The sequence below is a fragment of the Novosphingobium sp. PhB55 genome, assembly GCF_004368805.1.
Classification (GTDB): Bacteria; Pseudomonadota; Alphaproteobacteria; order Sphingomonadales; family Sphingomonadaceae; genus Novosphingobium.
In genome coordinates, this window is record NZ_SODQ01000002.1 from 57672 (window position 1) to 114447 (window position 56776).

Below are 56776 nucleotides of genomic sequence, written 5' to 3' on the forward strand. Positions count from 1 at the left end.
ACCGACGGCAAGCTCGATTTCTCCAATTTCCTGGCAAAGGGCGGGTTCTTCCCCATGCCGGTCATCATCACCGAGCCGGCGGTGGACGGCGGCTTCGGCGTGGTCGCGCAGTTCATCACCGTGAACAAGGACGATCCCAAGCGCACCACGCGCCGGATGCTGGGGGCGGTGAAGACCGGCAACGGCTCCTATGGCTACGGCTATTTCCAGTCCGGGTCGGCTTTCGATGACAGGGTCAGCTACAAGTTCGGCGTGGGGCGCGGCAAAGTGACGCTGAAGGCCTATCCGGACATCCTGCCGTCCGGCCTCGAATATACCAACAAGTACGATTACGGCGCGCTCGCCTCGGTGCGGCTGCACCTTGCGGATTCGCGCTTCTCGCTCGGCCCGCTGTTCGATTTCCGCAAGCTGCACTCGCGCATAGACCTCGACATCGAGGATCTGCCCGAGCGCTTCTCCGACTTCGAGCGCAAGCTCAAGACCGGCGCGCTCGGGTTTGGGGTCCATTTCGACAGCCGCGACAATGCCATGACCCCCACCGAGGGCTTGAACATCTACGCCGAAGGCAAGTTCAACGACGGCGCCTTCGGCAGCGACCGGGACTTCCAGATCTACGACGTGCACGGCTATGGCTTCCACAAGCTCTCGCCCGAATGGCGGTTGGGGGCGAAAGTGGAAGTCGATGCGATCCGGGGGCACTATCCGGTCTACTTCGCGTCCTCGATCAACTTGCGGGGCATCGAGGCGCGGCGCTACCAGGGCGAGACGGCCGTGAGCACGGAGCTGGAAATAACCCGCCAGATCAGCCCCCGCTGGGCGCTGCTGGGCTTTGCGGGGCTGGGCTTCACCGATGCGGGCGGGGCGCGGATCTTCGACGATTCCGGTGCGAAGATCGCCGGCGGGGGCGGCTTCCGCTATCGGATCGCCCGAAAGCTGGGTCTCGATGCCGGTATCGACGTGGCCTATGGTCCCTCGGGCGCGGTGTTCTACCTCCAGTTCGGCCATGCCTGGGCATTCAACCTGGATTGATCGTGGCCGGCTCGGCTTCCTGTTCGGGTAGCGATTCGCGCTGAATGCGGCCGCGCGCCCTTCGGACAGACTCGCTGCAGTCGCAGCACGCCGGATGGCGGGTACAAAAAAAATGGATGGGAGCGCAAGGCTCCCATCCATCCTTTGGTCCGATCGGTCGCGAAGGGTCAGTCGACCGCCATCGCTGCCGCGGCGAGCTTTTCCAGATCGATGTATTGTTCCTTTTCAACGGATACACCGACGCCGTAGATCCTGCCGTTCTTGAACTCGCCCGGCGAGCTGTATTCCTCGCTGACCGCGTCGCCGCTGTCGCGTCCGACGCAGAGACCGTCGCCGGACAGCGTGAACTTGCCGAGCTGGGTCTTCATGTCGCCCGAGTCCACGGCCTGCTCGTTGACGTAGAGCGTGGTCTTGCCCAGCGACTCTCCGTTCTCGCCTGCCTTCTCGCGGATGAACTCCATGCCCAGCGAATACTTGCCGGGGGTGAGCTTGTCCGAGATGAACTTCTGTTCGGGCTTGATGCCCAGGAAGTTGTAGACGTAGTGCAGCTTGCCGTCCTTGATGAACAGCGAGTGCCCGCCAAAGCGTGAGCCATGGGCGAAGATCACGCCTTCGGTGCTGTCGGTCACTTCGACATCGGCGATGATCTTGTAGTTGCGCCCACGCACGTTCACGGCAACGCCTTCCGGTACGGGCGCGGTGCCCGGATAGTAGACGTAGCGTTCACGCGGCGCTTCGGTGGTTGGGCGTTCCATCCCGAGCAGTTCGGCCGCGCTGCGGTCGTCGAGCGGGAGGACGTTGTTGGCCTCTGCTTCCTCGAACCAGGCCTTGATCAGCGCGTCCAGCTTTTCGGGATGCTCCTTGGCGAGGTTGATCGATTCCGAGCGGTCCTTCTCGACATGGTAGAGTTCCCACTCGTCCTTGTCGAAATTGCCCTTGCCGGTCAGCGGCGCATGGATGGCGGCGGCCTTCCAGCCGTCTTCCCACATGCCACGGGTGCCGAGCATGGCGTAGTACTGGCGCTTCTTGCGGGTCGGTCCGTCCGCCTCGAAGCTGTACTTCATCGACACGCCGGAAATCGGGTGCTGCTTCACACCGCGGAAAGTCTCGGGCATCTCGATGCCGATGCAGTCCAGGATGGTCGGCACCAGGTCCACCGCGTGGTGGTACTGGTTGCGCACTTCGCCCTTGGCCTTGATGCCCTTCGGCCAGGAGATGATCATCGGGCAGGCGGTGCCGCCGGCATATTCCGAATAGCGCTTGAACATCTTGTACGGCGCCGAGAAGGCCGCTGCCCAGCCGGTGGGATAGTGATTGTAGGTTTCCGGCCCGCCCAGCACGTCCAGGTACTTGAGGTTCTCTTCGAGCGAGTCGGGATAGTTGTTGAAGAACTTGTTCTCGTTGACCGAACCGTTCGGACCGCCTTCGCCCGATGCGCCGTTGTCTGCGCAGTAGAGGACGATGGTGTTTTCAAGCTGGCCGCTCTGTTCGAGGTAGTCGATCAGCCTGCCGATCTGAGCATCGGTATATTCCGACATGCCGGCGTAGACTTCGGCCATGCGCGAGAAGAGGCGCTTTTCCTTGTCGTTGAGTTCGTCCCACGGGCGGACGTAGTCGGCCGGATTGGCCTGGTCCTTGGGGATCGGATTGAAGTCTTCCAGCTTGGTGTCGGCGGGCAGCAGGCCCTTCTCGATCATCCGGGGGACAACCCACTTGCGATAGGCGTCGTAGCCGTCGTCGAACTTACCCTTGTACTTGTCGGCATATTCCTTGGGGGAATGGTGCGGGGCGTGATTGGCGCCGGGGCAGAGCCACATGAACCAGGGCTTGGAGGGGTTGCTGGCCTTCTGGTCGCGGATCATCTGCATGGCCTGGTCGGCCAGATCCTTGGACAGGTGATAGCCGTCCTCGGGCAGATAGGGCTGGTCGATGAAATGGTTGTCCTCGGTCAGGTCGGGATACCAGTTGTTGGTCTCGCCGCCGAGGAAGCCGTAGAAGCGGTCGAAGCCCTGCTGGAGCGGCCATTCCGAGCGTGGCCCGCCCGAGCAGATGTCCTGCTCAGGGATGTTGTGCTCCTTGCCCAGCCAGAAGGTGCTGTAGCCGTTTTCCTGGAGCATGTAGCCGACCGACATGCAGTCATGCGGCAGGCGGCCGCTCCAGCCGGGGAAGCCGTTGGCGCCCTCGGTAATACAGGACATGGCGTTCAGGTGATGGTTGCGCCCCGTCAGGAAGCAGGAGCGGGTGGGCGAGCACAGCGCGGTGGTGTGCCACTGCGTGTAGGTCAGCCCGTTGTCGGCCAGCTTCTGCAGCGTGGGCATGTTGATGGCGCCACCATAAGGCTGCCACGCGGCCTGGCCGGTATCGTCGTAGAGCACGATCAGAACGTTCGGTGCCCCTTCCGGCGCCTTGGGCGGCAGGAATGGCTCCCAGTCCGCCTTCGAATCCCTGATATCGAGCTTGATGACGCCTTTGAATTCCTTCTGGGCCACAGCCAGTCTCCTTCACGTGGGGTCGCTAATCATGCCGCGCTGCCGCGCTTTGCCGGGCGGGCGCGAAACGCGCCCCGACAGGAACATGTGACGCGCCGGATCGGCAGTTCGGCGGCTCCATCGGCGCGTCACCCTTTAACGGGTACCTGATCCCCATTCCTGCGCCATCGGGACTCTCCCGAGGGAACCCCCGGCGAATCCCTGACATGGTGCGCAACCTGCTTGCAGCCTCATCACTGCCTGCGGCCTCGCGCCGCATCCCGCCTGCGGCCTCGGGAAAGTCCCCGGGCAAAGACAAGGGAATCGCCGATAGCCTGCGCCGCTTCGGTGGCGGAGCCTTCGCCGGCAGGGCCGTTGGGCCCGTCGCATGGAGAATCGCGCGATGAGAATCCCGTTATGTCTGGCCGGCGTGCTGCTGGCGGCATCGGCCTCCGGTGCCGCGCAGGCGCAGGAGCAAGACGCGGCCTCCGAAGGCCAGGCGCTGGCGGACCAGTTGGCAAACCCTGTTTCCAGCCTGATCTCGGTGCCGTTCCAGTCCAACTACGACTGCTGCTACGGTCCTAACGACGCGGATCGCTATACCCTGAACATCCAGCCGGTGATTCCGCTGGGCATCTCGCAGGACTGGAACCTGATCACCCGCACGATCGTGCCGATCATCAGCCAGGAGAGCACCGTGCGCGGCGGCAAGGGCGACAGCGGCCTGGGCGATACGGTGCAGAGCTTCTTCCTTTCGCCCAAGGTGGCGAAAAACGGCGTGGTCTGGGGCGTCGGCCCGGCCATTCTCTGGCCCACCGGCAATTCCACCTTCGGTTCGGACAAGTTCGGAGCCGGGCCCACTGCGGTGCTTCTCAAGCAGGGTGGGGGGATGACTTACGGGTTTCTCGCCAATCACATCTGGTCTTTCGCGGGCAAGTCTTCCGCGCCGGGGATCAGCCAGACCTTCCTTCAGCCTTTCATCACTAAGACCCTGCCCGATTCGACCAGCTTCGGCCTCAACACCGAGACAAGCTACGACTGGAAGTCGAAGGACTGGGTCGTGCCGATAAACCTTTCGGTCAGCCATGTCGTGAAGTTCGGCAAGCAGCCGGTCAGCCTGGGCGTGGGCGCGCGTTACTATGCGGAGCGGCCGCGGTTCGGCCCGGAATGGGGCGCGCGTTTCGTCATGACCCTGCTGTTCCCCGAATAGGCGGATCAATCCCGCGCGAACTCGGCATTAACCCGGATGGGGCGGCTGGCGGCGCGGGCAGATAGTCATAGCCGCCCGTCGGGCGACCTTAGAGGAGAGACTATATGGCACGTTCCGGCTCAATCGGCCCGACACGGAAGGCGGCGCTCATGGCGACCGCGATGGCATTGGCGGGGATAGGGGCGCTATGCGGGCCGGCGGCGCCTTCCGCCCGGGCGCAGGCCGCTTCCGCGGATGCCGCCTCCAGCCCCATCGACCCCGCCGCCATGCAGGCCATGGACCGCATGAGCGCCTTCCTGCTGACTCTCGGCAGCTTCCGCGTCACGGCGGACGCCACCACCGAGCAGGTTCTGGTCACCGGCCAGAAGATCCAGTTCGGCGGCAAGGTGAACATCCTGGCGAAGCGGCCCAATGCCTTCAAGATCGTCACGGATTCCGACACCCAGCTTCGCGAGATGTACTACGACGGCAAGACCTTCACGATCTTCGCCCCGCGCGTGGGCTTCTACGCGGACTTCCCGGCGGCCTCCTCGATCGGCCTGACCATCGACAAGGCCAAGCGCGACTACGGCATCGAGCTGCCCCTGGCCGACTTCTTCACCTGGGGCACCGACCAGACCCTGCGTTCGCGCGTGAAGGAGGCCATGGTCGTGCGGCCGGAGACGATCGATGACCGCAAGTGCATGCACTATGCCTTCCGCCAGGAGAAAGTGGACTGGCAGATCTGGATCGAGGACGGCGCCCGGCCGCTGCCCTGCAAGCTGGTCATCACCAACAAGGACGATCCCGCCATGCCCCAATATGTCGCCGTATTGCATTGGGACACGCAAGTGACGCCGGGCACGGCCGACCTGGCCTTCACCCCGCCGGCGAACGCACATCGTATCACCATGGCGGACGTCAATGCCGCCGCAACCAAGGGAGAAGGGCAGTGAGCCTGATCGTCTCCGCGCCTCTGGCGCTCGTGGCCGGACTCGCATTGGGGCTGGACGGGGTCTCGGCCGCGTCGCTGGCAGGACCGGACATGCTGCCGGCATCGGTCGTGTCGGGAAGCGAGGCGCAGCTTGCGCCGGGTGGCGGCCAGCGCCGTCCCGCAGGCGGCGGTGCCCACGCGCGGCCTGCCGGTGGCGGCGGCGGAGCGCGTGCCGCCGCGCCCCGCTCCGGCGGCCGTCCGCCCGTGCGCGGCGGGGCCTCCACCAACATCAACCACAGCGCCGATCGCAACGTGAACCGGAACGTCAATCGCAACGTGAACCGCAATGTCGACGTCAACGTCCATGGCGACTATCACGGCGGTTATCACGACGACTGGGACGATTGGGACGATCACTGGCACCCGGTGGCGACGATGGCGGTTGCCGCCACGACCGCGGCGGTGGTCGGCTCCATCGTCCGCAGCGTGCCGCCCAGCTGCACCACGACGATCGTCAACGGCGTCAGCTACTCCCAATGCGGCAGCACCTGGTATCAGCCGCAGTATTCGGGATCGTCCGTCCAGTACGTCGTGGTCAATCCTCCGCGCTGAGGGGACCGGCGCGCCGGCGTTCGTCGGCGCGCAGACGCTGGACGCAAGGGAAAGGCGGCGGACCGATCCGGTCCGCCGCCTTTCTCGTTGCCGGCAATGCGATCAGAACGAGGCCTGGAGCAGCACCGCCGGGCCATAGAGCTTGTAGCGCACGCGGCCGTCCCAGCGCTCCTTGTCGATCCCCAGGCGGTAGTCGACATAGCGATAGGCCACGCCCAGCTGGAGGTTCTTCGCCACCGCGTAGTTGGCGCCGACCTGGGCGTTGAGCAGGCGGCCGTCGTAATCGTCGATCTTGAGCGAAAGCCAGTCGAACCGGCCGTTCAGCTCCACCCGCGGGGCGACCTTGTACGTCACGAAGGCGCCGATCGTGGGGAGCGGTGCCAGCACGTTGCGGCGGCGGACTTCGCTCTGGCCGGTCACACCGCCCACGGTGCCCACGCCGCTGAGCGACATCTCGAACCGGGTGACGTGCGCGCCGATCGCGGCGCCCAGTTCCACCGTGGAGTTCTGCACGAAGGCATAGCCCACGGTGAGGCGGTAGATCTCGCTGTCGAAACCGCTGCGCACCTGGGCGGTGGCGGGATAGACGACGCCGTCGAACGAGATGTCGCGCGCCAGGCCGATCTGGCCATTGCGGTTGAGCTTGTAGAAGTCTGCGCCCACGATCACCCGGCCGAAGCGTGCGCCGGCCGTGAAGGAGGGCAGGATCTCGTCCTTGTCGAGCGCCAGGTCCTTTTCGAAATCGATGTCCGTGCCGATGTCCGCCTGGGTCTTGGTGGCCACGCGCACGTCGGTATCGACTTTGGGGAAGAACGCCATGGCGCTGACCCAGTACTTGTTGTCCAGCGTCTGGGCCGAGGCGGGGGCGTGGAGCCCCAGGGCGGCGCAGGCCGACACCAGCAGGGCGATCCGCCGTCTGTTGCGGGCGGTCCGCATCCGCTCAGGCGCGCTTTGTCCGGAACCTCGGCGGAGTGTCGGAACCACGTCGGAAATCTGGGCTTCCATGGTCTGCTCCTGTCAGAGGCGGCCTGGTATCGATGGCAGGCGGCCCAAGGTGAATGAGGTCTTCGAAAAGGCGGGGAGAACCCGCGTGACGGGCTCTCAATTCGTGGTTTTCCCGAAGGATATGCCTGCAAGGATATGGGCGCCGCCGAGTCCCGCGTATCCGGGCCAATCCCGAGGCAGGCATCAGGGAAACCCCTACTCCTGCACCCAAGGAGACGCGGTTCCGGCCGGGGCTGGGGCTGGCGCACGGGTCGGGGAAGTCGAGAGCGCCCGGCACGGCATCTACTGCGGCGCAGGCTGCGTGGCCGGCAGCACCCCCGGCACGGTCCGCCAGCGGTCGAAATCGGCGCGGGATTCGCCGCGCATGGACTGGCTGAGCAGCAGCATGGGGAACTGCGATTCCCGGATGCCGCCCGATGCCGGCCGGTCGATGTCCATGATCAGCATGAGCGACATGACCACCAGCAGGTTCATCACGCAGGACAAGTAGAAGCTGGCGCGGGTGCGGATGATGTAGCCGATTATGAAGGCGGCGATCAGCACGTAGACGATCAGCACCCAGAACACTTCCTCGGGCACATGAGCCATGCGACCGGTCTTGCGCGAGGTATCGAGGTCTATCACCGCGTTGATCGAGGACACGAAGGTGCTGGACATGTCGTACTGGCGGATGCTGTCGAACCCGGCCAGGGTGGCGGACCAGATGTCGTTGACGATGCGGTTGTTCTCCGCCAGCTCGTTGCGCAGCTGCTCCGGCGTCGGGTCTCCGGCCAGGGCTATGCGGTTATCGGTGTAGCGGGTCAGCAGCGCGCTCAGGCGGGCACGGTGCGGGTCGGGCAGGATCTGCGTCTGGAGATAGGCCGTGCCGATGGCGTTGGCTTCTTCCAGCACCAGGCCCCTGCGCGTTTCGAAACGGTCCACCGCCAGCGCGAAGGTGAAGCCCAGCAGCAGGGCCAGCAGGCCCAGCACCGCCGGTACGATCGCGCTGTTCACATCGTCGCCCGGATCGTCGGCCCCGCCTTTCGCGGAGGTGGTGGCCGCACCCGGCATGCGGGGATCGGCACTGACCGTGGCAGAGCGGCGCGCCCCTTCGATCCGGGTTCCCAGCCTCATGCCCAGCCATGTCAGGCCGACCACCACGGCAAGGAGCACGAGCCCCAGGATGACGATGGGAACCGAGGCAAGCGGACTGGTTATGGGCATCATGACAGGCTCCGTTGGGCGAGAGATGGGGCGGCGATAGATGGGGCGGCGGGGCGGGAAATCGGGCCGGTGCTCACACCAGTCGCGTGGCGATGGCGGTGAAAAGGAACAGGCCTGCCACGGACATCACGAAAGCCACCAGCAGCACGGAGCGGCCGAGCTTGAAAGGCTCGACGCGGGCGACGTCGCGCAGGGTGATCCAGTAGCTGGCCGTGCCCAGCAGCATGGCGCCGGTACCCGCCGCCGCCAGGAACATCCCGACATGCTGCGGGCTGTCGGTACGGGTGATCTGGGCGTTGTCCGCCAGACTCTGGAGAAATTTGTAGATCGTGAAGCCGAAGCTGAGCATCGACAGCGAAGTGCGGATCCACGCCATCAGCGTGCGGTCTGCCGCCAGGATCGTGCGGATTGCGCCCAGGTCGCCCGGTAGTTCGGGCGTTTCTCCCTGGGCAGGTTGCGTCGTGGCCATCAAAGCATCTCCCGTGCAGGACCCGATCAGGGGGCGGCGGTTCCCATTGTCGCGGCACGCGCCTCGGCAGCGTCCCGCATCGCCTCGGCCCGGCGCTCGGCCCGTTCGCGGAGCGCATCCATGTCGCGGTCCAGGAAATAGTTCAGCAGCGTCCTGAGGACGGCGATGGCGGCCAGCTTGCCGATGGCGTCCCAGTTGGGCGCGATCGTGGTTTCCACGATGTCTGCGGCAAGCTGGAACGTCAGCCCGGCCACCAGCCAGCGCCCGAGCGAAAGCCAGACCGGGCGCAGTTCCTCTTCCGAGCCGTTGAACAGCAGCAGGCGCGACAGGCCGATGGCGCCCTGGATCGAACCGAAGGCGATGGCCAGCATCGCCAGCAGGTTGACCGCCAACGCCAGATACTCGGCAATAGTATGCAGAACCTCTTCCATCGACAGGCCCTTTCCGTTCGAACCTCCGGAGGATGTTCCGTTCGGGCGCCCTTTGCCCATCGGGAAAATCCCCGGCAAAAGCGGCGGCGGCTCCCCGAGAACCCACGCCGTGAGCACTTGCGAACAGGGATACCAGTGAGTATCTGAAAGGTGGGAAGGGAGCGCGCCCATTCGCGCTAACCGCTCGCAGGAGAGCCCATGAAGCACCAGATTAACCGCGTCCGCCACGAACTGCACCGCCGCACGCTCGTGGTCAGCCGGGTCGAGAACGTCACGCCGAACATGTTGCGGCTTACCCTGAGCGGGGACGAGCTGGCCGGTTTCACCAGCCTCGCGCCTGACGATCATATCAAGGTCTTCGTGCCGGAAGGAGAAAACGGCGAAACCGCCATGCGCGACTACACGCCGCGCCGCTACGACGCGGATAACAATGCGTTGATCGTGGACTTCGCGATTCACGAGGCAGGGCCGGTCACCGCCTGGGCTTCGGGCGCGAAAGTGGGCGACGAGGCGCGCATCGGCGGTCCGCGCGGTTCGCTGGTGGTGCCGCAGGACTTCGACTGGTGGCTGCTGGTGGGAGACGAGACCGCACTGCCCGCCATCGGCCGCCGGATCGAGGAACTCGCGCCCGGAACCCCCGTCACCAGCCTGGTCGCCGTGACAGGCGCGGAAGAGGAGCAGGTATTCGCCACCGCCGCGCAGCACGAGGCGATCTGGGTGCACCGCCCGGCCGCGCAGGCCATCGATGCCGAACCGCTGCTGGAAGCCCTGCGCCGGTTCGTGCCGCCCGCGGGCGACGGTTTCATCTGGATCGCCGCGGAAGGCGCCGTGACGCGGGCGCTGCGCACTTATGTGCTGGAGGAACTGGGCCATGTGCCGCAGTGGCTCAAGGCCAGCGGTTACTGGGTGAAGGGTGCGGCGGACACGACGGAGAAGTTCGAAAGTTGATCCCCGGGGCGCCGCTGCGGGCAAGGCGCGGCGCTCTTTTGAATACCGATTAGTATCCCGAAGCGGGCCGCGCAGACGGCCCGCTTCGGCAAGAAACGCCAGGCCGTTCGAACGAGGCGGACCGACAGGAGAAGTGGGCATATGACGCGGCTGACGCGGAGTGAAAGCCAGGCGCTCACGCGCCTGCGGCTGCTGAAATCGGCGCGCGAGCTGTTCCGGCGCGACGGCTATGCCGTGACCTCGGTAGACCGCATCGCCGAAGCGGCAGGCTACAGCAAGGGCGCGGTCTATTCCAATTTCGAGGGCAAGGAGGCGATCTTCCTGGCCGTGCTGGAATCGGAAAGCGAGGAGAACCTCCGGGAATTGCTGGCACGGCTGGAAAAGGCCGAGGAAACGGCGGAAATCGTGACCGTTCTGGCAGATTGGGCCGATGAGCGCTCGCGGTTCGGGGGATGGTCGCTGACCATTCTGGAACATGCCCGCGTGGCCCAGGGCAAGGACTCGCTGCGCCGGCAGGAAGAGATCGTGCGCGGGCAGTGGCGCAAGCTCGGCAGCTATCTGCTCGGCCGCTTCCCGGCGTGCCGGGCCGCGCCCGAGCAGCTTGGCGCGCTGCTGTTCGAGATCGCCTTCGCCCCGGCCCTGACCTTCGTGTCCGCACCCCGCGCCGGAGACCTCGTGCGGCTGGCGCTGCCGCCCTTGCTTCCCGGCTAAGGCCCCTGCTCCACCACGAAAGTTTCCCGCAAGGGTTGTAATCGGGAAACCGCCCGGTATCCTGAATCCCGTCGCGTCCGGATGGCCGGGTGCGGCGGAGATTGCCGCCATGATCGCTGCCCAGGCGCCGCTTTGCGCCCCGATGAGACGCGTCCCCAAGGCGCGAACATCGCCCAGGTCTCCGCAGACCTGCGAGCGCGCTCCGCCCGGCGCCTGACGCGCAAGCTCTCGATACCGACAACCAAAACCGCTCCGCGGCCGTTACCCTGATGACGGCCGAGGCTTCGGCGCGCCTGCAGGCGTGCCCGCCGCCCATCCAACCGATCTGGCCGACTAATCTCTGGCCGACAGATCACGACAAGGAACCGCCATGCCCGCCCCGACCTCGTCCGCTCCCAGTGCTTCAGGCCTGACTTCCTCCGGCCCCCTCGACCAGCCCGTCACCCTGCACGTCTGGAAGGAGAAGTACCGGCACGCCGATGAGCAGAGCCCGTCCGACACCTTCCGGCGCGTGGTGGCGGGCGTCTATGCCCGGGACGATGCCGCCCATGCGGCCGAGGCGCTGGCGGCGCTGGAGGCGCGCGACTGGGTGCCCGGCGGCCGCATCTTCGCGGGCGCGGGCACCGGCAAGCGGGTCACCTGGATCAACTGCTTCGTCAGTCCGATCATCCAGGATTCGATGGATACCGAGCCGGACCTGCCGGGCGTGGGCATCATGGACGCCTTGAAAGTGGCCGCCTTCACCCAGCAGCAGGGCGGCGGCATCGGCATGGACTTCGGCACGATCCGCCCCGACGGCGCGGTGGTGGGCCGCACGGCCTCGGTCTCCTCGGGCGTGATCCCGTTCATGGTCATGTGGGACGGCATGTGCGTGACGATCCGCAGCAGCGGATCGCGGCGCGGCGCGATGATGGCCATGCTGCCGGTCTGGCACCCGGACGTGATCGCCTTCGTGGAAGCCAAGACGCGCAAGGACGTGCTGAAGAACTTCAACGTCTCGGTGGCGATCACTGACGATTTCATGGCCGCGCTGGAGGCCGATGCGGACTGGGACCTGGGCTTCTCGGTGCCCCGCGCGGACGGCAGCCATGTCGCCGTCACCGAGCGCGACGGCAAGCCGTGGTACGTCTATCGCCGCATGCGCGCGGCGGAGCTGTTCGACCTCATCACCCGCACGACTTACGAATATGCCGAGCCGGGCGTCGTCTTCGTGGACCGGGTGAACCGGCTCAACAACCTTTCCTACTGCGAGACGATCTCGGCCACCAACCCTTGCGGCGAGCAGCCCCTGCCGCCCAACGGCGATTGCGATCTGGGCCACGTCAACCTGGCCAACATGGTGCTCGATCCCTTCACTGCCGCTGCGCGGGTGGACTGGGAGCGGCTGGCCGCCACCGTGCGGATCGGCGTGCGCTTCCTCGACAACGTGCTGGAAACCTCGCCCTTCCCCACCGAGGACCAGCGGCTGGAGGCGCAGGCCAAGCGCCGCATCGGGCTGGGCTTCACCGGCCTGGGCAATCTGCTCCAGCAGCTGGGCCTGCGCTATGGCGAGGCTGCCGTGCCGATGGTGGAGGAAGTCTGCGCGGCGATGGCGGCAGAAGCCTATCGCGCCTCGATCGCGCTGGCGAAGGAGCGCGGGCCGTTCCCCGCCTATGACCGGGACCAGTTCGCCCGTGCGCCGATGCTGGACAAGCTCCCCGCGGACATCCGCGCCGACGTGGCCAGCCACGGGATCCGCAACGGCGTGCTGCTCACCATCGCGCCCACCGGCACCACCAGCATCTTCTACGGCAATGTCAGCTCCGGCATCGAGCCGAGCTTCTCCTGGCGCTACAACCGCGCCGTCGTGGTGGAGCAGACCGCCACCGAGCAGCGCACGGAAAGCTTCACCGTCGAGGACTACGGCTGGTACCTCTACAGCCGCCTGCCGGGCTTCGATCCGGCCGCGCCGCTGCCGCCCTACATGGTGACCGCGCTGGAACTCTCGGTGGAGGATCATATCGCTGTGGCCGCCGCCGCGCAGAAATGGGTGGACGCGGCGATCTCCAAGACGATCAACTGCCCGGCGGACATGCCCTACGCGGCGTTCCGCGCGGTCTACCTGAAGGCCTGGGAGACCGGCATGAAGGGCTGCACCACGTACCGGCCCAGCGGCGTGCGCGGTTCCGTGCTGTCAGAGCCGGTGGCGGAACAGGTGAAGGACACGGCCGTGGAAACGGCCAGGCCTGCAGCGCCGGCGCCGACTTTCCCCAGCGAGGCGCCCGTGCCCAGGCGCCCGGAAATGCTTCAGGGCCGCACGATCAAGATCAAGTGGCCGGTCGATGGTGAGAACTACTACCTCACCATCAACGATTACCTCGCGCCGGACGGCCGCCGCATTCCCTTCGAAATCTTCATCAACACCAGTTCGGCCGAGAATTTCGAGACGATGGCGGCGCTCACCCGCACCCTCTCGGCGGTCTGCCGCCGGGGCGACGCGGTGTTCATCTTCGAGGAACTGGAGCGCGTCCATTCGGCCAAGGGCGGGGCTTTCGTGGCTCTGGAGCATGATACCAAGGGTCGCTACGCCCCCAGCCTGATCGCGCTGATCGGCCGCATCCTGCGCGAACATGCGGAAGGCCCGGTCGGGGCGCCTGCGGCCGCGAACGACACGGGGGTTGCCGGAGAGACCTGCCCGAACTGCGGCGAGCACTCCGCGATCATGATGGAGGGCTGCCTCACCTGCCCGCAATGCGGCTTCAGCAAATGCGGGTGAGGCCCTAGGTCTCGTCCGTATCGATGGCGCGGCTGAGCCGGCGCCGGAACAGCAGGGTCAGCGCGGTAGCGACGGCCACGAGCGCGAAGATAGCGAGCGCGACGTGGCCGAAGCGCCGGAGGTGGCCGAAAGCCAACTCCACGACCTGCCCGAAGCTGTAGCCGATCCCGGCGATCACCACGCCCCATACCGCCGCCGCCAGCGCGTTGAGCGCCACGAAGCGGCGGGCGGGGATGTTCGAGGTGCCGATGGCGATGGGGCTGATCGTGCGCAAGCCGTAGAGGAAGCGGAAGGCCAGGATGAAGCCGGTGGGATAGCGCTCCAGCAGCTGGAGCACGCGGGCGAATGCCTTCCGTTCGGTGACTTTGCGCACCAGCCTGTGCATGCGGAAGCGGCGCCCGAGCAGGAAGAAGAACTGGTCCGCCACGAAAGAGCCGATGGCGGCGGCGGCCATGACACCCGAAAGCGGCATCAGGCCCTGGTGCGCGATGAGACCGCCGGACATGACCACCGTTTCGCCCTCCACCGCCGCGCCCAGCGCCACGGCGGGAAGGCCGAACCGGGCGATCAGCGCCGCTATGGACATTGCGGGTATGTGCCCTACCGGACGCGCGCCGGGGCGGCGTCCATCGGGGGCGTGCCGGTCAGAGCTTGTCTTCCACCACCCGCAGGCGTGCACCCGCGCCGACGGCGATGGAGGCGCCGTCGGGATATTCGACCACGCCGTCCGGACGAAGCATGGCGAATTCCACCGTATCCATGCTGCCGTTGATGGTGATCGGCGTGATCGTGGACATCGGCACCGTATCGCCCTTCACCTTGAAGGTGTCGATCCGCCAGGCCAGGACCTGGTCCATCTCGGCCGAATCCGTGCGCTCACGGCCCTTGCGGGTCTCGGTGGAGAGGTAATAGCCTTCGGTTGCCGGCACGCATGCCGTTGAAATAAGCTCGTGATCTACCACGCCGTTTCGTCCTAGTGTGCCCCCGGGGGCGTTCCCGGCGCTTTGCACGGGATCGACCACGCAGGCCTATCCTAGCCGCGCTTACGGCATCCTTACAGGGTGTTTTTCACAGGTATTTTCATTAGGGCAACACTTGCCGGGCCAGGCCTGTCTGCGGATTCCGTTGCCGCCTGGGTACCGTCGGCGCTCTCGATGCCTTCGGCGCGGGCGGCGCCATATTGCGCTTCCCAGGCGGCCAGATCGCTGCGGTACTGCTCATAGCTGTCGAAGAAGGCGCGGAACGGGGCCTCGGCACTGGCCAGGGCCGAGGGCGCGAAGCCTTCGAGCTGGGCGGGGGTCACGGCTTGAAGCGAGCCCGTCAGCTCCAGCGCGGCGCGGCAAAGCGAGGGCACTACCGGTGGCAGCGCGAAGAAGTTGTAGACCTGCGTCTGGTAGGCCTCGCGTTCGCGAATGGCCTTGGCGCCGAAGCGGGCGCGAAATTCCTTGTCGAGCGTCTTGTTGGTGGCCGCCAGGGACTTGGCGTACTTCTTCTGGAACTCGGTATAGCCGGCCAGGATCGGCGCACCATCGGCCCCGGTGCAGTTGAGCGCCGCCACGTTGTAGGCGGAGCGCAAGTTCCAGATCGCCTGCGCGGGAGAGAGCGCGCTGTTGACGGTATGGCGCGCGCCGTCGGCGGCGCGGGCGGGAATGGCCATGCTGGGAGAGGCGCCCATCGGCGGCATCGGGCGCGGCGGCACCACCACCACGGGCGGCGGCGGGGGCGGCGGCACTTCGGCCACTTTCGGCGCACTGCAGCCCGCCAGCAGCGCGGCCAGCGCCGTGCCGGCCGCGGCGCCGAGAATTGCAGTCTTGCGGGAAACCGCTGCGGTCATCGTCCTGTCCATTCCATCACCCCGTCCATTGGTCTCATGCCGAATTGTCACGCCTTGCGCCGCCGCCGCCGTCCCAGCAGCCGCGATCCGAGCAAGGTCAGCCCCATTGCCGTGGCCGCCAGGGCCAGTCCGCCCAGCAGCAGCTTGCCCTCGTCGATCGCCAGCGCCGCGCCCAGCGGTCCGGCGGCGAGGTAGCCGGGGGCGAACATCAGCGGCACCCAGAGGCAGGCCGAAGCGACGTTGGCGATCTGGAAAGGCCGCCGGGGCATGGCCAGAACGCCGGCCACCAGCGGCACCGTCGCGCGGATCGGGCCGAGGAAGCGGCCCATGAAGATCGCCGCGAAGCCGTATTTGCGGAAGAACAGCCGGGTGCGCGCCACGGCCGGACGGTGGCGGTTCAGCGGCCAGCGGCGATAGACGCGCGGGCCGATGCGGTTGCCGAAGGCGTAGGAGACCCAGTCCCCCAGGATCGATCCCGCGACGGCCCAGAGGAAGATCGGCCAGGCTTCCAGCGCATCGGCGCCGATGAGGCCGCCGATCGCCAGCATGACGGCGGTGGCCGGCACGAACAGGCCGACGATGGCCAGCGACTCCCCGAAGCAGAGCACACCCACCACCGGCCCGGCCCAGATGCCGTGGGTCGATACGAAGGCGCTGGCCTGGGCGATCATGCCTTCCATGGCAGGGTCAGGCCCCGCCCGGATCAGGGCGCGTGCCGAAACCGCGGGGAGAACGTCCACTGGACACAAGTTTCGGCGCTACGCTCACGCGGCGCGGCTCAGGGCTTCGGCGGGGCATGGTTCGGCAGAGCGGGGGTCGGCGGGGCAAGTGTCGGCCGGGGAGAGGCTGCGCCCGAGCACGTCCATGTAGCAGGCCAGCACCTGGTGCGAGGCGGCGTCCCAGTCGTAGGCCTTGCTCGCCTCGCGCGCGAAAGCGCCCATCCGGGCACGGCGGCGGCTGTCGCTCACCAGCAGGCGCAGGGCATCCAGAGCGCCCTCCTCGTCGCCGGGGGCGTAGAGCAGGCCGGAGCCGCCCTCCAGCAGGTTGCGCCCGCTCGGCATGTCGACGCAGACGGTGGGCAGGCCCGAGGCCATGGCCTCCAGCGTGACGTTGCCGAAAGCCTCGGTCGTGCTGGGATTGAGGAACAAGTCGGCGCTGGCCACGGCGCGGCCTAGCTCTGCGCCCATGAGGTGGCCGGCGAAACGGGCCTGGGGCAGCTTCTGCTCAAGCCATGCGCGCTCGGGGCCGTCTCCCACGATCAGCGGGCGGACCGGCAGGCCCTCCGCGATCAGGCGGCGGCAGAGCGCGACGAAGGCGGCCAGGCCCTTTTCGCGCACCAGGCGGCCGAAATGGAGCACGGCCACTTCACCTTCGGCCACCCCCATCGCGCGGCGCCAGGCCAGGTCGCGCGCATGCGGCGTGAATTGCGTGCGGTCCACCCCGCGCCCCCAGAGCCGCGTGCGACCGGCCAGCCCGGCCTCGGCAAATTCCGCGGCGATGGCGGGGGTGGGCACCAGGATACGATCCGAATTGCGGTAGAAGCGCGCGAGGTGCCGCTCCATCGCCGGGCGCACGAGGCCCGCGCCGTAGAAGGCGGCATAAGTCTCGAAGCGGGTGTGCAGGCTGGAGACGACCGGGATGCCGGCCTGCCGCGCCAGGCGCTGGGCGGCGGTGCCGGTCCAGTCGGGCGCGGAGACATGGACGATCTCCGGCGCGAACTCGGCCAGATTGGCGCGGATGCGGCGCGGCAGGCCCAGCCCCAGCCGATAGTCGCCGCGCCCCGGGATTCTCACCGAAGAAACCGATATCAGCGTTCCTTCCGGCGCGAAGGCGGGGGCAGGCGCCGTCGGCGAATAGACGCGCACGGTGCAGCCGCGCCGCTCCAGATAGCCGACCAGCCGGTTGAGCGCCTGGTTCGCGCCGTCGCGGACGTAGTTGTAGTTTCCCGAAAAGAGCGCGACGCGCGGGCGCCGGCTGGAAGCGGGCGCGCGGGGGGGAAGGGGGCGTGGCAGGGACGGGCGTTCTTCGGGCGCGATTTCGACTTGCGGCTTCATGTCCTGGTTTCGATTTGCGGCGCGGTCCGTTCCGCCCGCCGCTCGGCGCCGCGCTATTCCGCCTTGGCTTACCGCAACCTTACAGCCTGCCGGTGCGTGGGAGGATGTGCGCAGGGGCGCATGTCTGTTGCGCGCCGGTTCCATTCCCGCGATAGATGGGGGGATGACTGGCACTCCGATCACTCCCGCCCCGCGGCTCCCCGAAGGCGCGCCATGCGGCTGCTGATCGTCGAGGACAATGCCGAGCTGGCCGAACTGATCGGCATGCACCTTCGCGACGGGGGCTTCGGCAACGATATCGTCGCCACCGCGGAAGAGGCGCGCATCCTGGTGGAGGCGGGCAACCACGCCGCGCTGCTTCTCGACCTTGGTCTGCCCGACCAGGACGGCATCGCCCTGCTCCGCTCGCTGCGGGCTGCCGGCCATTACCTGCCGGTGCTGGTGCTGACCGCGCGTTCGGCCATTGCCGACCGGGTGGCCGGGCTCAATGCCGGGGCCGACGATTACCTGCCCAAGCCCTTTGCCGCGGAGGAACTGATCGCCCGCGTGGCCGCGCTGCTGCGCCGCTCCATGGGCGAGAACGGCAGCGAGATCGCCTGCGGCCGCTTGCGCTACGACGTGGCCTCGCAGACGGTGCGGGTGGGGCGGAACGGAGAGGTTTCCAGCATCGTCCTGGCCCCGCGCGAGGTCCAGTTGCTCGACCTGCTGATGCGCCAGCGAGACAAAGTGGTGCGCAAGACCCAGATCGAATCCGTGTTCTTCGGCCTTGGCGAGGAATTCTCCTCCAATGCCGCCGAAGTCAGCGTGCACCGGCTGCGCAAGCGGCTGACGGCGCTGGAGGCGGGGGTGGAGATCGTGACGGTGCGCGGCCTGGGCTACCTGCTGCGCGCCTCGCCGGAAGCGTTGCCTGTGGGGCTGCCGGAAGCGGCACCTGAAGTCTCGTCCCCCAATTCGTCCCCCGATCCGGCGCCCTGATGCCCACCCATTCGATCCTGCGCCGCATCCTGTTGCTCCATGCGGCGGCCACGCTGGTCACGGCGGTCCTGGCGGCCTGGGGCGCGATGCTGCTGATCGACAGTACGGGGGACCGGCTGCAACGCCAGATCCTGGACGAATATGCCCAGAAGATGCAGCACGGGCTCCACCGGCAGGGGGGCGGCTGGACGATCTCGGAGGAAACCGCCTCGGCCCTGCGCGGCGGCGGCTCCAGCTTCAGTTTCTGGATCGAGGACGAGGGGCGGCCCGTCGCCATCGAGAACTTGCGCTCGGACCCTTCGCTGTCAGTGCCGATGCGGGCGGGCGCGGCCTATTTCAAGCGGGTGCGCGGGCCGCGGATCTATTCCGGCGTCTCCATGCCGCTGATGGGCGAGCGCGGCAGCTGGCTGGTGATCGTGCAGAACCTCGACCATCCGGACGTGATCTTCGACGACCTGCGCGCCGATATCGCGGTGGTGGGCGGGGTGCTGCTGGCGGTGTTCCTGGTGGGGCTGCTGGCGGTGGACGCCTATATCGTGCGCCAGTCGCTGGCGCCGCTCAAGCGGGCCTCGCGGCAAGTAGGGCAAGTCTCGCCCTATCAGCTCCAGCAGCGGGTGGACACGGCGGGCATGCCCGAGGAAGTCGTGCCGCTGCTCCAGGCGATCAATGCCGCGCTCGACAGGGTCGAGGAAGCCTACCGCATCGAACGCGATTTCGCGGCGGATGCGGCCCACGAACTGCGCACCCCGCTGGCGATCCTGCGCTTGTTGGTGGAGCAGGACGGTGCGCCCGAGGCGGTGCCCCGGCTGCAACGGCAGATCGACGCGCTGGAGGCCATGGTGGAGCGGCTGCTGCTGCTGGCGGAAGTGGACGCCATGGCCTGCGACCCCGGCGAAGTGACGGATCTGCGCGTCCTGGCGGAAGAACGCGTGGCGGGAATTGCGCCGCTGTTCATCGCCCGCGGGCAGGAGATCGAGATCGTCGGCGCTGAAAGCGTGCCCGTCTTCGCCGCGCACCACCTGGCCGCGCGTGCGCTCGATTCCCTGCTGGAAAACGCCATGAAGCACACGCCCGCCGGAACGCATGTGGTGGTGACCGTGGACCCCGCCGCCGAAATCCGCGTGGCCGATGACGGACCGGGCCTGCCGCCCGTCGCCGCCGGTGACGAACTCTTCGCGCGTTTCTCCTCGGCGCGGCGCGACTTCAAGAGCGGGTCGGGGCTGGGGCTGGCCATCGCCAGCGAACTCATGGCGCGGACCGGCGGCAATCTGGAGGCCGCCGAAAACCGCCCGCGCGGCACTGTGTTCCGCATGCGCTTCCACCCGGTGCCGACGGCGGCGCGCGGCGCGCGGCGGGGCTGAGAGGGATCAGGACTGCGCAAGGGGTCGCAGGAGCGACGGACGTGCGCGGAACCACCGCGCACGCCGTCCTGCATGATGGCCGTCAGGGTTCCTGACGGGCTCCGTCGGCCTTGGCCAGGATCAGCGAGAAATCGCCTTGCGGGTCGGTCCAGTGCTCCAGTTCGCGCCAACCGCTGGCGGCCAGCAGCACGCGCATTTCCCCGGGGCGGTACTTGTGGCAATTCTCGGTGTGAATGGTTTCGCCGCCTTCCATGCGGAAGGGCTGGCCGTCCACCTCGAAGCGGATCGCGCGGCGGGCTTCCAGATGCATCTCGACACGGCTGGCCAGCGGATTCCAGCGCGATACATGGCGGAATTCCCCGACCGGGATCGAGCCGCCCAGCTCGCGGTTGATGCGCTGGAGCAAGTTGAGGTTGAACAGGGCCGTCACCCCCTGCGCATCGTCATAGGCGGCGGTGAGCCGCTGCGGGTCCTTCACCCGGTCGATGCCGATCAGCAGGTGGGCATTCGTGCCCAGCGTCTCGCGCATGGAGCGCAGCAGGTCCACGGCGGCTTCCGGGGTGAGATTGCCGATGGTCGATCCGGGGAAGAAGCCCAGCATGCTGCGCGCCTCGCCATCCTGCCGCAGCGGCAGGTGAACGGGGTTCATGAAGTTCGCTTCCACCGGCACGATGCGCAGCGCGGGGAACAGGCCTTGGAGCGCGGCGCAGGCCTCGTCCAGGAATTCGCCGCAGATGTCGATCGGCACATATGTCGCACGCGGCATGGATTTCAGCAGGATGCGCGTCTTGATCGAGCTGCCCGATCCGAATTCCACCACCCTGGCATCGCTGCCGATGCGCTCCGCTACGGCGGGGCAATGGGCCTGGAGCAGCGCGGTCTCGGTACGGGTGGGGTAGTATTCGGGGACCTGTGTGATCGCTTCGAACAGTTGCGATCCGCGCATGTCGTAGAACCAGCGCGCGGGCACCGCTTTTTGCGTTTGCGCAAGACCGCGCAGCACGTCGGCGCGGAAGGCGGGGTCTGCCTCGGGCGCTCTGGCAAGGGGACCGACAGTCGGATTCTCGTCGTTCCTGGGGGCCGTGAAATACATGTCAGAGGCTCCTTGCGAGGCGAAGTCCGGTGAACTGCCAGCGCTGGTGGGGGTGGAAGAAGTTGCGGTAGGAAGGGCGGACATGGCCGCGCGGGGTGGCGCAGCTGCCGCCGCGCAGCACGAACTGGCTGGACATGAACTTCCCGTTGTATTCGCCCACGGCGCCCGCCGCCGGGCGATAGCCGGGCCAGGGGCGATAGGCCGATCCGGTCCACTCCCAGACATTGCCGTAGAGCGAGGCGAAGCCGTCCACTTCCTCTTCCGCACGGGGCGCTGCGGGGCCGGCCCGGTCCAGTTGCAGGCCGCCAAAAGGATCGCGCCCACGCGCAGCGGCTTCCCATTCGTGCTCGGTGGGAAGGCGGGCGCCGGCCCATGTCGCGAAAGCATCGGCTTCGTAGAAGGAGATATGCGTCACCGGGGCTTCGGGATCGACGTCCTGCCAGCCCGCCAGCGTGAACTGTTCCCACTGCCGTCCGCCGCCGCGCCAGTAGAGCGGCGCTGAGACGGTTTCGAGGCCCCCTGCCGCGCCGCGCACCCAGTCCCAGCCATCCGACAGCCAGAGCGCGGCCGTGCCGTAGCCCTGGTCGGCGATGAACTCGATCCACTCGCCATTGGTCACCGGGCGGTTGGCCAGGGCATGGGGGGCGAGCCAGGCGGGGTGGCGGGGCAGTTCGTTGTCGAACGCGAAGCGCTCGTCCGGGCCGGCCCCGATCTCCGCCAGCCCCTCCGGCCCTTCGATCCAGCGCAGTGGGGCGCTGCGGGCCGGCGTGGCGGGCGGCGTGGAGGCCGGCGTGGAGGGAGCCGCATAAGCGGGGCCGAGCGGATTGCGCGAAAACAGGTGCTTGATGTCGGTCAGCAGCAGTTCTTGGTGTTGCTGCTCGTGCTGGATGCCCAGTTCCACCAACTCGCCGTGGCGCTCCAGCAGGAGGGGCATGGCCTCCAGCATGGCGGCTTCCACATGGGCGCGATAGTCCAGCACGTCTGCCAGCGTGGGCCGCGTCAGCAGGCCGCGCTCGGGCCGGGCAAGGCGGGCGCCTTCGGCCTCGTAGTAGCTGTTGAACAGGAAGGGCCAGCGCGGGTCGTGAAGGCGATAGCCGGGCACATGGTCGCGCAGGAGGAAAGTCTCGAAGAACCAGGTCGTATGCGCGAGATGCCACTTGGCGGGCGAGGCGTCGGGCATGGACTGGACGGCGGCGTCAGCCTCGTTCAGCCCCTGCACCAGATCGCGGCTGAGATGGCGGGTTCGCTGGAATCTGTCGGCCATATCCCCGGGAGAGAGGGCGGGGCGCACGTCCGCACGGCTCGACTGTTCCTTCATCGTCTCTCCTTCCGCTACCCGCGTGGGCACGCCTCATGTTCGCCAGCGCCGGAAAAGAAGTCCAGCGCTCACGAAACGAAGGTATGTCGTAGGTAGTGCTCGGGAGGCCGCGAGGTTCCGGGCACCGGAAAAATCCCCATGCGATGCTACCGGCGGTGCCCGGTTACGGCCGGTGCGGTTGGGCGGAGCCGGGGTCGCGGGCGAAAAGCAGGGTGGCGCCCAGCACCACCGCTCCGGCGAGTGCCAGCGGCACGGCCAGGCCGACGCGGAGCAGCAGGGCCGCACCCAGGGCCGCGCCGAGGAAGATCGAGAGCACGGCGGCTAGGCGGCGCGCGAAGTTGGGGGAGACGCGCCCTGCCATGTCGGCGGCGATGCCGGTGATCGTCAGGGTGAGCACGGTGGTCGTCAGGTCCGGCACTTTCAGTGCGCGCACCGTGGCGTTGCGAAGGCCCATCGCGAAACCGGTGAGGGCGATGACCGAAAGCACGGCGATCTCCGGTGCCTGTGCGGCAACGTCGATCCGGGTGGAAATCGCCGCGGCGACCCACAGCAAGCCGGCTTCCACCACGGCCGCGCGGATCAGCCAGCGGCGCAGCGGCAGGTCGGTATGGGCCCGCGCCAGGCGTCCCGCTCCCCAGGCGCCGACCATGAAGGCCAGCAGCGCCAGCACCGCCGGCACGACCTTGAAGCCCGGCGTACCCGCGGCCGCAAAGCCCAGGAACACCACGTTGCCGGTCATGTTGGCAGTGAACACTTTGCCAAGCCCGAGCACCGAAGCGGCATCGACAAGGCCGGTCGTTGCGGACAGCAGCAGCAGCAGGCGTGGGAGGGATGTCTTGGCGGTGATGGTCGGGCCGGTTGTGGGCGAAGTCATGGCGGGGGGCTCCATCGGGACAGGTGTTATCGAGTGCGCCGCCCCGGATGCGATTGGGGCGGACGGGAAAGCGTTGGTGGAGCCGTTGTCGCCAGAATCGCCCTTTCGGTGAAGCTGGATAAAACCCCGCCAATCGTTCGATGAAACTGAAAAGCGCCGGACCTTTCGGCCCGGCGCTTCGAAAATTGCCTGCTCGCTCTCGTGGCGGTCACTCCGGCGGGGTGACGCCGTGGCGGGTGAGGAAGGCGAAGATCGTCTCCCAGACGTGCTTGCTGATCATCGGCCCCTTCACCGCGTGGGTATAACCGGGATAGAGCATCATCTCGAACGGGACGGCCTGGGCCTGGAGCTTCGAGATCAGCACGGTGCTGTTCTCGAACACCACGTTGTCGTCCGACATGCCGTGGATCAGCAGCAGGGGATCGCTGATCTTCGCGGCGTTGTCGATGGCGTCCGAGGCGGTATAGGTTTCCGGCTGCTTGCGCGGGTCGCCCATGTAGCGTTCGGTGTAATGGGTGTCGTAAAGCTCCCACTTGGTCACCGGCGCGCCCGAGATGCCTGCCGCGTAAAGGCCGTGGTCGGCCTGGAGCATCTTCAGCGTCATGTAGCCGCCATAGGACCAGCCATAAGTCGCGATCTTCTTCGGATCGACGAAGTCCAGCGTCTTGAGGTACTCGGCCCCGGCGCGCTGGTCCGCCACTTCGACGGTGCCCAGCTTGTGGCGGATCTGGCTTTCGAACTTCACGCCGCGGTTCGGGCTGCCGCGGTTGTCGAGGCGGAAGTAGATATAGCCCTTGTCGACGATGGCCTGCGGCAGGGCGCCCAGCCACTGGCGCGCCACTTGCTGGCTATGCGGGCCGCCGTAGTGCTCGAAGAACACCGGGTAGCGCTTGCCGGGCTCCATCTTGGGCGTGATCATCAGCCAGTGCAGGTCGCTGCCGTCCTCGGCCTTGATCGTGCCGTACGTGGGGGTGCGGTGGCTCGCCAGATAGGGCGCATAAGGATGCGCGCCGTCGAGGCGGTTCTCTTCCACCCAGGCGAGGCGCTTGCCCTCGGCATCGGCGACATAGCTTTGCGAAGGCTGCGTGGGCGAGGAGCGGGTGACGACCAGCGTGCGCCCGTCCTTGTTCGCCACGGCGGCATTGAACCAGCCTTCCTCGGTCAGGCGCTGGGGCGTGCCCGGCCTGGCCAGGTCGATGGCGTAAAGCTGCGGGGACAGCACATCGTCCTTCGTGCCGGTGAACAGCACGCGCCCGCGCGCCTCGTCCACCGAGACGAGCTTGGTCACCGTCCACCGGCCCGAGGTCAGCTGCTGCCACTTGCCATCCGCGAAGTGATAGAGATGGCCGAAACCGTCGCGTTCGGACCACCAGATCAGGCTGCCGTCCTTGAGGAAGCGGTAGTTGCCGGACAAGTTGATCCAGGCCTCCGGAGAGGCCTTTTCGGTGAAGAGCACGCTGCTCCTGCCGGTGGCGGGATCGACGGCCAGCATGTCGATCTTCGTCTGCGCGCGGTCCTGTCGCTGGACGTAGAGCGTCTTGCCATCGCGCGCCCAGTTCACCCGCGCCACGTAGATGTCGCTGTCGGCACCCAGGTCGACCTGGACCTTGCCGCTGCCGTCGGGCTTCATCACGAAGAGCGAGACCAGCACGTTCGGGGTGCCTGCGGCCGGATAGCGCTGCTCGTAAGTGCGCGTGCCCTCCGCGCCGATCGCGGCACGGGTGACGACCTTGACCGGGGCCTCGTCATAGCGCTCCACGGCGATGCGGCTTTCGTCGGGCGACCACCAATAGCCCGCCATGCGGTCCATCTCTTCCTGCGCCACGAACTCCGCCTCGCCCCAGTGCACGGTCTTGGCGCTTTCTTCGGGGGTGATCGGCTTCTGCGCGCCCTGTTCGAGCGAGCCTACCCAGAGCCGCTGCTCGCGCACGAAGGAAAGATACTTGCCGCCGGGGCTGAGCGCGGAGTTCAGCTCGTCCTCCGGGGAATCGGTCAGGCGGCGCACCGAACCGTCCAGCCCGGCCAGATAGAGATCGCCGTCGAGCGGGACGATGATCGAGCGGCCGTCGTCGCTCCAGTCATAAGCGACGATGCCCTTGAGATCGCCCACGCGCTTGCGTTCGCGCTGCATCTTTTCGGCTTCGGACAGCGGGCGGCTGGAGCCGAGCTTGAGCGAATCCACCAGCATGCGCCATTCGCCGCTCTCGCGGTCGTAGCCCCAGAGGTCGTAGCGCTGGCGGTCCTCGGTGCGATTGCGCAGCAGGGTGAGATAGCGCCCGTCCGGCGAGATCTTCACTTCACGCGGCTGCGGCCCATCGAGCGAGGGGCTGGCGAAGACGCGCTGGAAATCGAGCGCGCCTGCAGCGATGTTCGGACGAGGGGCCGGACTGGCAGGGGTGTCGGCGGCCCGGGGGGCGGTCTTCTCGGTCACGGGGGCGGCCTCTGCGGAGATGAAGCTGGCGGGAACTGTGGCGCACAGGGCGGCAAGCAGCAGGGAGATTCTGGACATCGGACCCATGCCTAGAGCATTTTCCAGTCGGGTGGAATCACCTGATGGCTCGGAAAATGCGACCGCTCCCGCGCGCTTCCCGGCCGGTTGGAATCGCTTGCGGCGTCAAGGCGCGTTTGGCCGAATCGGCGCGGAAAAAGCCGCGTTCCCCGCGGGTTTCAGCCGTTTCCCTCGGGAAACATGGCGGTGTGTCCGGCGAAGAGGCGCTCAGGCGCCAGGCGGATCTGCGCTTTCCTCCAGTTCGGCGATCTCGAAGACGAAGCCCTTCCAGCCCCGCATCCGCACCGCATCCTGCGTGGCGGCGCGCCTTTTCTTCGCTTCCGCCAGCGAGCGGGTATGCCCCCAGAACACCTCGGTCTTGCCGTTTTCCAGCGTGGCGACAATGCGCCAGTAATGCGTGAAGGGATCGGCGGTCGGCCCGATCGTCTTCACATAGCCGTCCGGCATCCGCGCGGTGAGGTATCGCTTTTTCCTGCCCATGGGCCGGCGATAGGACGTCGCAGTGGCAATGTCAGCCGGGGCGCGGTAGGGGCAGGCCGATTTCAGGCAATTCCTTTCAGGCAGATCAGGCAGAGACATGGCCCGCAAGCATCCCAAACACGGCCCCTGGGAAGATCCCACCGAAGAGGAAGAGGCCCCTCCGCCGGTGCCGTGCTGGCTCTGCGGGCGGCCCACGGGCAAGACCATCGTCTGGCATCACCCCGTTCCCAAGAGCAGGGGCGGGCGCGATGTCGTGCCGATGCACCCGATCTGCCAGCAGACGCTGATCGCCAATTTCAGCAATTCCGAACTCCAGCGCCACGGCATGGATGTGGAGGGCCTGCTGCTCAATCCCAACGTGCGCAAGTTCGTGGACTGGGTGGCGAAGAAGGACCCGGACTTCACCGCCGCCATCACCAAAAAGCAGCGCTGACGGCCCGCGCCCTCGAAAGCCCTGCGCCGATCCTTTCCCGCTTCCCCCGCCCCGCGGCGCTGCCCCGCGGGCAGGGAGGGCGGAAGAGCAGCGGCCTTGACCGTACTTTCAGGACCCCTCCATGCATCTGACCCTCGAAGCCATCTCGTTCCTGGTCGCCATCGCGTTCGTGGCGGGCACGGTCGATGCCCTGGCCGGGGGCGGGGGACTGCTGACGATCCCGGCGCTGCTGATGGCGGGCGTGCCGCCGATCGCCGCGCTGGCCACTAACAAGCTGCAGAGCACGATCGGCACGGCCTCTGCCGTGGTCGCCTTCCTGCGCGCAGGCCGAGTGGATCTGCGCGCTTTCGCCGTGCCGGCGGCCGGGGCCTTCGCCGGATCGGTGCTGGGCGCCACGGCCGTCCAGCATGTCGATCCCGGCTTCCTCACCGCTTTCGTGCCGCTGCTGCTGATCGCGATGGGTCTCTATTTCCTGCTCGCACCGCCGATGAGCGAAGTGGACCGCCATGCCCGCCTCGGCGGCGCGGGGCTGACCGCCGTCTGCACGGGCATCGGCTTCTACGACGGTTTCTTCGGTCCGGGCACCGGCTCCTTCCTGACCACGGCGCTGGTGGCGCTGGGCGGGCTGGGTCTGGTGCGGGCCATTGCCAATACCAAGTTCATCAATCTGGCGACCAATGTGGCCGGGCTGCTGGCGATGGTGGCCGGTGGCAAAGTGCTGTGGGTTCTGGGTCTCTCCATGGCGGCGGCGAACATTGCCGGCAACCAGACCGGCGCCTGGCTGGCGATCCGCTTCGGCGGGCGCGGGGTGCGGCCGTTGCTGGTGGTCATGTCCTTCGCGCTGACCGTCAAGCTGCTGGCCGACCCGGCCAATCCCTTGTGGACGCTGTTCTAGGGAAGGCGCAGCATATCGCCCCCCGCCACCCGCCCCCCGCCCCCCGCCGCGAACCGCACGGCAGGGTCGATCCGTCCGGCAAACCGGCGCCGTGCCCTTGGCAAGGCGTCCAGCGATGTGAATAGGGGCGAGGTGAATAAATTTGCGCCTCGGGACCGATAGTCAGGCAACCGACAGGATGGACGCGCTTTGCCGATCAGCATGAAGGACGATGATTCGCGGTTCTCGCGCGCCGGAGCGCCCCTGTTCCTCGCCGCCTCGGCGCTTGCTGCCGTGGCGGCGGCGCCGGCTCTGGCCGATCCCGCTCCCTTCGAGCTGAACGGCCCGGACTTGCGGATCGAGGTGACGCGCGGCCAGCAGACCCTGCCGATCGCGCAAGTGCCCAGCCTGGCCGAGGGGGACAAGCTCTCGATCCGCGCCGACCTGCCGGGCGACCAGGGCCAGAAGTTCCTGCTGACGTCCGCCTTCCTGCGCGGGGCCACCAATCCCCCGCCGAAGGACTGGGTCACCACCGCCAGCACCTGGAAGTCCAAGGACAAGGACAAGGCGCTCTCGCTCACCGTGCCCAAGGGCGCGCGGCAGGCGGTGCTGCTGATGGTGGCGGATACCGGCGGGGCGGAAGGCGTGCTGCTGGATGCGGTACGCGGCAAGCCGGGCGAATTCGTGCGCGCCAGCCAGGATCTGAACCAGGCCTCGCTCGACCATTCGCGCCTGGCCACCTTCATGGCCGCCATCCAGGCGCAGGACAATACCGGGCCGGAATACTTGCGCACCGTGGCCCCCGTGCTGGCGCGCAGCCTGTCCATCAAGCTCAATGACGAGTGCTTGTCCAAAGTCGTGGAGATGCAGGCTTCCTGCCTGCTGGAGAACCGCGAGGCGCTGGTGCTGAACGACGTGCACTCCAGTTCGCTGGCCGATACGCTGACGGGCACCCCCACCGATCTGGCCCTGCAGCTCAGCGCCACGCCCGAGGCGGGCGGCGGCTATTACAGCGCCTATATCGGTGTGGCGCGGGACATCGCGCGCATTTTCGGCGCCTTCAACAACCCCCAGTTCAACTACTTGCCCACGCTTTCGCTGCGCAAGGACGCCACGATGTCGCTGCTGCTCAATGCGGCGCCCTCGTTCCAGAAGCCGAAGTCGGTCATGGTCACGGCGCTGCCCGCGGTGGAGGCGGACATTCCCCCGCAGCTGCGCAGCATCGCCAAGGGGCCGGTCTGCATCGCCCGGCCCGGCGCCGTCCTGCCAGTGGAGGGCGCGCCCCTGGTCTATTCCACGGCCTTCGCGCACGACATGAAGGTCAAGCTCACTAACGGTTCCGGCCAGACGATGGACGTGGCGGTGGTGCCGCGGGCGGACCGGGGCGGCTACATGATCGGGCCGGACGAACTGCCCAGCGCCTTCACCGGATCGCTGCGCGCCCAGCTTCACGGCATGTGGGGCTTCGCGCCGTTCGGCGGGCCGGACTTCCTGCTGCAGCGGCCCGACGGCGCCGCCTGGAAAGTGGCGGGCGACGCTGACGGACTGGTGGTCGGCCGCGACAATGCCGTCACGCTGGAAGGCGCGGCGCCCTCCTGCGTGGAGGAAGTGCTGCTGAGGCAGGGCAGCGGCGCGCCCAGGTCGCTGGAATGGAAAGTGCAGGACGGCCAGCGCCTGACGTTCACCGTGCCGCTGGCCGCGGTCAACCCCGGCGAGATGCGCGTGGAAGTGCGCTATCAGGGCGCCAAGGGCCCGGAAACCGTCACGTTGCGCGCCCGCGCCGAAGCGAGCCGGGTCGACGGGTTCGAGTTTCACGCCGGAGACCGGCAGGGCGTGCTGACCGGCCAGCGGCTGGACCAGGTCCAGTCGCTGACGCTGAACGATGTCGAATACCGCCCGGACGGCCTTACCCGCGAGGATGCTGTCGATCGCCTGCGCCTTTCGGTGAAAGCCGATCCGGCCCAGGTCAATTCGGCCCAGGTCAATTCGGCGCCCGGCACTCCGGGCCAGAACACACCGGGCCAGAACGGTGCGGCGAAGTCCACGCCCGCACTTGAGCAAGGCGCTTCGGCAAAGGCCGTGGTGCGCCTGGCGGACGGGCGCAGCCTGACCCTGCCGGTGCGCGTGAGTGCCCCCCGCCCGCAAGTGGAGCTGCTGGGCCGCACGATCTATCCCGGCCCGGTCGCGCCGGGCGCCAGGGCGCTGGAACTGGGCGCGGGCGAACTTCTGCCCGACAACGGCGAACTGGTCTTCTCGGTAAAGGCCGCGCCGGGCGCCGGTTTCGGCACGCGCGACACGATCGAGATCGCCACGGCGGACGGCCCCGCGGTCGCTCGTCTTTCGGCCGGCAAGGGGCTGACGCTGGAGAGCCGCCAGGTGCTTGTCGCCCGGCTCAAGGCGGCCGACCTGCCGGCCGGCGCCTTCGGCCCGCTGCGCTTCCGTCTGGCCGGGGGTGAGACCGCGGGGGACTGGACGCCGCTGACCACGCTGGCCCGGCTGCCGCGGATCGAGAACCTCGCCTGCGACAAGGACGGCGCGAAACAGGAGGGCGGGGCAGGGACCGGGGCAGGGACCGGAGCAGCGGCGGGAACGCCCTGTACCCTCACCGGGCGGGACCTGTTCCTGATCGGCTCCGTCTCGGCGGAGCCCACTTTCGCCCAGCCCGCGGCAGTGCCCACCGGCTTCACCGGCTCCAGCCTGCCCGTGCCGCGTCCCGTGGCCGGAAAGCTCTACCTGCGCCTGCGCGATGCGCCCGATACCGCGGTGGCCCTGCCGCAATCCTGAGCTTTCGCCCCAGACGGCGCTTTCGGACTTTTCGATCCTTGGCTTCTCAATTCGTTAGGCATTGCTATGTAGGCTGCCGCTGTCCGGGTGCGCGATGCCCGGACGCGCGAATGGGGCAGCGAAGCAGCGACATGGACCTGGCCGGATGATCGAACGCGGCGGCGCGAAAGCATGGGCCGGCGGCAAGCCGGCCGTTCCGGCGCTGACGGTGGCCGTCGGCAGCCTCTCGGTGCGCGCCGCGGGCCCTGCCGGTCTGCTGGGTCTCGATCTGGCCGGAACGGTGGAGGAAGACGATGTCCTGCCCTCCTGGGGCCACGAGGGCGCCGAAGTCGCGCTTTGCGTGAATCCCGCAGGCACGGCCTTTCTGGAAGGCGTGCTGGGCCAGGGCCGCATCTATGCGGACCGCATCGAAGTGGACATCGTGCTGCCGGCCGGCGAGGCGGAAGCGCTGGCGTCCCGGCTCGCCCAGCCCGCCCCATCCCACGCCCGCCCATCCCACGACCGCCCATCCCGCCACCACCTGCGCCTGACCGCGCAGCCGATCACCGAGACCCTGCTGCGCATCACCGGCTTCGAGATCTGCTGATTCCGCACGCTCCGGGCGCAAAAGAGGTAGCAAGCCACTCGCAATAGCCGCGCCCCGGCCAGGCCGAGCGGTTATCCTGATCCCGGTGCGGATAGGCGAGGAACCGGGGCATGGGCGGGACGACTCTGTGAAGACGGCGGTCGACCGCCTGCTGAAACCCCTGGGCCTTCAGGCGCGGCCGGACGATCCCGGACCCTATTGGCCCCGGCGCCGCACCGACCGGATCCACCACCCCTTCCTGTTCCTGCTGACGCCGCCGGGCGCGGGCACGACCGCGATCGCGCGCCATGTGGCCGATCGTGCCGATGTCGGCGGGCTTCACTCCAGCTTCGAAGGGCAGCGCCTGGTGCGCGGGCTGATGGACGCGGACCAGTGGCTCGACCGCAAGTTCGTGGACTACGAAGCGGTGCTCGGGGCCTGGAACGCACGCATCGCCGAAGCCGAGCGGAGCCGCGGCCGGGCGTTCTTCCTGGAGAAGAGCCCGCCCAACCTCGTCCGCTACGAAACGCTGTTCGGTCATTTCAGCGACTACCGCGTCGCCGTGTGCAACCGCGCGCCGCTGACCAATATCGACGCCCAGCTCAAGCGCTATGCCCTGCCCGCCTATCGCGGCGTCCCGCGCGACCGCGTGGTGCGCGACCTGGCACGGACGTGGATCTGGAGAAGCGGCCTGCTGCGCACCGCGATCGAGCGGCACGGCTATCCGCTGGTCACTTACGAACGCTTCCGCCGCGATCCCGATGCGATCCTGTCGGCTTTCGGGCTGGAAGTCGGCCCGCCCGCATCAGCGGCGGCCGAAGATCATCGCAGCGCTTCGTCGCAGGTCCTCATGCTGTCGACCGGGGAGCGGCGGATCGTGGCCGAAACGGTGGCCGAAGCGCCGGACCTGCTGGCATTCTTCGGCTACGAGGCCGAACGCCCAGCTGATTAGAGGGTCCGCCGATTAGACGGGCCGCTGACCAAAGGGTCAATGCGGCCCCGTCGCCCCCGATCCGGTCGGCCTGATCCGGCAGGGACGACGGGCATTCCGGGCCTGCTCAGCTGGTGCCGCGCGCGTAATAGTATTGATAATAGGCCATTTCCTCGCCCAGCACGGCCGAGGAGCGCGTGTCCACCTGGGTGAGCAGCAGGCCGTAGATATTGGCGCCGGCGCGGTCGAGTTCGCGCAGGGCGGTCTTCAGCACGTTGCGCTGGGTGGAGCGCCAGCGCAGGATCATCAGGGTGACGTCCGCCATGGCCGCCAGCGCGCGGGCCTCGGCGACCGGGATGACCGGCGCGATGTCCAGCACGACAAGGTCGTATTCCTGGCGGAACCGGTCGAACAGGGTGGCGGTGGCGTCCGAGTGGATGATGTCCAGCGGCGTTTCGGCCGTGGAATTCAGCGGGAGGACATGCGCGCCCGAGGGTTCGTCCAGCACCAGCACGTCTTCCACTCGCGCCTCTCCGGTCAGCACTTCGGCCAGGCCGGGGCGGCCGCGCAGGCCCAGCGCGATGGTGGTGCCCATGCGGCGCACGTCGCAGTCGATCAGCAGGGTGCGGCGACCGGCCATGGCGGCGGAGCGGGCCAGGGCGATGGCGGTGCTGGTCTTGCCCTCTCCGGGGATCGACGAGGTGACCCCCACCGAGCGGGCGACCTGCCCCTTGTGCCCGATCTTCAGTGCCGTCCAGATCGCGCGCACCGATTCCGCGAAGGGCGAATCCCGGTGGCTCACCAGGAAGTCCGGCACGCCCAGGGCGTCGTCCTTGCGGAAGTCGGGTTCGTCCATGGTGGCGATGTCGGGCAGGCTGCTGACTACTTCGTAGCCGGTCAGCTCTTCGGCTTCGGCGCGGGTGCGGATGCCGCGTTCGCGCCATTCCAGGGCCAGCGCCAGCAGGACCGCGGCGATCACGCCGGCAATCCCGCCGCCCAGCATGTAGACCAGCAGGTCCGGCGAGGAGGGCTTGGTGGGCACCTGGGCGCGGGCGATGACTTGCGCCTTGCTCTTTTCGGTGCCGCGCGTGGCCAGTTCCACGCGGTAGCGGTCAAGGAAGGTCTGGTAGAGCTGGCGCGAACTTTCGGCTACGCGCTCCAGTTCGTTGAGCCGCACGGAGGCGTTGTTGCCCGCGAGCAGGCGGCCCTTGGCGCCGCCGATGGCGGATTGCAGGGCGCCCACGCGCTGGCTGTCCACGCCCACGTCGGAGCTGACGCCCGAGGCGGCGCGGGCCACTTCGCGGCGCAGCGCCTGGCGGGCAGTGGCGAGCTGGGCTTCGGTCCTGACGCGATCGGGGTGGTTCGGCCCGAGCGTGGAGGACTGCTCGGCCAGCTTGACCTCCAGCGTCGAGACTTCGGTGCGCAAGTCGCGGATCACCGGGCTGTTGTTGACGGCGGTGCCGTTCTCGCCCGCATTGGCCCTGGCGCGGCCCTGGGAAGCGGCGAGTTCGGCCTTGGCCGATGCCAGTTCGGTGTTGAGCGTGGAAAGCTCCTGCTGCGCGATCGTGCTGTCGTTGCTGACGGCCACGAGATCGGCGCTGGCGCGGTAGGAGGCGACGGCGGCCTCGGCCTTGATCACGTCTCCGCGCAGCTGGTCGAGCCGGCTGCGCAGCATGTTGATGTCCTGGCTGCGCGCGCTCTGCTCGCCTTGCACCTGGCCGCTGACGTAAGCGTCGGCCACGGTGTTGGCGACCATCGCGGAGACCTTGGGATCGCGCGAGCGGTAGCCGAGGTTGATCGCGTAGGACAGGCCCTGGCGGCCGACCGTGAGGTTGGAGCGCAGGATATTGGCGGCGGCGGCCTCGGTCAGGGGGCCGGGGGCGTTGGGCGCCGAGGCGGCCAGGAACGCGGGATTGGTGTTGAGCCGCGCGTTGTGCACGGCGGCCGCCGCCACTTCGGGCGAGAGCAGAACCTGCACTTCGGTGTCCACCGCCGGGGAATCGACGATGGTATCCTTGTTGGTCTGCGCCGTGCGGACCAGTTGCTGGTCGCCCCGGTCCAGCGCCAGCACGACGCTGGCGTCGTATTTCTTGACCGCGAAGAGATAGGCCGTGGCCGTGGCCGCCAGCACCGCGAGAATGGCGATGAGCATGGCCCACTTGTGCCGCCAGGCCAGCGTCGCCAGCCAGGACAGGTCGATGAGCTTGCCCCCGTCGGGGCCAGACCCGGAGGCGGAAGCAGCGCTGCCTGGGGCGGGGTCGGTCAACCCCACCCTGCGCGCTACGGAGGGATCCAGCTTGTTGGGAGCCACGTGCAAGTCGCCTACCTCTCGAGAATCGAGGAAATTCGCGGACTTATTCTGCGAGCCTTTGCCATTGGAAATCCATGAGAAACAGGTAGTAATTCGAAATCTCAGGCACCACTACCTCGTGCGAGTGGAGCCGGCGCCCGGGCCGGGCTCCGGGCCTTTCGCGCTTGTGCAAGTGGCTGGGGGGCTGTCCGCATGGATGCCGGCGCCGCGCCGGACCGCCTGGCCTGGGGCGCCAGGGCGGCTATGCGCGCAAGGAGCGCCAGCGGACCTTGGGCCGCCAGCCTTCGAAAACAGCCCGCCGACCGGCGCTCCGGCCGGTTCGACGGGCCTGTTCGGTCGGTCAGATCGCCATCCGCTGGTCGATCGTCACCTTGGAGCCGGAAAAGCTGCCGGATGCGCTCAGAACCTGGCCCGGCTTGGCGATCAGGCGGCGGATGTGCAGGTTGACCACGCCGTCCTCGGCGCGGAACAGGGGCACGTTGGGGTCTCCCGAGGCGATCAGCACGTCGATGGTGATCGTGCGGGTCACGCCCTTGCTGCCCTTGCCGATGATGCCGACGAAGCGGTTGGTGCCCAGTTCGATCAGGCCGTGGCTCTGGTTGGTCCAGGCCTTGATGCCCTGGCGGCAGCCGGAGAGGTAGACGTTGTCCGCCCGCACATTGCCCTTGATGTCCAGGCAGGCATCGCTGGCGTTGATAACGCGGCCATTGGTGATCGTGCCGGAATAGCCACCCTCGGTCGAGATGCCGTCCACGTTCTGGTAATAGCTTCCTGAATTCATGAATAGATTCTGGAAGTCGAAGTTGTTGATTTCAAAGGTTCCGACGTCGTCCGCGTCCTTGCCCTTGAGGGCGATGGCGGCCCAGGCGTCGTCGCTGTTGATGGCCGGATGGGCCTTGTCGCCGATCCAGACGAGGTCGTGGAAGCTCGCCTTGCCGATGCCGTTGCTGACGTTGACGAGGCCGAGGCCGAGGGTGGCGTCGGCGCGCGCCTCGGTGTCGGAAACGCGCTGGACCTGCAGGTCCTGCACATTGCTGCCGCGCATGAGCGGGCCGTAGCGCTGGGACTTGATGTCCCGCATCACGAAGCCGCTGGCGTCCTTGCCGTTGACCAGGATGTTGCCGTCTACGACGCAGAGCTTCGAGATTCCGGGCGTGGTGGCGGTCATGCGCAAGGTCGAGGCGGCCTTGCAGGCGGCGCTGCTGACTTGCGGGGCGGCGATGGACGGCATGGTGAAAGTGGTGGCGGCGGTAGTGGCGGTTGCCTGGGCCATGGCCAGCGGCGAGGCGGTCAGGCTGCTGAGTGCGGCGGGCGCACCCCCGTTGGATGGGCCCATCGCCAGCATCGGCAGGACGAGGCCAAGTGTTCGAAACATGTGCTTCCCCAAGGACTTAGGCGCTTGATCGCGTTTTATTGACAGGACCATGACGAATAGTCTCATCCGTATGGCTTAGTTCTTTTGGGCTACTTGCCCAGGCGAACTTGAAGCACAACTGGCGGGGTGGGCGAAATGTCCTCAAACGGGGCGGAGCGCTGCGGGATTTGCGACGGACCGTTTCGCAGGGCCCTGAAGGTTGGCGTGAACCGTGAAACCGCAGAGCAGGCCGTAGAACAGCAGGCCCTCGATCATCCAGAACGGCATCGTCGCCATATTGAGCAGGAAGAACCCGAGATGCGCCATCACCAGCGTGAACCGCGCGGGCGTGCGCGCCGTGGCGGCCAGGAACACCATCCAGCTCCAGAGCAGCAGCATGGCCGCCACCCCCAGCACGCCCAGCTCGTAAAGCGTGGAGACCAGGGTGTTATGGGCATAGTAGCGATAGCGGCCTTCCCAGGCATTGGCGCCGAAGCCCAGCATGTGCTGGCGCGGCGTGCCGGCATCCCAGGCGGTGATGTACTGGCTCCAGAGCAGCAGGCGGCCCGAGAGGACCTGCGTATCGGCGCGGCTGAAGTCGGCCGGGGCCTTCATGATGATGGCAGGGTTGTCCCACACGGTCTTGACCGCATCGAAGCGGTCCCCGGCGACGATCGGCACGATCGGCACGGCCGAGAGCACCAGCAGCCAGCCCAGGATGCCGGCGATCGGCCTCTGGCTGGGGCGGACCCCGCCCACGATCGCGGCGATGAACAGGCCCAGCATCAGCGGCCCGGCGGTGATGATGGCGGTGCGGTAGTTGGCGGCCAGGATCCCGCCCAGGCAGACGACGGCGATCCCCAGCTTGTAGAGCGCGCGCAGCCGCGGGTTGAGGATCGCGGTGAGCAGCCCCGTCAGGAGGATGATCGAGAAGCTGGCCTCGTGGTTGTAGCCCCCGATGTAGGACGTGGAGCCGTCGCTTTCGGTGGCCTTGGCGATGCCCAGCACGATGCTGAAGCCTTGGAGCATCAGGGGAAGCAGGAACGTGAACAGCAGCCGCAGCAGCACTTTACCGGCGCCGTCGATCACGAAGGCGTCGTAGGCGGTGAGGGCGATGATCGCGAGATAGGCGTATTTCACCAGGCTCTCGACCGAGCCGGAGATCTCGCCGTTAAGCACGGCGCTCATGGCGATGACCATGAGCAGCGGCGCGATCGGTGCAAGGATCAGCGGCACGGCGCGGCTGCGCAGGAGCAGCAGCGCGCCCACGCCCACCAGCACCACCGAGGCCAGCGCGTTCCAGCTCAGTCCCGCCGGGCTGGAGGAAAAGGCGAAGCGCGGCATCGCGGACATCGCCAGGCGCATCGCGAAAGCGACGATCAGGAACCGCGCCGAAGCGCGCACCTGCAGGCAGAGCACCACCACGAGCACGCAGTAGAGCATCATCGTGGGCAGGAGCAGGAAGATCGGGATGGGCGGGCTGCCCGATGTCAGTGCCAGCATGGCGTGCTCCGGTCGCGGTCTAGGGGCGCTTCGGCCGTGGCGCCGGTCCGCGCCGGGATCGGCGGGAGGGCCTCAGCTTGCAGGGGTAAGGGCATGGCTGAGCCACTTGCGGGTCTTGAGCTTGCGGTAGGCGGCGGCCGTGCGCCGGGCCACTTCGTCCCAGTCGAGCAATGTTTCGGGCAATGTTTCGGGCAATGTCTCTGGCTGGGGATCGCCCGTGCTTTCCCCGTCCTGCGGGCCGGTTTGCGGCCGGTCTTCCCCGCCGAGACGCGCGGCGAGGGCGTTGACGTCCCCGACCGGGAAGTAGCGGTCGGCGGGCAGGCCGAGGTCGAGGTTGGGCTGGATGTCGCTGAGCAGGACCGGGCAGCCACAGGCCAGCGCCTCCAGCGCGGCGATGGGCAGGCCTTCATGGAAGGAGGGCAGCACGAAAAGCGCGGTATTGCGCAGCAGCACGCCCAGCCGGGGGCGCGGCACCATGCCCAGGAAGCGGATGCGCGGCTCCGCCATGGCGAGCAGGTCCTGCGCATAGCGATCGTCCTTGCGGCCCGCCCCGGCGATCACCAGGATGCGCCCATCCCTGCCAGAACCGTCCCTGCCGAGACCGTCTCCGCTGCGGCGGAAGGCCTCCACCAGGTAGTGGATGCCCTTTTCCGGCACCAGCCGCGCCACGCAGAGGACATAGTCCTGCGCGCGCAGGTCCAGTTCGGCCAGCACGTCCTCGTCGCTCTGGGGAGAGGGGGGCATCGTGCTGACGCCGTTGGGAATGAACTCCACGCGCTCAGCCCGCGCCGGGTAGCGCTCGCGCATGCGGGCGGCGAGCGAGGGCGAGACGCAGACCACGCGGTCGGCCGACTGCACGCCCAGCCACTCGCCCAGCTTGAGCATGAGCTTGGCGCCGCGGCCCCATTTCTCGCGATCGTAGTCGGCGCCGTGGTGAGTCAGCAGCACGCGCAGGCCGAGCAGGCGGGCGAACGGGGCTAGCAGCGCCGGGCCGACCGCGTGGATATGCACGGCATCGGCGCCGTGAAGGCGCGCGTGGACGATGCCCACGAACGTCGAGACAAGCGCCTCGCTGATGCGGCCGGTGGGGGAATAGAGCGGCTTCAGCGCGACGTGGCGGAAACTGGTGATCGCCGGATCGACATAGGGCGCGCGGCAGCAGACCTCGATCTCGATCTCGGGCTCCATGGCGGCGATGCGGGGCAGGAGTTCCTCGCAGTGGGTTTCCACCCCGCCCATGACGCCGGGGATGCCGCGCAGGCCGGTAACGCAGACTTTCATGGCCGCACCGCCTGTGCCTGCCTTGCGGCAGGCGCCGGGGCGGCCTCCATCAGCGCCGTCCGGAACCGCTCGACCGCGCTTTCCACCGAGAAGGCGGCGGCGCGCCGGGCGGCGGCGGCCGACAGTTCCGCGTGGCGCGGCCCCATCATCTCGGCCATGCAGCGCGCCATGGCGGCATGATCGTCGGGCGCCACGAGAGCGCCGCCATGGCCCATGACCGAACGCGCGCCGTCCAGCTCGACCTCCAGGATTTCCGCCGGTCCCGAAGGGCAATCGGTGGCGACGACCGGCAGGCCGACCGCCATGGCCTCCATCATGGCATTGGGAAAACCTTCGGCATAGGATGTGAGCAGGTAGCATCCCGCCCGCGCCAGCACCGCGTAGGGATTGGCGAGGAAGCCCGGGAAATGCACGCGATCGGCCAGGCCCAGCCCGGCCGCCAGCCGGATCAGGTCTTCCCGCAAGGGACCTTCGCCCAGCACGATCAGGTTGCCGGCTCCCGCTTCGGCCCCCGCCCCGATTTCCGCCAACGCGCGGATGGCCATGGCGGTGTTCTTGTTGTCCACCAGCCGGCCCATCGTCACGAAGTCCCGCGCGGTCACCGGGATGGCCGGTTCCTGGGCGGCCAGCGCGTGGATATGCGCGGTGTCCACCGGGTTGTAGATCACCGAGATGCGCTGCGGCTCCACGTCGAAGTCGCTCTCCAGGGTGCGGGCGACGCCTTCGGAGACGGCGATGATCCGCCGGGCGGTGGGGTAGGTGTTGCGGATCAGGAGGCGGCTGAGGAAGGCGAGACGGCCGCTCCGGAGGTGGGCGGTGGTGTTTACCCGCTCGCTGATGATCGCCGCGCCGCCGGTGCGGCGCATGGCGACGATCGCGGCGACATTGGCGCGTGAGAGGAACGAGAGCGTCACGTCCGGCCGCAGCCGTCGTACCAGCTTGCGGGTCTGGGTGATGCTGCGCAGCAGCCCGCCGCGCGCGTCTAGGCGCTCCACCGCGACGCCGGCGGGCAGGCGGTAGGCCTCTTCCGCCTCGTTATCGAGCAGGGCGACGGTGATGGCGATTTCGTCCGGGCGGCGGCTGAGCTGGTCCACCAGGGTGGTGAACACGCGCTCTGCCCCGCCGCCGGCGAGCGAATTGATGACGAAGAGCGCGCGAAGCGGCGATTCAGAACGCATGCGACCTCTCGTGGCTTTGAGCAGGTGCAGCGTAGCCAGCGCATGGCGCGGGAGCGATTCAACAAAAGGGCCAGCGCGTGGCCCATCGGGGGTATGGCGCGGCACCCATATTGCCGGGCGCGGCCTGTTGAAAAGCCTGATCTTTCTCGTTGGCCGCCGGGGAGCCGGGGCAAGTCTCTCCCGCCCCCGCGCCGGGGATCGCTTCGCCGCGCGCGTCACGGTGAGGGGGGAGAGCAGGAGAGGGAGCGCGCAGGAGGGGACGGCGATCCGTCCCGCCCCCTCCTGCGCGGGGCGGCTCAGGGGCGGTAGAGCGCCTCGGTGGGCAGGATCACGCCATTGGCCTTGGCATAATCGTCCCAGGCGGCCGTCAGTTCGCGCAGCTTGTCCGGGTTTGCGGCGGAGAGGTCGCGGGTTTCGCCGGGGTCGCGGGCGATGTCGAAGAGCCGCCACTGGCCGTCGCCGATGTCGGTCACTTTCCAGTCGCCCTTGCGCAAGGCGCGGCTGCCGAACAGTTCGGTGCCCAGCGGCTCGTCGGCGGCGTGGACCGCGGCGGCCTTGCCCTCCAGCCAGGGACGCGCGCTCTTGCCGGTGATCGGCAGGACGGTGCGGCCCTGGAACGTGGTGCCGGCGGCGGGCACGCCCGCATAGTCGAGCAGGGTCGGCGCGATGTCGGCCACGCTGACATAGGCACTGCCCACGCCCCGCGCGTGGGCCAGCCCCCTGGCATGGACGAAGGCCACGGTGCGGGTGCCGCCTTCCGAGGCATAGGCCTTGGTCAGCCACGAGGGCGCGGTGCCGGCCTGCGCCCATTCCGGGCCGTACGTGATGTAGGAGTTCGCCTTGCCGCGATTGGCGAAGCTGTTGTCCGCCTCGGCAACCCGGCTGCCGAGCATTTTCGCGCCGGTCGTGCGATAATCGAGGCCCTCCGCGCCGTTGTCGGCCAGGAACACGATCACGGTATTGTCGAGTTCGCCGCTGGCGCGCAGTTCCTCGATCACGCGGCCGACATTGCGGTCCATGCGCTCGACCATGGCGGCATAGATCTCCATGTCGCGTGCGGCTTCGCGCTTGTCGGCCGCCGACAGCGAATCCCAGCCGCCGCGCGGGGCGCGCACGCTGTGCGCGGCCGTACCCTTGGCCAGGATCCCGAGCTGCTCCTGCCGGGCGAGGCGGCGGCTGCGGATCTCGTCGAAGCCCAGGTCGTACTTGCCGCTCTGGCGCGCGACGTCTTCGGCGGGCGCCTGGAGCGGCCAGTGCGGCGCGGTGAAGGCGAGATAGGCGAAGAACGGCTTGTCGGGGCTCTCGCGGCGGCTCTGCTGCAATTCCGCGATGAGGTTCGTGGCATAGGCATCCGACGAGTAGAAATCCTTGTCGAGCGAGGCCAGGACCTTGCCGTCGCGGGTATAGGTCGCGCCCTTGCCGGGTTCGGCGGACTGGTCGCGGCCATAGTGGTTGGCGCCGCCCTGCAGCAGCGCGAAGCTGTGCTGGAAGCCGCGCGCATGGGGATCGAGGTCCGGGGTCAGGCCCAGGTGCCACTTGCCCGAAAGCAGCGTGCGATAGCCGCCCGCGGACAGGCGCTCGGCCAGGCTGGCGACATCGCGGCTGAGATAGCCTTCATAGCCGGGCTTGCCCTTCTGGTTGGGGGCGGTGAGTTCCGCCATGCTGCCCAGCCCGGCGCGGTGGTTGTCCGTGCCGGACAGCAGCATCGAGCGCGTGGGCGAGCACGTGGGCGCGGTGTGGAAGCCCGTCAGCCGCAGCCCGTCCAGCGCCAGCCGGTCGAGGTTGGGGGTGGCGATCTCGCTGCCGAAGGCGCCGACATCGGAAAAGCCGAGGTCATCGGCGATGATGACCAGGAAGTTCGGGCGGGCTTGCGCGGGAACCTGGCCCGCAGGACCGGACGGCGCCGGAGCGGTTTGCGCCATCGCCGGGGTTACGGTGGTGGCGAGCAGGGCTGCGCCGAAAGCGGCGGCGAAAGCGAAACGCTTGGATTTCATCGATATGTCCTTGGAAAAATCCCGCGCCGCGGCGAAAGCGCGCGGCGCGGGCAGTCAACGGCCCGTACAGGGTGTGAGGGATCAGGCCGGTTCGTAAGTGGTGGCCTTTTCCTTCCGGGTCGTGCGGCTCTGGCGTCCGTCGATGGCGACCGGCACCGTGCCGGCGATCGTCGCGCGGCGCAGGGTGCGGCGCTGGAGGCCGAAGTCGGCCACGGCGCGGTGCTGGGTCGCCTGGTTGTCCCAGAAGGCCACGTCGCCCGGCTGCCAGCGCCAGCGCACGACGTTCTCGGGACGGGTGATGTGTTCCTGAAGGATCGAGAAGATCCGCGCCGAATCCGCCTGGTTCAGCCCGGCGATGCGCTTCACGAAATGGCCGAGCAGCAGGCTGCGCTGGCCCGAGACCGGATGGACGCGAACCAGCGGGTGCTCGGTCTCGTAGACGGTCGAGGCGAAGATGTTCTTCTGGAACTGCGTGCGGTTCTGGGCGGCCTCGTCATCCTTCGGCGCATTGCCCAGCACGGCGGCATAGTCGTAGTCGTTCGAGTGGACCGCCCAGAGCGTGTTCACCAGCTGGCGCAGGCTTTCCGGCAGGCCTTCGTAGGCGGTCTCGGTATTGGCCCAGACGGTGTCCCCGCCCGCCTCGGGAATGGTGATCGCGCGCAGGATCGAGCCGGCCGGATAGGCATCGGTGAAGGTCACGTCGGTGTGCCAGCTGGAGGCGGCGTAGCCTTCCTTGCTGTCGAGTTCGAGCAGGTAGCGCGATCCTTCGGCCACCGGCACGGTCGGATGGGCGACCGGCTCGCCGAACAGCGAGGCGAAAGCCTCGTGGCGCTGGTCGTCCAGTTCGTGCTGGCCGCGGAAGAAGATCACCTTGTGGCGGACGAGCGCGTCCTTGATGGCCTGCACGGTCGGGCCGTCGAGATCGCCGGAGAGCGTCACGCCCCGGATCTCGGCGCCGATGGTGCCGGTGATCGGCGCCACGTCGAGCGGGGAGGCGGGATCCTTGGCATTGGCGTAAGTGGCAATCGAAGTCATGGCAGTTACTCCTTCTTCGTGAAAACGGGGAACGGGCTTCGTGAAAACAGGGGTCCGGAACGTCATTCGGCAGGGACGGCGGCGGCGGCGTAGACGTCCTCGCGCGCCTGGATCTGGCGGCGGATTTCGGCGTGGCGGCCGGCGTCGAGCGGGAAGCCCGCCACCAGCGCGGCGGCCAGGGTGTGGGCCAGCGCCGGGCCGAGCGCGAAGACCAGCAGCAGGGCATCGAGCGCCTGGGGCGTGTTGGTGGCGGCCTTGGGATCGAAGCCGAAGGCCGTGACCAGCGGCAGGGCGATTCCGAAAGCCAAGGCGCCGCCCAGCTTCATCGAGACGCTGAACACCGAATAGTAGAGCCCCACGCGGTCCTCGCCGGTCTCGGCGCGGTGGAGGTCGGCCACGTCTGCCACCATCGAGCGGAGCATGAGGTTGCCCGAGCCTTGCGAGAGGCCCTGCGCCACGGCGAGCGCCATCATCAGGCCGAAACGGTCGGGCGTGAGGAACACGAGGCCGAAGTTGATGGCCGCCTGGGTCAGCTCCGCCAGCACGGCGGCGCGGCTCTTGCCGAGGCGCAGGCCGATGCGGCGCCAGATCGGCCCGGCCAGCACGCCGAAGGAGTACTGGAGCAGGAAGAACCCGGCGGCCCATTCCGGGCGCTGGAAATAGATGGTGACGATGAACAGCAGCAGCGCGGTACGCACGCCTTGTCCGGCCGTGACCGCGGCGTCCGCGGCCAGGACGCGCAGCAGCAGGGGATTGCCGAAGACCGCCTTCAGCGTCTTGCGCAGCACGAATGGCTCCGCGCCGGAAGGCGCGCTGTGGTCGGGCACGGCGGTCAGCGTGAGCAGCAGGCCGGGCACGGCGGTGACCAGCACCAGGGTGCCGAACAGGGTCAGGCGCAGCGGGCCGTCGTCCGGCCGGAACTGGTCGGCCAGGGCGGGCAGCAGCAGGGTCAGCACCAGCGCCGCGGAGGACAGCAGCGTGAACTGCGAGGCGATCCGCGTGCGCTGGTCGTAGTCGCCGCTGATCTCGCCGGACCAGGCCAGCAAGGTGGTCTGGGTGGCGGAGGCCCCGGTGTAATAGCAGAGCACGCCGATCCCCACCCAGGTGAGGCTGGCGCCCTCGGGCGGGAAGAACAGCATGGTGCTGCCCACGATGAACAGCAGCCCGCCGGCCGCGATCCACGGCCGCCTGCGCCCGAACCGGCTGACGGTACGGTCGCTCAGCGCGCCGATCACCGGGTCCAGCAGCGAGTTCACCACCTGGCCGATCAGGTAGACCAGCCCCAGCCCCGCCAGCGGAATGGCATAGTGGCGCGAGAGGATGGCCGGCACGAAGGCCATGACCGGCTGCGCGGCTGCGTAGATCGGCACGGACATGGCGGTGAAGCGCAGGAGGCGCCAGCCATCAAGTCGTTCCTGTCGTGGCGGCGATGAAGGAAATCTCTCGTGGATCATGGCTGGCGCCTCCTGGTTGGGAGCGGGATCAGAGCTTGGTGCGAAGGGTGGCGCCGAACGTGCGCGGCTCGCCCAGCTGGGCAGTGACCGCGCCGGTGTTGGCGGCGCTGAGGCTGACGTAGTAGTTCTTGTCGAACAGGTTCTTGGCCCAGATCGAGAAGTCCCAGAGGCCGTCGTCCGTCCTCAGTCCGATGCGGCCGTTGGCCAGGCCGAAGCCGGGGATCTGCGCCCAGGCCGAATTCGAGGCCGAAGTGTTGAAATTGCTGCGGTAGGCGTAGTCGGCATGGGCATAGAGCCCCAGTTCCTTGCCGCCGAGATCGCCGAGCGCGGTGCTGAAGTCCGCGCCGATGGTCCAGGCGAACTTGGGCACGCCGGGCAGGCGCTCGCCGGAAAGGTCCTGGATCGCGCCCTGGTTCTGCCGTTCGAAGGCCTGCGGGGCGTTCTTGTAAGTGATGTAAGTGGCGTCGGTATAAGTCGCCGAGGCGTTGAAGCTCAGGTTGTCAGTGGCCGCCACCGCCAGTTCGCCTTCCAGGCCGCGCGAACGGACCTTGGGAATGTTCGAGATATATTGGCGGCCCACCACGGCGCCCACCGGCAGGTCGGTGATGGTGGTCTGGTAGTCGCTGATCTCGGTCCAGAACGCGGCGGCGTTGAAGGTGGCGCGGCGATCGAGGAACTGGGACTTGAAGCCCAGTTCGAAGGCGTCGACTTTCTCCGGCTTCACGTCGGGATCGACGCCGGCAGGCAGGACGGACAAGTTGAGCCCGCCCGACTTGTTGCCGCGCGAATAGGTCCCATAGACGTTGATGTCCGGCGCGACCTTCCAGTTCAGCGTGACCAGGCCGGAAAGGCTGTTGTTGGTGAAGCTGGTGGCATAGCTGGTCACCGGGTTGAACTGGGAGCGGATGGCGTTGATCGCTGCCTGCTGCGCGGCGGTGAAGCCGGAGATGTCTGCACCGTCGACCCAGTACTGGGCGTAGGCGCCTTCCTTCTTCTCATGCGTGAAGCGCAGGCCGGTGGTGAGCGTCAGGGCATCGTTGATGTGCCAGTCGGTCTGGCCGAACACGGCGATGGTCTTGGTTTCCGGGGTGGAGGTGGAATTGGATTCGAACCCGTCCAGCGCCGCATTGGCGATCGTCTGGTTCGCCGCCGGCAGGTTCCACAGGGCCGCGGCCGGGCCATAGCGCGAGGCGCCGTAGCCGCGCACGATCTGCCAGAAGTAATAGGCGCCGATCACATAGTCGAAGCTGCCGCCGCCCTTGGAGGCCAGGCGGATTTCCTGGCTGAACTGGCGCTGGCGGTTGGCCTGCTGGGCCTTGGTGACGATCGGCAGCGAAGTGCTGTCCCCGTCGTTGGCGGGGTTCCAGTCCCACCAGCGATAGGCGGTGATCGCGGTCAGCGCGGCATTGCCGAGGTTCCAGTTGACCTCGCCCGAAACGCCGTAGCCGGCCATGTTGGACTGGTAGTGGCTGTCCGCCTCGCCCACGCGGTCGAAGGCGTCGAAGCTGGGCAGGGTATAGCCGGGGAACCGCGCGGCGCGCTGAGCCCAGTTGTTGGCGATGGTGGTGCCGTCCGTGTACGTGGTGTGCAGGCCGGCGAAGACGTTGAGGACGTGGTTCTGCTTCTGCTTGGCATAGTCGCCGATGATGCGGACTTCGAAGTCCGGGTCGGGCGTGAACAGCAGTTGCCCGCGGATGGACTTGTTCAGGTAGTCCTGCGCGCGGCGGTTGGTGGTCTTGTTCCAGAGGAACCCGTCGTTCTCGCTGATCGCACCCGAAAGGCGCACCGCCAGCAGGTCCTTGAAGATCCCTGCAGAGCCGGAGGCGCGGAACTGGTAGAAGCCGTAATTGCCGATGCTTGCCTCGGCCGTGAGTTCGGGATCGAACGTCGGTTTCCGGGAAGTGACGTTGATCACGCCCGATGTCGTGTTCTTGCCGAACAGCGTGCCCTGGGGGCCGCGCAGCACTTCGATGCCCTGAAGGTCGACAAGGTCGAACTGCGCCAGGCCGACGCGGCCGTAGTAGACATTGTCGATGTAGAAGCCGACGCCGTTCTCCAGCCCGTCGTTGGTAAGCGAGATGTTGGAGCCGAGGCCGCGAATGTTGATGTTGGTGTTGCGCGCGTTGTAGGTGATGACCTGAAGGCTGGGCACCTGCTGCGAAATGGAGCCGAGCGTATAGTCTCCGCGCTTTTCCAGGGTGGCAGCGCTGATGACGCTGATGGCGACCGGCACGTCCTGCACGTTCTCGTCGCGGCGGCGCGATGCGGTGACGACGATGGCCTCGCCGCTGTTCGCCTCTGCTGCGGTATCGAGAGCGGCGGCTTCAGGCGCGGCGCTGGCGGGCGCCGTCTCCGCTGCTCCGGATTCGTTGGCGAAAGCCGGTGCGGCCAGCAGCGAAACCGTGAGCGCAAGCGGACTGGTGGCGGTGACGAAACTGCGAAACATTCAACTGGATCCCTGTTGTCATGAGTGCGCGCCGATCTGTCGTCGGGCGTGAATTTCTGCGGATTTGAAGCGGTTGGGTTCGGGGCAGGCGGCCATGCCCGGGTCGGCCCGTGTTCAGGGCGCCAGAGGACGGCCGGAGCCTGCGTTGAGGCCCGGAAAAACCGGATCGGGGACGCACGATCCCTCCACGCGGAACCGCATGGTTCCGGCGCCGGGCGCGTGGGTCTGCTGTGAAGGACGCGGGTTTCCGGGGGCCGCCGTGGTCGGCTGGTCCTGTGAATTCCCGCTGGTCAGCCCGTGATGCGCGTCAGGCGCGCGGGGTCATGGCCGTTGCGCGTCAGCCGCGCGGAGTCATGGTCTGCATCGTATCACCTCATCGTTGGCGTGAGGGGAACACGACGCCTGGCGCTGTCGCCTGAGCATCGCGCGCTTTAGCGGTTGGTAACGCGGAGCAAGCTGCTTCCCATCAAATGCCGCGGACCAAGAAACCCTGGATATGCACGATCGGCCTGGTCATCCGATGCCGTGCGGTGTGCTTGTCTAGTTATTTGGTTGAGAAAGGAGGGTCAAGCGCAAGGTTTTCTATTGCGGCCAATGGCAGGGATTTCGGGGCGAGGCGTTTCCGGGGCTCTATCCCCGCGGATTCAACGGTTTGCAGCGGCTTTGCGCCACTTCCACGGGCGCACCCTTACCCCGCAAGGAGAGGGCTGGTTCCGAAAGAGCCGCGATTGTAACGGAGGATCATGACGTCTTTTTCCCATTCCCCCGGCGCTGCGCCTGCGAGTCCCGGCCTTTCCCGAGCCTTCCCGCTGGAAGGGCGCTCGGCCCTCGTGACCGGCGCCGGCGGCGGTTTCGGGCGTGAGATCGCGCTTGGCCTGTCGCGGGCGGGCGCGCGCGTCGTGCTGCACGGCCGGGGCATCGCGACGCTCGATAGCTTGCGGCAGGAGATCGCCGATGCCGGCGGCGCGGCGGCAACCGCAGCTTTCGACCTGGCGGATGGCGATGCCGCCCGCGCCGCGCTAGAAGGGTTGGGCAGGATCGACATTCTCGTCAACAATGCCGGTCGCCGCGACCGCAGGCCGATGGAGGCGCTTGACCGCGACGCCGTGCGGATGATGCTGGAGGTCAACCTCGTCGCGCCTTTCGACCTGGCCCGCCTGCTGGCGCCGGGCATGGGCGCGGGCGGGCGGATCATCAACATCACCTCGATCGCCGGACAGATCGCCCGCTCCGGCGACGCCGCCTATACCATGGCCAAGGGCGGGCTGGACGCCATGACGCGCGCGCTGGCGGCGGAACTCGGTCCGCGCGGCATCACCGTCAATGCCGTGGCGCCCGGCTATTTCGCCACGGAAGCCAATGCGGCCATGGTCGCCGACCCCGAAGTGGCCGCGCACCTTGCCCGCCGCACCTCGCTCGGCCGCTGGGGGCGGCCCGAGGAAGTGGTGGGGCCAGTGGTCTTCCTGGCTTCGGATGCGGCCAGTTATGTCACCGGTCAGGTGATCGGCGTGGACGGCGGCTATCTGGCGCATTTCTGAGCGGCATTTAATGCGGGCTGACACCCGCTGCGAAACTTGCGGTTCGTGCGACTGCCTGAAACGATTGCCGGGCAGAGGTCTGCGGCCGGGTCCGACGCCGACGCGGCCTGGCCATTAAAGCAAAACCCTTTGTTTATCGCGGGCTTCCGCCTTCTCTACCGCGCGCGAAGCCTTCATGACGGCCCGTTTCCGCATTGAGGAAAGTGCAAGGGTTCGCGCAGATTGCCCGGCGATCCGCCACGGAAAAATGCCGGATTTGCGTGCGAGTTGCGCGGAACGCAACAGCAGGTTTCATTTCCTCATTTGCCGAAATCCCGATTCTCATCCAGATAGGACGGGCCTTTCAGGCATCCTCTCCCAAAAACTTTCCAAGGGCTGGTCTTCGGACCGGCCTTTTTTTTGTCCGTTTTCCGCGCGCCGTGATTCGCGAAAACGGCCACACGGCAACCGCCGGGCGCGGCCGGGCGTTGTGGATTTTTCGGCCTGTCGCACGCCGCGCGATCGGCTATATCGCTCGGCGCAGAGTTGAGGGCGATTATGAAAAGCAGTTGCGAAAGAGGTGTTTGCACGATGATCCGGCACTACCTGCCTTATGGACCGGCGCTGATGCTCGCCGTGATCGCGCCGCTGAACATGGCCTGGGCGCAGGCGACCGCCCCGACCCCCACGGAACAGGTCACGCCGGACCGCTTCCCCATGCAATCGCCGGTCGGAGCGCCCACGGCGCCCTCCAGCTCTCCGGCACCGGAGCGCGTGCCCACGCCGATGGCCTGTTCGTCGGACCCGGTGGACCTGCCGCCCGAAATGGCCAGCTGGAACAAGCGCAAGCCGCTGCTGGCCGCGCGCGACACCCGCTCGCTCTCTGGTGCGAAGCTGGAACTGGGCAAGGCGGTGGAAGGCGGCCTGCGTCCTACCAGCGAGATGCGCTACGCCCAGCGTCCCGAAAAGCCGGGCGGTTCGGTCAGTTTCGGCGGGCTCTATACGTTCGGCGTCAAGGATCCCGGCAGCTACCGCGTAGCGCTGGGGTCGGCCGCCTGGATCGACGTGGTGAAGGCCGGGGCGAAAGTGGGCGACGGTACTGTCATGACCTCGACCGCGCACGGCCATGGACCGGACTGCTCGGGGATCCGCAAGATGGTGGACTTCACGCTCCAGCCCGGCACTTACCTGATCCAGGTTTCCGGCAATGCCGCCTCGCGCCTGCCGCTGCTGGTGACGCGGCTGCCCTAAGCCGCGCCGTCACCCTTGGGCGGCAGCGGCAGGCTGCGCAAGGCGCGTTCCAGCGCGGCATATTCCTCGGATCCGTCCAACGCGGCCATGCGCGACTGCAGGCGGCGAAACTGCGCGAGCACCGTGCGTCCGGTCTCCGTGATCCGCGCCCCGCGCTCGTGGCTGCCGCCCGCCACCGCCTCGACCAGCGGTTCGCTCCAGCACCGGTTCATCGCATCGACGAGCAGCCAGGCGCGGCGATAGCTCATGCCCATGGCCCGCGCGGCGGCCGAGATCGAGCCTTCCCGCTCGATCGACTCCAGCAGATCGGCCTTGCCCGGCCCCATGGCAATCTCTTCCCCGCAATAGAGGCGGGCCTGCAGCTTGAGTCGGGGCTTGTCGGACATGCTCTGTCGGTGTTGGGGGTTGGAGGCCGCAGGCTAGCGCAAGCATGCCGCCGCCGCGAGCGCGAATGCGCCCCGGCCATTTCGCAGGTGCGAAACAATCGGCGTTTCAACGGCCCTCCGGCGCTCCCGTTCCTTGCGCCGAAGGCCATGGAAAAGTGCGAATATTCCGGGGTTTCGACAAGCCTCGACAGCGCCTTCGCAAGTGCATAAACGGCGCGCGAATCATCCGGAGACAACCCCTTTCGCCATGAACGCCATCCGCCACGGACGCATCGAGGATATCTACGCAATCGCGGTGGGCAGCCTGCTCATCGGGCTGGGGCTGACGATCCTCCATTCGGCGGGGCTGGTGACGGGCGGCATGGCGGGGCTGGCCCTGCTGGTCGGGCATTTCGCGCCGCTGCCGCCGGGCCTGCTGTTCGCGGCGCTCAACGTGCCTTTCCTGTTCCTGGCGCTGCGGGCCATGGGTTCGCTGTTCACCTTGCGCACGATTGCCGCGAGCGGCGGCATCGCCCTGGCCTCGGTGCTGTCCGAACATGCCCTGACGATCGAAGTGAAGGACCCCTTCGCCGCCGCGGTGGGCGCGGGCACGCTGCTGGGCATGGGGACCCTGGCCGTGGTGCGCCACGGGGCTGGCGTGGGCGGCGTGGGCATCGTCACCGTCTGGCTGCAGCAGCGGCGCGGGTGGAACATCGGGCGCAGCCAGATCCTCATCGACTTCGCGATCCTGGCGGCGTCCTCGGCCTTCCTGCCGCTCGACAAGCTTATGTGGTCCGCCACGAGCGCCATCGGCATGGGCGTGGTGACCGCGCTCTGGCTGCGGCCGGGACGCTATGCAGGCTTTTCGCCCTTGCGCGCGGCCCGGCTTCGCGGGCAGGCCGAGGCCCTTCGCGAAGCGGCGTGACGCCGGGCGCCCGGCGCGCCCGGCGCTATTCCAGACCAACCAGGCGATATCCCACGCCGGGTTCGTTGCGGAGCATCGTCGGCCGGGCGGGGTCGTCCTCCAGCTTGCGGCGTACGCCGCGCGCGGCGACGCGCAAGTATTCGACATCGCTTTCGTGCCCCGGCCCCCAGACTGCGCGCAGCAACTGGGCATGGGTGATGACGCGCCCCGGATGGCAGGCCAGCTCCGAGAGGAAGCCGTATTCCTTGGGCGTCAGGTGGACTTCCTCCCCGCCCTTGCGGACCGTGCGGGCAAGCAGGTCGATCTCCACGTCGCCCCGGCGCACCGGGCCGTCCTGCGTCGGCGCGGGCAGGCGGTGGCGCAGGGCAGTGCGGATGCGCGCGAGCACTTCATCGCTGTCGAACGGCTTGGAAACGTAATCGTCCGCGCCGAGATCCAGCGCGGCAACCTTCTGGTCCGTGGCATCGCGCGCGGAAATGACGATGATCGCGGCCTGCAGCTTGATCGCGGGGATCAGTTCCAGCCCATCGCGGTCCGGCAGGCCCAGGTCCAGCAGCACGACTTCCGGCTTGTCTATGGCCATGGCGTTCAGCGCCTCGCGCGCGTTGGCGGCCTCGACCACGGCATAGCCCGCGCGGGCCAGGCCGGCGCGCAGGAGGCGGCGGATCGCGGGTTCGTCATCGACGACGAGGATGGTCACGTTCGGTTTCATAGGGGGGACTTCATAGCGGCCACTCCTTGAGGTGGTCCGCATCGAAGCGGATGGTGAAACAGGCGCCGGGCGTGCCGTCGGTCCGGTTGGCGGCCGAGACCTGCAGTCCCATGGCAAGCGCGAAGCCGCGCACGATGGCAAGGCCGAGGCCGGTGCCGCCCTTGCGGTCGGATCCCTCGATCCGGGTGAAGGTCTCGAAGATCCGTTCTTCCGCGCCTCCCGGGATGCCGGGGCCGTGGTCGGAGACGGTCAGCTCCAGCCCGCCGCCCCGGCGCTGCGCGGCCACGGTGATCGGGCCTTGCGGGTCGCCGTATTTGGCCGCGTTCTCGATCAGGTTGGTGAGGCACTGGTGGAACAGGTTGGGATCGACGAGCACCATCGGCGCATCGGCGGAGACCGCGGTTTCCACCGGATGACGGCCGAGCAGGGCGCGCATGGCGTGGAGCGCCTCCGCGACCGCTTCGTCAAGGTCCACCGGCTCGACTTTGCCCTGGAGCGCGCCGGATTCGATCCGGGCCATGTCCAGAAGGTTGGCGACGAAGCGGTGCAGGCGCTCCGCCTCTCCGCGCGCGGCGGCCATCTGCCGTTCCTGTTCGGCATCGGTGCTGCGCAAGGCGGCCAGCGTGCCGATGATCGTGGTGAGCGGCGTGCGCAAGTCGTGGCTGACCGAGGACAGCAGGGCATGGCGCAGGCGGTCGCGCTCACGCGCCTGCGAAAGCTCGGCCATGCGGGCTTCCAGTTCGATGCGCTCCAGCGCCAGCGCCGCCTGGTCGAGCAGGCTGAGCAGCAGCGGCAGCCGGTCCGAGCGAACCGGCTCGCGCGCGTCGCTGCGTGAGAGGCCGAACACGCCCAGGGCCGCGCCGCCCGCCGCCACCGGGTGAAACAGCCATTCCGAGGCAGTGAGCGTGTCGGAACCGCGCCCGGCCGGGGCATCGTGCTCGAAGGCCCAGTTCGCGGCCGCCAGGTCCAGCGTTTCGAGCTGCGGCGGCGCGGCTTGCGATTCGGGCGACCAGCTCCAGCGGCGGGTGAGCGCGCGGGCCTGCCCTTCCTCGCCGGGCATGAGCAGCACGGCATTGCCGTCGAGCAGGCGGCCGATCTCGGCGCAGAGCACGCGGCCCAGTTCGTCCACCGTGCGGATTCCCGTCAGCAATCGCGCGAAACCGGCGAGCGCGCCGTTCTGCGCGGCGCTCGCCTGGGCCTGGAGGGCATGGGCGCGAACCCGCGCGGCAAGCTGGCTGCTGACCACCGCCACGCCGAGCAGGACCAGCACGGTCAGGATATTGCGCGGGTCGTCGATGGTCAGGGTATGGGTGGGCGGGATGAAGAAGAAATTGTAGGCGATCGAACAGACCAGCCCGGTGGCGATGCCGGTGCGCAGGCCATAGCGGGTGGCCGCGACCATGACCGGCAGCAGGTAGAGCAGGCCGAGGTCGGAGATATTTCCGGTGCGCAGGATTTCCGTGCCCAGCAAGGTCACCAGGGCAGTGAGGCCGAAAGCCACGAGATAACCGGTCCGGCTGCCCCATCGCGCGGCGAGGTCCGCTTTCCTTGCGGCGGCCTGCCGGCTGTGGGCCCTCCGCGGCGGCGCTGCCAGCGGCACGACGTGCACCGCCAGCCCCGGCGCGCGGCGCACGAGGCGGTCGACGATCGAACCGTGGCGCAGCTCGAACCAGCGCGAGCGGCGGGACTTGCCGATGACGACCTGGGTGGCATGGGCATCGGCGGCGAAGCGCTCCAGCCCGTCCAGCACGGATTCGGCGGGAAGGCTTGCCACCTGGGCGCCGAGCTGGGCGGCCAGATGAAGCGCTTCGGCCAGGGTTGCGTTCTCGGCATCGCTGTAGCGGGCGCTGCGCGGGGTCTCGATGTGGACGGCGCTCCACGGCGCGTCCAGCGCCTCGGCCATGCGGCGCGCGGCGCGGATGAGATCGAGAGCGCCGGGCTGCTCGCTGACGGCCACGAGCAGCCGATCGCCGGGCGGCGCGGTCGGGGGAATGGCCGAGGGATCTGTCACGGCCGCGCTTGTGCGCCGAGAGCGCCCGCCCTGTCGAGAGGGGCCGTCATCGCCCGGCGGCAAAGTCCCCTCGCGCCGAGAACGGGCCGGGCAGCGCAACCTCGCGCAGCAGCCCGGCCCCGGCGATGCCCAGAACCAGCCCGCCGAGCAGGAGCGCCACCATGGCCGCGCAGAAAAGCAGGTCCAGCGCGGTGGCGGGGTGAGGCCGAGGGGTAAGCGCAAGGCGGCGCTCCGCCAGCGCCAGCCGCCAGAATCCGGCCAGCAGGGCCAGAGCGGCCAGGCGGGCCGCGATCGCGGCGGGCCAGCAGCGCTCGCCGCTGCGCAGGCGGCGCAGAAGCGGGCGAACCGGCATGAAACGGCGCTGGGCAGGCATGAAACGGCTCCGACGGGACGATGTGGGAGCAAGATGGCCCTGCAAGGCGTTAAGCTTCCACGGGGAATTGCGCCCCGCACATAAAGAATCCATAAAGGTCGTGGCGCCTTGGTGCGCGTGAGACTAGGCGCCCGTTGCATGAGCGAGTCTTCCGGGCATCACGCCCCCAATGAGAGCCTCACGGCACTGTCGATCGGCGCCATCGGCGTCGTCTTCGGCGATATCGGCACGTCGCCGCTCTATGCCCTCAAGGAAAGCTTCATCGGCCATCACCCGCTGGTGGTGGACCGCCTGCACATGTTCGGCGTGATCTCGCTGATGTTCTGGACGATGATGCTGATCGTCACGGTCAAGTACGTGCTGATCATCCTGCGGGCCGACAACAATGGAGAGGGCGGCAGCCTGGCGCTGCTGGCGCTGATCGGGCGCACCCTGGGCAAGAACCGCTGGACGCCGGTGATCGCCATGCTGGGCGTGATGGCCACGGCGCTGTTCTACGGCGATGCCATCATCACCCCCGCCATGTCCGTGCTTTCGGCGGTGGAGGGGCTGACGGTGGTGAACCCGCGCTTTGCCGAATTCGTGCTGCCGATCGCCGTGGTGATCCTGATCGGGCTGTTCTCGGTCCAGTCCCACGGCACCGCGGCCATGGGCAAGCTGTTCGGGCCGATCATGATCGTCTACTTCCTGGTGCTGGCGGGGCTGGGCATCCATTCCATCCTCCAGGCCCCCGAAGTGCTGTCCGCGCTGAGCCCGCATCACGCGCTCGAATTCTTCATGGTCAACCCGAAACTCGCCTTCCTGGCGCTGGGCTCGGTGGTGCTGGCCGTGACCGGGGCCGAGGCGCTCTATGCCGACATGGGCCATTTCGGCCGCAAGGCGATCTCGATCTCGTGGCTCTACGTGGCCTTTCCGTGCCTCTTGCTCAATTACCTGGGGCAGGCCTCGCTGGTGCTGCGCAATCCCGAGGCGATCCGCAATCCGTTCTTCTTCATGGCGCCGGACTGGGCGCGCCTGCCGCTGGTGGCGCTGGCCACGATGGCCACGATCATCGCCAGCCAGGCCGTGATCTCGGGCGCGTTCTCGGTCTCGCACCAGGCCGTGCAGCTCGGCTTCCTGCCGCGCCTGAAGATCATGCACACGAGCGCCAAGGCGGCGGGGCAGATCTACGTGCCGCTGGTGAACTGGGGCCTGCTGGGCATGGTGATCCTGCTGGTGTTCGGCTTCCGCAGCTCGGGCAATCTGGCGGCGGCTTATGGCATCGCGGTGACCGGAACGATGCTCATTTCCGCCTGCCTGCTGGGCGTCCTGACCTTCACCGTGTGGAAATGGCACCCGCTGCTGGCCGGAGCCGTGACTCTGGGCTTCCTGTTCATCGACGGGCTCTACTTCGCCTCGACCGCGACGAAGATTCCCGACGGCGGCTGGTTCCCGCTGCTGGTGGCGGCCGTGGTGTTCACTTTGCTCACCACCTGGGCCACCGGGCGGCGGCTGGTGCGCGAGCGCATGCACGAGGATTCGATCCCCATCGAGGCCTTCCTGAAATCCGTGGGAGAACGCGTGCGGCGCGTGGCGGGAACCTCGGTGTTCCTGGCCTCCACCGTCGAAGGCGTGCCGCCGGGGCTGCTCCACAACCTGAAGCACAACCACATCCTGCATGACCGCGTGGTGATCCTGACCGTCGCCAACCGGGGCGTGCCTCATGTCGCGCCGGAAGACCGCTGCGAAGTGGAGGACATGGGCGCCGGTTTCTACCGCATGGTCCTGCGCTACGGCTTCATGGACGAGGCCGACATTCCCGCCGCCCTCGCCGCCGAGAACCGGGCGGGAGGGCCGTTCAAACCGATGGAGACCAGCTACTTCCTCTCGCGCCAGACGCTGATCCCGTCGAGCCGCCCCGGCATGGCGATCTGGCGGGAGAAACTCTTCGCCTCGATGGTGCGCAACGCCCAGAGCGCGATGGAATTCTTCAAGCTGCCCACCAACCGCGTGATCGAACTGGGCAGCCAGCTGGAGATCTGACGCGGCGCGTCCGTCCTTCCCTTGACGTTGCCGCTCGAAGGGAGCGGCGCGCCGATCCGGTGAGCCCACAAGACCCGAGAGGCACCCCGCGTCCACCGGATCGCCGGGGCGCGATGGATTCGTGCTCGACGGCGACCGCCGACTCAGCTATGCGAATGCCTCGCATTAGCCCGAATGACGAGGCGGCTTCGAGGGGGGCAGCGCCAGACTATGTACGCAACCTTAGATCACGCGGATCCGCTTGCCCCGGAGCCGGGCCGTTCCCCGGACCTCGCACCCCGGGCGCAGACCCGCCTTGCCGGCGCGATGCCGCGCGACGCGGTGGGCATGGCCACCGGCTGGTCGCATCCCGCACAGGCCGCCGCGCAGGGCGCGCGCTACGGCGAGGACCAGCGACCGAACCTGGTCGCCATGCTCGGCGCCACGGCGATCGTCGGCGGGATGATCGCGGCCATGCTGGCGCTCAATGTCGTCCATGGCCACCAGAAGGCGCGCCCGCGGCTGGTCGTCGCTCAGCTGGAGCAGCCCCGCCCGCCGGCTCCGCCGCCGCCCACGCCCTCGCCGCAACCGGTGAAGCATGTGGTGCAGACCGCCTCGCCCGTGGTCGCGCCCCCGCCGCCGCTGGTGCTGAGCGCCGCCCCGGCCACGATCACCACTTCGCCCGCGCCGCCGGTCCTGCCGGTGGCCGTACCGGGACCGCCCGCCCCGCCGTCCGCCGCCGTCGCCGTTTCGGCGCCGCCGCGCGTCGAGAATGCCGGCGATCTCTCGTCCAAGATGATCGCCGCCGATCCGCCGCGTTATCCGGTCGATTCGCGCCGCAATCGCGAGCAGGGCACGGTGGTCCTGCTGGTGGTCCTGGGCATGGACGGCAGAGTTGCCGACATCTCGGTATCGCGCAGCAGCGGCTTCGATCGGCTCGACCGGGCCGCGCTATCGGCAGTGCGCCACTGGAAATGGTCGCCCACCCGCCGCGACGGCGCGGCAGTCATGGTGCGCGGCCTGGTGGAAATACCCTTCGTCCTGCATAGCTGACGTCCCGTTGGCCAGTAGCCGGTGGCCGGCGTTTCGCGCCTAACCGGCCGAGGCGCGGTCCCGTGAGGGGGCCAGTTGCGCCGCCACCGCTTCGGCTTCCATGGCAATGCCCCGTGTCAGGGCGGCAGGCAGCTCCACGCGGAAACCGCGGGCGAGCAGGCCTTCCGCGGCCC

Annotated in this window: 48 protein-coding genes (2 of these 48 only partly in view); 19 read left to right on the forward strand and 29 right to left on the reverse strand. The window is 68.0% G+C overall.

Annotated elements, in window-relative coordinates:
- Window positions 1-1029, forward strand: the 3' portion of a protein-coding gene (locus EDF57_RS04800; RefSeq protein ID WP_208324793.1) for a BamA/TamA family outer membrane protein. It extends 222 nt beyond the left edge of the window; only the last 1029 of its 1251 coding nucleotides appear in the window; the start codon falls outside the window, past its left edge; its stop codon occupies window positions 1027-1029.
- 167 nt (window positions 1030-1196) lie between these two features.
- Here the strand turns inward: EDF57_RS04800 and EDF57_RS04805 are convergent, their stop codons facing one another.
- A complete protein-coding gene (locus EDF57_RS04805; protein WP_134093303.1) occupies window positions 1197-3518 on the reverse strand; it encodes an arylsulfatase in 2322 nt (773 codons plus the stop codon).
- A gap of 382 nt (window positions 3519-3900) precedes the next feature.
- Between EDF57_RS04805 and EDF57_RS04810 the strand changes: the two genes are divergently transcribed.
- The 3 genes from EDF57_RS04810 (at window position 3901) to EDF57_RS04820 (ending at window position 6232) form a co-directional block, all read left to right on the forward strand.
- On the forward strand, window positions 3901-4707 hold the full coding sequence (locus tag EDF57_RS04810; RefSeq protein WP_134093304.1) for a hypothetical protein: 807 nt from the start codon (window positions 3901-3903) through the stop codon (window positions 4705-4707).
- 104 nt (window positions 4708-4811) lie between these two features.
- Window positions 4812-5642, forward strand: coding sequence for a DUF2092 domain-containing protein (locus tag EDF57_RS04815; protein ID WP_243840881.1), 831 nt, complete (start codon window positions 4812-4814; stop codon window positions 5640-5642).
- Window positions 5639-6232 carry a hypothetical protein gene (locus tag EDF57_RS04820; RefSeq protein ID WP_134093305.1) on the forward strand — a complete coding sequence of 198 codons (594 nt, stop codon included), beginning with the start codon at window positions 5639-5641 and terminating at the stop codon, window positions 6230-6232. The genes EDF57_RS04815 and EDF57_RS04820 overlap by 4 nt, the downstream gene beginning before the upstream one ends.
- Before the next feature lie 102 nt (window positions 6233-6334).
- Here the strand turns inward: EDF57_RS04820 and EDF57_RS04825 are convergent, their stop codons facing one another.
- The 4 genes from EDF57_RS04825 to EDF57_RS04840 form a co-directional block, all read right to left on the reverse strand.
- Window positions 6335-7237, reverse strand: coding sequence for an outer membrane beta-barrel protein (locus tag EDF57_RS04825; RefSeq protein WP_134093306.1), 903 nt, complete (start codon window positions 7235-7237; stop codon window positions 6335-6337).
- Window positions 7238-7519: 282 nt separating this feature from the next.
- Entirely contained in the window at window positions 7520-8440 is a 921-nt protein-coding gene (locus tag EDF57_RS04830; RefSeq protein ID WP_134093307.1) for a hypothetical protein, read from the reverse strand.
- A 73-nt stretch (window positions 8441-8513) separates the two neighbouring features.
- Window positions 8514-8909 carry a DUF202 domain-containing protein gene (locus tag EDF57_RS04835; RefSeq protein ID WP_132267775.1) on the reverse strand — a complete coding sequence of 132 codons (396 nt, stop codon included), beginning with the start codon at window positions 8907-8909 and terminating at the stop codon, window positions 8514-8516.
- A gap of 26 nt (window positions 8910-8935) precedes the next feature.
- Window positions 8936-9340 carry a DUF1622 domain-containing protein gene (locus EDF57_RS04840; protein WP_243840882.1) on the reverse strand — a complete coding sequence of 135 codons (405 nt, stop codon included), beginning with the start codon at window positions 9338-9340 and terminating at the stop codon, window positions 8936-8938.
- Between the two features lie 198 nt (window positions 9341-9538).
- Here EDF57_RS04840 and EDF57_RS04845 point away from each other — a divergent pair, with 198 nt between their 5' ends.
- From EDF57_RS04845 to EDF57_RS04855, 3 genes are all read left to right on the forward strand, one after another.
- Window positions 9539-10288, forward strand: a complete 750-nt coding sequence (locus EDF57_RS04845; protein ID WP_134093308.1) for a siderophore-interacting protein — start codon at window positions 9539-9541, stop codon at window positions 10286-10288.
- 141 nt (window positions 10289-10429) lie between these two features.
- On the forward strand, window positions 10430-10999 hold the full coding sequence (locus EDF57_RS04850) for a TetR/AcrR family transcriptional regulator (protein ID WP_134093309.1): 570 nt from the start codon (window positions 10430-10432) through the stop codon (window positions 10997-10999).
- 370 nt (window positions 11000-11369) lie between these two features.
- Window positions 11370-13754, forward strand: a complete 2385-nt coding sequence (locus tag EDF57_RS04855) for an adenosylcobalamin-dependent ribonucleoside-diphosphate reductase (protein WP_134093310.1) — start codon at window positions 11370-11372, stop codon at window positions 13752-13754.
- A gap of 4 nt (window positions 13755-13758) precedes the next feature.
- Here the strand turns inward: EDF57_RS04855 and EDF57_RS04860 are convergent, their stop codons facing one another.
- The 5 genes from EDF57_RS04860 to EDF57_RS04880 form a co-directional block, all read right to left on the reverse strand.
- A complete protein-coding gene (locus EDF57_RS04860) occupies window positions 13759-14340 on the reverse strand; it encodes a DedA family protein (protein ID WP_134093311.1) in 582 nt (193 codons plus the stop codon).
- 58 nt (window positions 14341-14398) lie between these two features.
- On the reverse strand, window positions 14399-14683 hold the full coding sequence (locus tag EDF57_RS04865) for a hypothetical protein (protein WP_132267766.1): 285 nt from the start codon (window positions 14681-14683) through the stop codon (window positions 14399-14401).
- Window positions 14684-14808: 125 nt separating this feature from the next.
- Window positions 14809-15588, reverse strand: coding sequence for a hypothetical protein (locus EDF57_RS04870; RefSeq protein ID WP_134093312.1), 780 nt, complete (start codon window positions 15586-15588; stop codon window positions 14809-14811).
- Window positions 15589-15635: 47 nt separating this feature from the next.
- Window positions 15636-16328, reverse strand: coding sequence for a DedA family protein (locus EDF57_RS04875; RefSeq protein WP_243840883.1), 693 nt, complete (start codon window positions 16326-16328; stop codon window positions 15636-15638).
- Window positions 16329-16352: 24 nt separating this feature from the next.
- Window positions 16353-17642 (reverse strand): glycosyltransferase family 1 protein, encoded by a 1290-nt coding sequence (locus tag EDF57_RS04880; RefSeq protein WP_134093313.1) that lies wholly within the window; start codon window positions 17640-17642, stop codon window positions 16353-16355.
- 213 nt (window positions 17643-17855) lie between these two features.
- On the opposite strand from EDF57_RS04880, the gene EDF57_RS04885 reads away from it, so the two are divergent.
- Both EDF57_RS04885 and EDF57_RS04890 read left to right on the forward strand, forming a co-directional pair.
- Window positions 17856-18617, forward strand: coding sequence for a response regulator transcription factor (locus EDF57_RS04885; protein WP_134093314.1), 762 nt, complete (start codon window positions 17856-17858; stop codon window positions 18615-18617).
- Entirely contained in the window at window positions 18617-19978 is a 1362-nt protein-coding gene (locus EDF57_RS04890; RefSeq protein ID WP_134093315.1) for an ATP-binding protein, read from the forward strand. The genes EDF57_RS04885 and EDF57_RS04890 overlap by 1 nt, the downstream gene beginning before the upstream one ends.
- 82 nt (window positions 19979-20060) lie before the next feature.
- Here the strand turns inward: EDF57_RS04890 and egtD are convergent, their stop codons facing one another.
- The 5 genes from egtD to EDF57_RS04915 form a co-directional block, all read right to left on the reverse strand.
- A complete protein-coding gene (gene egtD, locus EDF57_RS04895) occupies window positions 20061-21071 on the reverse strand; it encodes an L-histidine N(alpha)-methyltransferase (protein ID WP_134093316.1) in 1011 nt (336 codons plus the stop codon).
- Window position 21072: 1 nt separating this feature from the next.
- Complete coding sequence (gene egtB / locus EDF57_RS04900; RefSeq protein ID WP_243840940.1) at window positions 21073-22335, reverse strand: ergothioneine biosynthesis protein EgtB; 1263 nt, start codon at window positions 22333-22335, stop codon at window positions 21073-21075.
- A 217-nt stretch (window positions 22336-22552) separates the two neighbouring features.
- Window positions 22553-23263 (reverse strand): YoaK family protein, encoded by a 711-nt coding sequence (locus EDF57_RS04905; protein ID WP_134093318.1) that lies wholly within the window; start codon window positions 23261-23263, stop codon window positions 22553-22555.
- A 208-nt stretch (window positions 23264-23471) separates the two neighbouring features.
- Window positions 23472-25772 carry a DPP IV N-terminal domain-containing protein gene (locus EDF57_RS04910; RefSeq protein ID WP_134093319.1) on the reverse strand — a complete coding sequence of 767 codons (2301 nt, stop codon included), beginning with the start codon at window positions 25770-25772 and terminating at the stop codon, window positions 23472-23474.
- A 207-nt stretch (window positions 25773-25979) separates the two neighbouring features.
- On the reverse strand, window positions 25980-26252 hold the full coding sequence (locus tag EDF57_RS04915) for a hypothetical protein (protein ID WP_134093320.1): 273 nt from the start codon (window positions 26250-26252) through the stop codon (window positions 25980-25982).
- Window positions 26253-26349: 97 nt separating this feature from the next.
- On the opposite strand from EDF57_RS04915, the gene EDF57_RS04920 reads away from it, so the two are divergent.
- From EDF57_RS04920 to EDF57_RS04940, 5 genes are all read left to right on the forward strand, one after another.
- Window positions 26350-26685, forward strand: a complete 336-nt coding sequence (locus EDF57_RS04920) for a hypothetical protein (protein WP_132267749.1) — start codon at window positions 26350-26352, stop codon at window positions 26683-26685.
- A 121-nt stretch (window positions 26686-26806) separates the two neighbouring features.
- Window positions 26807-27580: a TSUP family transporter gene (locus EDF57_RS04925; RefSeq protein ID WP_134093321.1), complete on the forward strand. Its 774-nt coding sequence runs from the start codon at window positions 26807-26809 to the stop codon at window positions 27578-27580.
- Between the two features lie 201 nt (window positions 27581-27781).
- The gene (locus tag EDF57_RS04930) at window positions 27782-30343 is read left to right on the forward strand and encodes a hypothetical protein (RefSeq protein ID WP_134093322.1); all 2562 of its coding nucleotides are present in this window, start codon (window positions 27782-27784) and stop codon (window positions 30341-30343) included.
- Between the two features lie 145 nt (window positions 30344-30488).
- Window positions 30489-30929: a hypothetical protein gene (locus EDF57_RS04935; RefSeq protein WP_134093323.1), complete on the forward strand. Its 441-nt coding sequence runs from the start codon at window positions 30489-30491 to the stop codon at window positions 30927-30929.
- Window positions 30930-31056: 127 nt separating this feature from the next.
- Window positions 31057-31860, forward strand: a complete 804-nt coding sequence (locus EDF57_RS04940) for a hypothetical protein (protein ID WP_134093324.1) — start codon at window positions 31057-31059, stop codon at window positions 31858-31860.
- A 106-nt stretch (window positions 31861-31966) separates the two neighbouring features.
- Here EDF57_RS04940 and EDF57_RS04945 read toward each other — a convergent pair whose 3' ends face one another.
- The 9 genes from EDF57_RS04945 to EDF57_RS04985 all read right to left on the reverse strand — a co-directional run bounded on the left by EDF57_RS04945 (window position 31967) and on the right by EDF57_RS04985 (window position 46395).
- Window positions 31967-34150 (reverse strand): AAA family ATPase, encoded by a 2184-nt coding sequence (locus tag EDF57_RS04945; protein WP_132267741.1) that lies wholly within the window; start codon window positions 34148-34150, stop codon window positions 31967-31969.
- Between the two features lie 340 nt (window positions 34151-34490).
- Window positions 34491-35525, reverse strand: coding sequence for a hypothetical protein (locus EDF57_RS04950; RefSeq protein ID WP_132267739.1), 1035 nt, complete (start codon window positions 35523-35525; stop codon window positions 34491-34493).
- Window positions 35526-35666: 141 nt separating this feature from the next.
- Window positions 35667-37007, reverse strand: a complete 1341-nt coding sequence (locus EDF57_RS04955) for an O-antigen ligase family protein (RefSeq protein ID WP_134093325.1) — start codon at window positions 37005-37007, stop codon at window positions 35667-35669.
- A 72-nt stretch (window positions 37008-37079) separates the two neighbouring features.
- On the reverse strand, window positions 37080-38288 hold the full coding sequence (locus tag EDF57_RS04960; RefSeq protein ID WP_134093326.1) for a glycosyltransferase family 4 protein: 1209 nt from the start codon (window positions 38286-38288) through the stop codon (window positions 37080-37082).
- Entirely contained in the window at window positions 38285-39466 is a 1182-nt protein-coding gene (locus EDF57_RS04965; RefSeq protein WP_134093327.1) for a glycosyltransferase, read from the reverse strand. Before EDF57_RS04965 ends, EDF57_RS04960 begins: the two co-directional genes overlap by 4 nt.
- 296 nt (window positions 39467-39762) lie before the next feature.
- Window positions 39763-41460, reverse strand: coding sequence for an arylsulfatase (locus EDF57_RS04970; RefSeq protein ID WP_243840884.1), 1698 nt, complete (start codon window positions 41458-41460; stop codon window positions 39763-39765).
- An 81-nt stretch (window positions 41461-41541) separates the two neighbouring features.
- Window positions 41542-42495: a TauD/TfdA family dioxygenase gene (locus tag EDF57_RS04975; RefSeq protein ID WP_132267732.1), complete on the reverse strand. Its 954-nt coding sequence runs from the start codon at window positions 42493-42495 to the stop codon at window positions 41542-41544.
- Between the two features lie 62 nt (window positions 42496-42557).
- Entirely contained in the window at window positions 42558-43949 is a 1392-nt protein-coding gene (locus EDF57_RS04980) for an MFS transporter (RefSeq protein WP_134093328.1), read from the reverse strand.
- A 28-nt stretch (window positions 43950-43977) separates the two neighbouring features.
- On the reverse strand, window positions 43978-46395 hold the full coding sequence (locus EDF57_RS04985) for a TonB-dependent receptor (RefSeq protein WP_134093329.1): 2418 nt from the start codon (window positions 46393-46395) through the stop codon (window positions 43978-43980).
- Between the two features lie 743 nt (window positions 46396-47138).
- Here EDF57_RS04985 and EDF57_RS04990 point away from each other — a divergent pair.
- The gene (locus tag EDF57_RS04990; protein WP_134093330.1) at window positions 47139-47933 is read left to right on the forward strand and encodes an SDR family oxidoreductase; all 795 of its coding nucleotides are present in this window, start codon (window positions 47139-47141) and stop codon (window positions 47931-47933) included.
- Between the two features lie 570 nt (window positions 47934-48503).
- Window positions 48504-49163 (forward strand): homogentisate 1,2-dioxygenase, encoded by a 660-nt coding sequence (locus EDF57_RS25935; RefSeq protein ID WP_243840885.1) that lies wholly within the window; start codon window positions 48504-48506, stop codon window positions 49161-49163.
- On the opposite strand, the gene EDF57_RS05000 is transcribed toward EDF57_RS25935, so the two are convergent.
- Window positions 49160-49549: a LysR family transcriptional regulator gene (locus EDF57_RS05000; protein WP_134093331.1), complete on the reverse strand. Its 390-nt coding sequence runs from the start codon at window positions 49547-49549 to the stop codon at window positions 49160-49162. The two genes, EDF57_RS25935 and EDF57_RS05000, sit on opposite strands and share 4 nt — an antisense overlap.
- A gap of 247 nt (window positions 49550-49796) precedes the next feature.
- Between EDF57_RS05000 and EDF57_RS05005 the strand changes: the two genes are divergently transcribed.
- Entirely contained in the window at window positions 49797-50453 is a 657-nt protein-coding gene (locus tag EDF57_RS05005) for a YitT family protein (protein ID WP_132267721.1), read from the forward strand.
- 25 nt (window positions 50454-50478) lie between these two features.
- Here the strand turns inward: EDF57_RS05005 and EDF57_RS05010 are convergent, their stop codons facing one another.
- Genes EDF57_RS05010 through EDF57_RS25940 form a run of 3 tightly spaced genes read right to left on the reverse strand, consistent with a single transcriptional unit; the run spans window position 50479 to window position 53549 of the window.
- Window positions 50479-51165 carry a response regulator transcription factor gene (locus tag EDF57_RS05010; RefSeq protein WP_134093332.1) on the reverse strand — a complete coding sequence of 229 codons (687 nt, stop codon included), beginning with the start codon at window positions 51163-51165 and terminating at the stop codon, window positions 50479-50481.
- Window positions 51166-51175: 10 nt separating this feature from the next.
- Complete coding sequence (locus EDF57_RS05015; protein WP_243840886.1) at window positions 51176-53176, reverse strand: DUF4118 domain-containing protein; 2001 nt, start codon at window positions 53174-53176, stop codon at window positions 51176-51178.
- Between the two features lie 46 nt (window positions 53177-53222).
- On the reverse strand, window positions 53223-53549 hold the full coding sequence (locus EDF57_RS25940) for a hypothetical protein (protein WP_243840887.1): 327 nt from the start codon (window positions 53547-53549) through the stop codon (window positions 53223-53225).
- A gap of 138 nt (window positions 53550-53687) precedes the next feature.
- On the opposite strand from EDF57_RS25940, the gene EDF57_RS05020 reads away from it, so the two are divergent.
- Together EDF57_RS05020 and EDF57_RS05025 are read left to right on the forward strand one after the other, a co-directional pair.
- Window positions 53688-55571 (forward strand): potassium transporter Kup, encoded by a 1884-nt coding sequence (locus EDF57_RS05020; RefSeq protein ID WP_132267717.1) that lies wholly within the window; start codon window positions 53688-53690, stop codon window positions 55569-55571.
- 210 nt (window positions 55572-55781) lie between these two features.
- Window positions 55782-56603: an energy transducer TonB gene (locus tag EDF57_RS05025; RefSeq protein ID WP_243840888.1), complete on the forward strand. Its 822-nt coding sequence runs from the start codon at window positions 55782-55784 to the stop codon at window positions 56601-56603.
- A gap of 39 nt (window positions 56604-56642) precedes the next feature.
- Here EDF57_RS05025 and EDF57_RS05030 read toward each other — a convergent pair whose 3' ends face one another.
- Window positions 56643-56776: the final stretch of an isochorismatase family cysteine hydrolase gene (locus EDF57_RS05030; RefSeq protein ID WP_243840889.1), read on the reverse strand. It continues 535 nt past the right edge of the window; 134 of the gene's 669 nt are visible here — the last part of the coding sequence; its start codon lies off the right edge, out of view — the gene reads right to left on this strand; it ends in the stop codon at window positions 56643-56645.

What these genes read in the sequence shown, in the direction of transcription:
- EDF57_RS04910 (WP_134093319.1), bottom strand. Translation starts at nt 25,772, where the DNA reads ATGTCCAGAATCTCCCTGCTGCTTGCCGCCCTGTGCGCCACAGTTCCC.
- EDF57_RS04885 (WP_134093314.1), top strand. Translation starts at nt 17,856, where the DNA reads ATGCGGCTGCTGATCGTCGAGGACAATGCCGAGCTGGCCGAACTGATC.
- EDF57_RS05010 (WP_134093332.1), bottom strand. Translation starts at nt 51,165, where the DNA reads ATGAAACCGAACGTGACCATCCTCGTCGTCGATGACGAACCCGCGATC.
- EDF57_RS04915 (WP_134093320.1), bottom strand. Translation starts at nt 26,252, where the DNA reads ATGGGCAGGAAAAAGCGATACCTCACCGCGCGGATGCCGGACGGCTAT.
- EDF57_RS04935 (WP_134093323.1), top strand. Translation starts at nt 30,489, where the DNA reads ATGATCGAACGCGGCGGCGCGAAAGCATGGGCCGGCGGCAAGCCGGCC.
- EDF57_RS04905 (WP_134093318.1), bottom strand. Translation starts at nt 23,263, where the DNA reads ATGACTTCGCCCACAACCGGCCCGACCATCACCGCCAAGACATCCCTC.
- EDF57_RS04825 (WP_134093306.1), bottom strand. Translation starts at nt 7,237, where the DNA reads ATGGAAGCCCAGATTTCCGACGTGGTTCCGACACTCCGCCGAGGTTCC.
- EDF57_RS04990 (WP_134093330.1), top strand. Translation starts at nt 47,139, where the DNA reads ATGACGTCTTTTTCCCATTCCCCCGGCGCTGCGCCTGCGAGTCCCGGC.
- EDF57_RS04930 (WP_134093322.1), top strand. Translation starts at nt 27,782, where the DNA reads ATGAAGGACGATGATTCGCGGTTCTCGCGCGCCGGAGCGCCCCTGTTC.
- EDF57_RS04985 (WP_134093329.1), bottom strand. Translation starts at nt 46,395, where the DNA reads ATGTTTCGCAGTTTCGTCACCGCCACCAGTCCGCTTGCGCTCACGGTT.
- EDF57_RS05025 (WP_243840888.1), top strand. Translation starts at nt 55,782, where the DNA reads ATGTACGCAACCTTAGATCACGCGGATCCGCTTGCCCCGGAGCCGGGC.
- EDF57_RS04975 (WP_132267732.1), bottom strand. Translation starts at nt 42,495, where the DNA reads ATGACTTCGATTGCCACTTACGCCAATGCCAAGGATCCCGCCTCCCCG.
- EDF57_RS04965 (WP_134093327.1), bottom strand. Translation starts at nt 39,466, where the DNA reads ATGCGTTCTGAATCGCCGCTTCGCGCGCTCTTCGTCATCAATTCGCTC.
- egtB (WP_243840940.1), bottom strand. Translation starts at nt 22,335, where the DNA reads ATGGCCGACAGATTCCAGCGAACCCGCCATCTCAGCCGCGATCTGGTG.
- EDF57_RS05005 (WP_132267721.1), top strand. Translation starts at nt 49,797, where the DNA reads ATGAACGCCATCCGCCACGGACGCATCGAGGATATCTACGCAATCGCG.
- EDF57_RS05000 (WP_134093331.1), bottom strand. Translation starts at nt 49,549, where the DNA reads ATGTCCGACAAGCCCCGACTCAAGCTGCAGGCCCGCCTCTATTGCGGG.
- EDF57_RS04950 (WP_132267739.1), bottom strand. Translation starts at nt 35,525, where the DNA reads ATGTTTCGAACACTTGGCCTCGTCCTGCCGATGCTGGCGATGGGCCCA.
- EDF57_RS04970 (WP_243840884.1), bottom strand. Translation starts at nt 41,460, where the DNA reads ATGAAATCCAAGCGTTTCGCTTTCGCCGCCGCTTTCGGCGCAGCCCTG.
- EDF57_RS25940 (WP_243840887.1), bottom strand. Translation starts at nt 53,549, where the DNA reads ATGCCTGCCCAGCGCCGTTTCATGCCGGTTCGCCCGCTTCTGCGCCGC.
- EDF57_RS04845 (WP_134093308.1), top strand. Translation starts at nt 9,539, where the DNA reads ATGAAGCACCAGATTAACCGCGTCCGCCACGAACTGCACCGCCGCACG.
- EDF57_RS04815 (WP_243840881.1), top strand. Translation starts at nt 4,812, where the DNA reads ATGGCACGTTCCGGCTCAATCGGCCCGACACGGAAGGCGGCGCTCATG.
- EDF57_RS04850 (WP_134093309.1), top strand. Translation starts at nt 10,430, where the DNA reads ATGACGCGGCTGACGCGGAGTGAAAGCCAGGCGCTCACGCGCCTGCGG.
- EDF57_RS04855 (WP_134093310.1), top strand. Translation starts at nt 11,370, where the DNA reads ATGCCCGCCCCGACCTCGTCCGCTCCCAGTGCTTCAGGCCTGACTTCC.
- EDF57_RS04925 (WP_134093321.1), top strand. Translation starts at nt 26,807, where the DNA reads ATGCATCTGACCCTCGAAGCCATCTCGTTCCTGGTCGCCATCGCGTTC.
- EDF57_RS04830 (WP_134093307.1), bottom strand. Translation starts at nt 8,440, where the DNA reads ATGCCCATAACCAGTCCGCTTGCCTCGGTTCCCATCGTCATCCTGGGG.
- EDF57_RS04920 (WP_132267749.1), top strand. Translation starts at nt 26,350, where the DNA reads ATGGCCCGCAAGCATCCCAAACACGGCCCCTGGGAAGATCCCACCGAA.
- EDF57_RS04955 (WP_134093325.1), bottom strand. Translation starts at nt 37,007, where the DNA reads ATGCTGGCACTGACATCGGGCAGCCCGCCCATCCCGATCTTCCTGCTC.
- EDF57_RS04840 (WP_243840882.1), bottom strand. Translation starts at nt 9,340, where the DNA reads ATGGAAGAGGTTCTGCATACTATTGCCGAGTATCTGGCGTTGGCGGTC.
- egtD (WP_134093316.1), bottom strand. Translation starts at nt 21,071, where the DNA reads ATGTATTTCACGGCCCCCAGGAACGACGAGAATCCGACTGTCGGTCCC.
- EDF57_RS04870 (WP_134093312.1), bottom strand. Translation starts at nt 15,588, where the DNA reads ATGACCGCAGCGGTTTCCCGCAAGACTGCAATTCTCGGCGCCGCGGCC.
- EDF57_RS04810 (WP_134093304.1), top strand. Translation starts at nt 3,901, where the DNA reads ATGAGAATCCCGTTATGTCTGGCCGGCGTGCTGCTGGCGGCATCGGCC.
- EDF57_RS04860 (WP_134093311.1), bottom strand. Translation starts at nt 14,340, where the DNA reads ATGTCCATAGCGGCGCTGATCGCCCGGTTCGGCCTTCCCGCCGTGGCG.
- EDF57_RS04960 (WP_134093326.1), bottom strand. Translation starts at nt 38,288, where the DNA reads ATGAAAGTCTGCGTTACCGGCCTGCGCGGCATCCCCGGCGTCATGGGC.
- EDF57_RS04890 (WP_134093315.1), top strand. Translation starts at nt 18,617, where the DNA reads ATGCCCACCCATTCGATCCTGCGCCGCATCCTGTTGCTCCATGCGGCG.
- EDF57_RS05020 (WP_132267717.1), top strand. Translation starts at nt 53,688, where the DNA reads ATGAGCGAGTCTTCCGGGCATCACGCCCCCAATGAGAGCCTCACGGCA.
- EDF57_RS25935 (WP_243840885.1), top strand. Translation starts at nt 48,504, where the DNA reads ATGATCCGGCACTACCTGCCTTATGGACCGGCGCTGATGCTCGCCGTG.
- EDF57_RS04880 (WP_134093313.1), bottom strand. Translation starts at nt 17,642, where the DNA reads ATGAAGCCGCAAGTCGAAATCGCGCCCGAAGAACGCCCGTCCCTGCCA.
- EDF57_RS04835 (WP_132267775.1), bottom strand. Translation starts at nt 8,909, where the DNA reads ATGGCCACGACGCAACCTGCCCAGGGAGAAACGCCCGAACTACCGGGC.
- EDF57_RS04980 (WP_134093328.1), bottom strand. Translation starts at nt 43,949, where the DNA reads ATGATCCACGAGAGATTTCCTTCATCGCCGCCACGACAGGAACGACTT.